Raw genomic sequence first — 55,340 nt, forward strand, 5'->3', positions numbered from 1 at the left:
CATCGGCGTCGTCGTGCTGCTGCTCCTCGTGACGCCGTGGTTCCTGCGTGCCTTCCTGCCGCGGTCGGTGGAGATGGACGAGTCCGGCGTCGAGGTCCGGTCCGAAGCGGGCATCGGTGCGGCCTGGCGCGAGCCGCGCACCCTGCTCATCGGCGTCGTCGTCCTCGCGGCCGCCTTCACCGAGGGCACGGCCAACGACTGGGTGGCCGTCGCGCTCTCGGACGGCTACGGCCTCGAGCGCTGGGTCGGCGTCGTGGGCTTCGCGGTCTTCCTCACGGCCATGACCGCCGGTCGTCTGCTCGGGACGCGCGTCCTGGACCGGCGCGGGCGCGTCCCCGTGCTCCGCGTCCTCTTCGTCTCGGCCGTCGTCGGCTGCCTGCTCGTCGTCTTCGGCGGACCGGTCCTCGCGTTCGTCGGTGCGGCGGTCTGGGGTGTCGGGGCTAGTCTCGGCTTCCCCGTCGGCATGAGCGCGGCTGCCGATGACCCGAAGCGGGCCGCGGCCCGGATGAGCGTCGTCTCGACGATCGGCTACACCGCGTTCTTGGCCGGGCCTCCGCTGCTCGGCTTCCTCGGTGACCACGTCGGCGTGCTGCACTCGCTCCTCGTCGTTGGCGCCATGGCGATCGTCGCCCTCGTGGCGCTCCCCGCTGTCCGCGAGCCCGCACGCACCACCCGCGCCACCACCGACTGACCTCCCGAACCACCTGCCCCCGACCCTCGAGTGAGCGTTCAGTCCCACACGGTGGGGCGTACGGGACGAGGCGCGAAGTCGACTGGGACGGGGGCTCACTCGACTGGGACGGGGCGCTCAGTCGAGGTGGTGGGTCAGAAGTACTCGGTGATGAAGGGCTGGCAGACGAAGGCCGCGTCGAGCGCTGCGTCGTCGTCGGGCGTGCCGCCTGAGGCGAGCCCGGCCTGGCGCAGGCGCGACACCGACCAGCCGCACCACAGCGCCGACAGGCCCCGCGCGTCGACGTGCACCGCAGCGGCATCTACAGGCTCGTCCGAGGTGGTCGCGGAGCTGCCACGGGTGCCGGCAGCACCTCGAACCGGGAGGTCGTCGGTGCGGTGGGCAGTGCCTCGCCCGCCGGACACCGAAAGGGTCCACCGCCCGGAGTTCGCGGGCACCTGGGCGTCGTCGACGACGAGGTCCACCTCGACCGAGCTGTGCGATGAGAAACCGCGCTCGCCGAATGCGGCCGCGAGGTCGACGACCCGCCCCATCCACGGGATCTGCTGCACCTCGACGGCCGGCAGCCCACAGAGCACGAGCGCCACCGGGTCACGCGGGTCCAGGTAGGTGTGCACCGTCGGGGCCGCCGACGAGCCCGATCCGACGACGCCCCACAGCGTCGCGGCGGCTTGGGGTGTCGTGGCGACGAGCTCCTCGACCGTGACGGCCTGTTCGGACAGGTCGTAGACGACGTAACCGCCGTCGACGACGTAGGCGATGAGCTCCTCCCGCTCTAGCATTCCCTCCAGGGCGGTCACCGAGCGAGGCATGGGGCCGCTCGCACAGTGCCGGGCGTGCTTGCGCCGAGCCAGCTCGTGCATGAGCTGCGCGTCGTCGGGCTTCGCCGGACGCAGACCGCTCGACCTGCCCGCGCCCGCGCGTGGGGTGCCGAGGCCGCGCAGGAGGTGGGCGGCATACGTCGTCCGCGTCTGGACGCCGCCGACCTCGTAACCGGAGCGGCGATAGAGCGTCGCCGTGGTCGGGAAGAGGCACGACACGACGTCGCCGAGCTCGCCCATCCGGGTGATGAGGGCGCGGGTCAGGGTGGTCGCGACGCCTCGGCCGCGGGCGCTCGGCTCGACGTAGACGCCGGCGACACCGCCCATCCGCAGGTGCCGTCCGCCCCACGCCTGCTCGTAGGGCCGGATGCGACCGGCGCCGAGGACCGTGTCGGACTCGTCGACGACGGCGATCATCCGGCCGCCGAGGGTCTCGGCGGAGACCCGTTGCCACCACACGTCACCCCCGACGCCGAGCGGCCCGAACGACCGGTTGCGGATCGCCAGGACGGCGGGGAGGTCGGCGTCGACGACGTCTCGGGTGCGCAGCTCGCTCATGGCCCCGAACCTAACGACCGCCCTGTGCCGGCGGCGACCGGGTTGTCGCTCAGGCCCGGTGCAGGTAGGTGAGCCGGCGGACCTTGGAGACCGACCAGGCGAGAACGGCGTAGACGAGCCAGCTCACGACGGAGAGCCACGTGTAGCTGCCGGCCTTGGTCAGCACCGCGATGAGCGAACCCAGCACGATGACGGTCAGGGCGGGCACGGCATACCAGATCGCGACCATCTGGGGCCGCAGCACGAAGGGGGGGGAGCCGCGGAACGCCGCCAGCACGTTGCCGGCGACGACGAGCACGAGGACGAGCCACAACGACAGCAGTGCGCTGGCCGGGAGCGAGCCGAGGGCGGCCGCGACGCCGACCCAGCCGCCGAGGACGACGACGGTCAGGGTCGTCGGCACGGTCACGTGCGCGACCGCCTCGGTGACCTCGGTGGTGCCGAGCAGGGACGGGGTGCCGACGTTGTCGGCCTGCAGGCGCAGCCCCTCGGCCCACGCGCCGAAGCCGAGGTAGAGCGGCAGCAGGCCGATCGTCGCGGCGATGCTCGGCGCCGCCGGCTGAGTGAAGGCCCACGTGACGATCGCGCCGCCGAGGACGGTGAGCCCGAGGCCGGAGAGGAACGCGCCGGGTGTTCGTCGCAGGCCGAGGACGTCGCGGCGCACGAGCACTCCGAACGGCCGTCCGGGACGGAGGCGGGCCGACCGGCCGTGACGCACGGGGCGGGTCAGCGCGAGCCGCGCCGTGCGCAGGTTGCCGGTGAGGGCCGAACCCGCCATCGTCGAGGTGTTCGCCGAGTGCGCCCGCAGGGACTCCGCGTGCAGCTCGCGCAGCGCGTCGGGCACGCGCCACAGCAGGGTGAGGCCGCGGTCGGGACCGGGCCAGGACCGCACCTGCGACCACAGCCAGAGGCGGCTGGCAAGCACGCCGAGCGCGGTCCCGACGACGGTCGTCACGATGATCGTCACGAGGCCCGCCAGGTGGGCGAAGGCGAGACCCCCGCCGATGGTCAGGCCGCTCAGCGCGCCGACGAAGAGACCGCCGACCGCGGCGTAGCGCCACCATCGGCGCAGCGCGAGCGCGCGGTCGAGCGGCGCCGGGAGCACGAGGTCGATCCACGGCATGGGCGGCACGACGGGTCCGCGGAAGCGGCCGGCGAAGACGACCGCGCCGAGCACCGCCGCCACCGACGCGACGAGGAGCGCGACCGCGACGGGCGAGCGCAGCTGCTCCCCGAGCGAGCCCGCGTCGGAGGTGCGGAACACCGCTTGGACGATCGGCAGGCCGTAGACGAGCGCGCCGAGGAAGAGGACGTAGCCGGCATACAACCCCTGCTGGCGAGCCTTGCGTGCGGCGTCGCCGCCGATGACCCAGTCGGCCTGGCCGAGCAGGTCGTGGTCGTCGTAGTCGACCTCGCGCGGCGTCGTCTCGGCGACCACGGGGTCGTATGCCGTGTCCTCCGGCTGCGTCTCGGGTGCGGGTTCGCCGGAGGCCGGCTTGCGCTTGCTCATCGGGTGGTCCGGACTCAGCGCGCCGGGACGACGTCGACGACGCGGGTCGCGAGACTGGCGGTCAGCTCCGGGTCGTGGCAGGCCATCACCACGGTGCCGCCGGACTCGGTGCGCTCGCGGATCATGGCCGCGACGACCTGACGCTTGGCCGTGTCGAGCCGCTGCTCCGGCTCGTCGAGGAGCACGACGCTCGACGGGCGCGAGAAGGTCAGCGCCAGACGGAAGAGCTGCTCCTGCCCGGACGACAGCTCGTGGGGGAACCGGTCGTCGAGGTGTGCGATGCCGAGGCGGTCCAGCAGGGCCAGGCTGCGGTCGTCGGAGGTGGTGGGGTCACCGCCCCACGTCGAGTCGATGAGCACGAGGTGGTCGACCAGCGTGAGGTCGCGGTAGGTCGTCGGGGCGCCGAGCAGGGCTGCGACGGCCGCGCGCACGGCTCGGTCACGCTCGTCCGCCTCACGGCCGCCGATGCTCACGGTCCCGGTGCTGGGCACGAGCAGGCCGCCGATGATGCGCAGCAGGGTCGTCTTGCCCGAGCCGTTGGGACCGCGCAGGACGATGCACTCGCCGGGGTCCGCGCTGACGTCGGTCGGCAGCAGCAGCGTCGTCTCGTCGATCGTCTTGCCGACACCCTCCGCCCGGACCTCGCCGGCCAGCACTGCGACCGCACCCATCTGAACCCATCCCTTCGCCGAACCTGACGAGGCCACCGTATGCCGCGTGGCTCCGAGCGCGCTGACCGAGGGGACGTGAGCGCTCGACCTGGGTCGGGCGACGGATCGCGGGGAGGGTCAGCCCTGGGCGCTGACGGGCGGCCCGGCGACAAGGGCCACACCCGTCAGGGCCAGCACCGCGACGATGCCGACGGCGACCGCCATCATCGGGCGAGCGAGCAGCGCAGCGACGACGCGCTCGGCCGGGTTGGTGGGCGTCTCGCCGTCACGGCCGAGGCGCCAGCCGCCATCGAGGCGACCGCGCCGCTCGAGTCGACGCTCCCACCAGACCGTGAGGAACGGCGGCACGGCGCTGACCAGGCCGAGCAGGCCCTCGCGGACCGTCCACCGCTGGTTGACCCAGAGCAGGACCGTGACGAGGCAGAAGGCGATGAAGACGACACCGTGGACGAGTCCGAAGACCTGGACGCCGAGCTCGGTGGTGCGCGTGACGTACTTGAGGACCATGCCGAGCAGCAATAGCGCCCACGTCACCACCTCCGCGAGGGCGATCCGGCGGTACAGGGTGCGAGGCGTCATGTGGAGGTCTCCTACGTCGTGTCGTACTCAAGTCGCCCCAGTCTCACCCACGGCCTCCGTCGTCTCCCATCCGGGTCGCGGTTCATCGCTCACGCCGGGCGAGCGTCAGGGCGAAGTCGCCGTCGTCGTCGGTCCACGAGCGTCGGACGGCGAAGCCGGCCGCGGCGAGCTCGTCGCGCAGGCGCTCCGGCCGGAACTTCGTCGAGATCTCGACCCGGATCTCCTCACCGTGGGCCAGCTCGAACACCAGGTCGGCGCCCGGGACGGTCACCCGTTGCGGCATGTCGGCCCTCAACCGGAGGTCCATGCGCTCCTGGCGCGGGTCCCAGAAGGGGACGTAGGAGAACGCGTCGATGTCGAAGTCGGCGCCGAGCTCGCGGTTGAGCACCTGCAGGCAGTTCGTGACGAAGGCCGCCGTGACGCCGCGACTGTCGTCGTAGGCCGCGATCAGCCGGTCGGTGCTCTTGACGAGGTCGGTGCCGAGCAGGAACCAGTCACCGGGCTCGAGGCTGTCGTGCAGCGCCCCGAGGAAGGCCGCCCGCTCCTCGACGTAGAAGTTGCCGATGGTCCCGCCGAGGAACGCGACGAGCCGCCGCCCACCCCGGGGCAGGTGGCCGAGGTGCAGGGTGAAGTCGCCGACGAGGGCCTCGACCCGCACCGACGGGTAGCGCTCCGAGAGCATGGCGGCCGCGTCGCGCAAGGTCTGTTCGGAGACGTCGACCGGCACGAAGCGCTCGAGGGTGCCCGAGGCCGCGAAGGCGTCGAGCAGGGTGCGCGTCTTGTCGCTCGTGCCGCTCCCGAGCTCGACGACGGTCGTCGCGTCGCAGGCCGCGACGATGTCGGCGGCGTGATCGCGCAGGATCGCGCGCTCGCACTCGGTCGGGTAGTACTCCGGCAGCCGGGTGATCTCGTCGAAGAGGACGGAGCCGACGTCGTCGTAGAGCCACTTCGGCGGCAGGGTGCGCGGCTGCGAGCCGAGCCCACGGCGTACGTCCTCGACGAGGGCGCCTGAGGCCCAGTCAGGGTCGAGGGCGACGGTGACGACGGGTTCACGAGCGGTCACGAGCGGACACCTCCATCGGCCAGGCGGACCCCGGACAGCGCCCATCGCGAGCCCGGCGGGAAGAAGTTGCGGTAGCTGAGCCGCGCGTGGCCCGGCGGAGTGAGCGCGCAGCCGCCGCGCAGGACCATCTGGCCCGACATGAACTTGCCGTTGTACTCGCCGATGGCGCCGGCCGGCGGGTGGTAGCCGGGGTAGGCGAGGTAGGCCGAGCTCGTCCACTCCCAGCAGTCGCCGTAGACCTGGCGCAGGTGCCCCGTCGGCGGCCCGGCCGCGCGCGGGTGGAAGGTCTCGGTGTCGGCGAGGTTGCCGCCGGCCGCAGCCGCCTCGGCCTGGCCGTCGGCGACGACCGCGTGCTCCCACTCGCCCTCGGTGGGCAGGCGCTTGCCGGCCCACGTGGCGTAGGCGTCGGCCTCGTAGTGGCTGACGTGGCTCACCGGCAGCCCGGGGTCGACCGGGCGGGTGCCGCTCAGGGTGTGTTCGAACCACGCACCGTCGACCTCGCGCCAGTAGAACGGGGCGCGCCAGCCCTCCGCGCGCACCCGGCCCCAGCCGTCGGAGAGCCACAGCTCGTGACGCTCGTAGCCGCGGTCGGCCATGAACTCGAGCCACTCGCCGTTGGTGACGAGGCGGTCGGCGAGGCGATAGGGCTCGAGGAACTGCTGGTGCAGCGGCAGCTCGTTGTCGAAGCCGAACCCGCCGCCGCGGTGGCCGACCTCGACGAGCCCGCCCTCGACGTCGACCCAGCCCAACGGGTCGGGGGCGGACGGCGTGAGGGGGCTGCCGGCATACGTCGGCTGGAGGGGGTTGACCGACAGGACGTGCTTGATGTCCATGAGCAGCAGCTCCTGGTGCTGCTGCTCGTGGTGGAAGCCGAGCTCGATCGTCGACGTGAGCTTCTCGAGCGAGCCACCGTCGAGGGTGCTCACGAGGTCACGCATGCGGGCGTCGACGTCGGCGCGGTAGAGCCCCACGTCATGGGCGCCCGGGCGGGTGATGAAGCCACGCTCGGCACGGGCGTAGCGGGGTCCGACGCCCTCGTAGTAGCTGTTGAAGAGGAACCAGTACTGGTCCTGGAAGGGCTTGAACGACGGCTCGTGGTCGGCGAGGACGAAGGTCTCGAAGAACCACGTCACGTGCGCGCGGTGCCACTTCGTCGGCGACACGTCGGGCATGGACTGGACGGTCTGGTCCTCGGGTGAGAGCGGGGCCGCGAGCGCCTCGGTATGGGCTCGCACCTCGTCGTAGCGCGCGACGAGCGTGTCGGCGTCCCACTGGGCCTGTCCTGTCGAATCGGGCATGGTGTCCTCCTCCGTCCGGCCGCTGCTCGGGTCGCTCGACGGGCCGGTGCATCGACCCTAGGCACACCCGCCGACAGCCGCCCCTCGGAACCTCGAGCCGTAAGGAGCTGTTCATCCCCTCGCCCACGGGCCCGCGCCTTCGGTCGGCGTTCGGTCGACCTTCCGGTCGACGTTCGGTCGACGTTCCCGGCGTCGGTCGTGGCGGTTAGGGTTTCGGGCATGGCCACCGCCCTGTACCGCCGCTACCGGCCCGAGAGCTTCGCCGACGTCATCGGCCAGGAGCACGTGACGGAGCCGCTCATGCAGGCGCTGCGCACGGGCCGGGTCAACCACGCCTACCTCTTCAGCGGCCCTCGCGGCTGCGGCAAGACGACGAGCGCGCGCATCCTCGCGCGCTGTCTCAACTGCGAGCAGGGGCCGACGCCGATCCCGTGCGGCACGTGTGACTCGTGCGTGGCGCTCGCCCGTGGCGGTTCGGGGTCGGTGGACGTCATCGAGATCGACGCGGCGAGCCACGGTGGCGTCGACGACGCCCGTGACCTGCGCGAGCGGGCCAGCTACGGTCCGGCGCAGAGCCGCTTCAAGATCTACATCATCGACGAGGCGCACATGGTGACGCCGCAGGGCTTCAACGCGCTGCTCAAGATCGTCGAGGAGCCGCCCGAGCACGTGAAGTTCGTCTTCGCGACGACCGAGCCCGAGAAGGTCATCGGCACCATCCGCTCGCGCACCCACCACTACCCGTTCCGCCTCGTGCCTCCCGTCAAGCTGACGAGCTACATGGAGCGGCTGCTCGAGTCCGAGCACGTCGCGACCCAGCCCGGGGTGCTCAGCTTCGTCACACGGGCGGGCGGCGGCTCGGTGCGCGACTCGCTCTCGGTGCTCGACCAGCTCATCGCCGGCTCGGGTCCCGAGGGCCTGACCTACGACGGCGCCGTGTCGCTGCTGGGCTTCACCGACGGCGAGCTGCTCGACAGCACCGTCGACGCGCTCGCGGCGGGTGACGGCGCCGCCACGTTCCGCCAGGTCGACAAGGTCATCGAGTCGGGCCACGACCCGCGCCGGTTCGTCGAGGACCTCCTCGAGCGCCTGCGCGACCTCATCATCGTGGCGGCGATCCCCGAGGGCGCTGGGCAGGTGCTGCGCGGAGTGCCCGAGGACCAGCTCGAGCGCATGCGGGTGCAGCAGGCGGCGTTCGGCCCGGGTGCGCTCTCGCGCGCGGCCGACATCGTCAACACCGGCCTCACCGAGATGACCGGCGCCACCGCCCCGCGCCTGCAGCTCGAGCTGATCTGTGCGCGCATCCTGCTGCCGGCGGCCTCCGGCGAGCAGGGGTATGCCGCCCGCCTCGACCGTCTCGAGCGCCGCCTCGAGGTCGGGGGAGTCCCGACCGCTGCGCGCGGTGACGCCCCCGCCCCGACAGCCCCTGCGTCCGCCCCACCCGCTGCGCCCGCGGCGTCGGCCCCGCCGCGCACCGTCTCGGACTACACGCCCCCGTCGAGCGGTGGCGGTTCGGGTGCCTCGCACGCGGCCGGAGGCATGGGTGGTGGCGGTCGCAGCACAGGCATCGAGAGCGCCGTCGGGTCGTCCGGACCGCCGGCCTCATCGGGTGCACCGGGTGCACCGGGTGCGCCGGGCGCATCGGGCACGACGAGCACGGGTCCCGGCGATGCCGGCCGCGTCGACGCCGCGCGCGCAGCGACCGGTTCACCGCCGGTTGCGACGCCGGCCGAGTCCGTCGGGGGCCCGTCCACCGTCGACGCGCACGGAGGTGGCCAGCACCTGGCCGGCGCCTCCGAGCAGCCCCCGTCCGACGCGTCCGGGGCGGCCCCTTCCGGCGCAGGCGCGTCCGGCGCCGCGTCCGAGACGGCTCCGTCCGCGCAGCCGTCCGGTGACTCTGCGCCCGGTGGTCCGCCCGGTGGCATGGACACCGACGCGATCCGTCGCGCGTGGCCCAACGTGCTCGGTCGCATCTTCACGATGCGCCGCATCACGTGGACCTTCGTGTCCCAGAACGCCCAGGTCACGGCCTTCGACGGTCGCAAGCTGACACTCGGCATCGCCACGGCCGGCCTGACCCAGACCTTCCGGGCCGGCAACCACGCCGACATCGTGCGTCAGGCGCTCATCGACGAGCTCGGGGTCGATGCCATCGTCGACGGCATCCACGTCGACACCGTGTCCCAGCAGGCCCCGGTCGCCCCGCCTCCGGGGGCCGCTCCGGTAGGACTGCCCGACCCGCCGAGCAAGGGCGAGCAGGCGGGTCCGGCCGACAGCAGTCAGGGTGGCCAGGGCGGCCAGGGGGGCGACCCGGGCGCCGGTCGCTCGTCGTGGGGTGATGCCGGCGCGGGGCATGAGTCCGCCGGCTCCGGGAGCAGTGCCTCGACCGGGACCGGCGGCGCGGGTGGGGGAGCGGCCGGCGGCGCCTCGTCCCCGGCCCCCGGCTCACGGGGTGCCACCGCACTCGCCGATGCCGGCCTGAGCCCGGTCCCCGGCAGGTCGATGCAGGACAACGCCGGCTGGGGCTCGGCAACGGGTCCCGCTCCCGACTGGGCGACGGGCCCGTCACCGGCTGCGCAGGCCGGGGCTCCGGCCGTGCCGGCACCCACCGCACCCTCAGCAGCCGAGGCGCCGACCGACTCCGCCGTGCGCGGGGCCAGCGCCGTGCGGCAGTCCTTCGCGCAGGCGCGGTCGCGCGCCGGCGGGTCGCGACCGACCGACGACGACCAGCCGCGCCAGCCCGTGACCGACGACTCGGCCGTGAGTGACGACGACGAGGACATCGAGCAGTCGGGTGATGTCGGCCGCTCCGTCATCGAGAAGGTCCTCGGTGGCCGCGTCGTCCAGGAGCTCGAGAACTGATCCTCTCGCCGGTCCGGGACCGTTGGCCGGTGTGACGAGCGTGACGACGGGCCCCCTCCACGAGATGGTGCGCTGACTCGGGTGGCCGCGGAAACCCCACTGCCACAAAGGGGGTCGGCAATCACCAATCCCCCGTGGGGCCGGGGCGTCCGGGGGTAGCGTCGGACCGTGACCTTCGAGGTTGCGGCAGACGCGTACAACCGCTTCATGGGGCGCTACTCGGGGCCGCTCGCCGAACGATTCGCCGACTGGTCCGGGGTCGCCGGAGCCGGCCGGGCGCTCGACGTCGGCTGCGGCACCGGCGCCTTGACCCGTGTCCTCATCAAGCGACTGGGTGTCGACGGCGTCTCTGCGGTCGACCCGTCCCAGCAGCTCCTCGCCTCGCTGCGGCAGTCCTTCCCGACCCTCGACGTCCAGACCGCCTCTGCCGAGCAGCTGCCCTACCCCGACGACCTGTTCGACCATGTGCTCGCGCAGCTCGTGATCAACTTCCTGTCGGATCCGGTGCTCGGGCTGCGCGAGATGGCCCGGGTCACGCGGCCCGGTGGCACCGTGTCGGCGTGCGTGTGGGACCTGGCCGGGGGCGGCGCCCCGCTCACGGCGTTCTGGAGCGCAGCGCGGGACCTCGACCCCGGGGCCGAGGACGAGTCCGCGATGCCCGGGGCGCGCGAGGGAGACCTGGCGCGGCTGTGCGACGAGGCCGGCCTCCACCAGGTCGAGGACACGGCCCTGACCGTGACCGTGCGGCATCCGACCTTCGAGGACTGGTGGGAGCCCTACACGTTCGGCGTCGGGCCGGCGGGCGCCTACGTGCGCAGCCTCGACGAGGTGGCGCGGGTGCGGCTGCGTGAGCACTGCCGGGAGCTGCTCCCCGAGCCGCCCTTCTTCATCATGGCCACCGCGTGGGCGGTCCGCGCCCGCGCCTGACGCCTTCGGCCTCGACCGGCACCCCGACACAACCCGACACAACCCGACGCGTTGCCGACCCGGCGCGCGCGAGCCGCGCACGCGGCATACCAAAGGGTGGTCACCGAGCGGCTGCGCCGGACGCCCACACCGGTCGCCCGGCGCCCGGCCCTAGGCTGTGCCCCATGTTCTACAGCCTCGGGCGCAACCTCCTGTACCCGCTGTCCCATGCGCTGTACCGGCCCACCATCGAGGGCAAGGAGAACATTCCGCGCGAGGGTGGCGTCATCGTCGCGAGCAACCACCGCTCGTTCATCGACTCCTTCGCCATCCCGCTCGCGTCGCCGCGGCAGGTGCGCTTCCTCGCCAAGGAGGAGTACTGGACCGGCACGGGTGTCGGCGGGTTCCTGCGCAAGGGCTTCTTCAGCGCCGTCGGGATGGTGCCGGTCAACCGGCACTCGGCCACCGCGGCGCAGGAGAGCCTCGACACCGCACTCGAGGTGCTCCGCGCGGGCGACGCGTTCGGGATCTACCCGGAGGGCACGCGCTCGCGCGACGGCCGGCTCTACCGCGGGCGCACCGGAGTGGCGTGGCTCGCGCTGACCGCCCAGGTGCCGATCGTGCCCGTCGGGCTCATCGGCACCGAGGACATCCAGCCGGTCGGGGCGCGGTTCCCGCGGCTCGCGAAGGTGACCGTGCGCTTCGGCAAGCCGATCGGGTTCGAGGAGTATGCCGGTATGCCGGCCGGCAAGGCCCGTCGCCAGCTGACCGACCGGGTCATGGAGGCGATCGCCGAGCTGAGCGGCCAGGAGCGGGTCGACTCCTACAACGAGGTGCCGGGCGGCGAGCCCTCCGTCTGAGCGGCCTCAGGCCAGGCCGTCCGATCTGCGTTGCAGATGCGACCCAGTCGCATCTAGCGTGGGTCCCGTGACCCTGACGTCCTCGCGGCCGCGCTCGAGCCCGCCGCTGCTCCGGCGCCTCTCCCGCGACGACCAGCGCAGCCTGCTCGGCATGGGCGGCTTCGTGCTGCTGCTCCATGTCGTCGGCTGGGGACTGCTCGTCGGGGTCGTCGCGCCCCAGGAGTACCGCGTCGCGGGCCAGCTCTTCGGCGTCGGCCTCGGCGTCACCGCCTACACCCTCGGCATGCGGCACGCGTTCGACGCCGACCACATCGCCGCCATCGACAACACGACCCGCAAGCTGATGGGCGAGGGGCAGCGACCGCTCAGCGTCGGCTTCTGGTTCAGCCTCGGCCACTCGTCGGTCGTCTTCGTCATGGTCATGCTGCTCGCCCTCGGCATTCGTGCGCTCGCGGGCGCGCTCCAGGACGGGAGCTCGACGCTGCAGCACGTGACGAGCCTCTGGGGGACGTCGGTGTCCGGCGTCTTCCTCGTGCTCATCGGGCTGCTCAACCTCGCCGCGCTCGTCGGCATCCTGCGCGTGGCCCGTCGGATGCGCGACGGTCACCTCGACGAGGCCGAGCTCGAGCGTCAGCTCGCGCGGCGCGGCTTCCTGACCCGGATCCTCGGCCGCGTGACGCGCACCGTGTCCAAGCCGTGGCACATGTATCCCGTCGGCGTCCTCTTCGGCTTCGGTTTCGACACCGTGACCGAGGTGGGCCTGCTCGTCGTCGCCGGTGGCGCTGCCGCCGCCAACCTGCCGTGGTACGCCGTCCTCACCCTGCCTGTGCTCTTCGCCGCAGGCATGTCGCTGCTCGACACCGCCGACGGGGCGTTCATGAACGTCGCGTACGGCTGGGCCTTCAGCAGGCCGGTGCGCAAGGTCTACTACAACGCCACGGTGACGGCGCTCTCGGTGGCGGTCGCCCTCGGCATCGGTGGCATCGAGCTCGTGTCCGTGCTCACCGACAGGCTCGGGGTCACGACAGGACCGCTCGCGTGGGTCGGTGGCATCGACCTCGGCAGCGTCGGTTTCTGGGTCGTCGGGCTGTTCGTCGTGACCTGGCTCGTCGCCGTCGCGGTGTGGCGGTTCGGGCGCATCGAGGAACGGTGGTCGGCAACGCTCGCCGACGCAGGAGCCGGTTCGGGTCAGACGGGCGGCTGACCGTCACGCCGGGCCTCGTCGATGGCGGCGCGGAAGTGCGGGATCGCCGCCTCGATCGTCTCGGCTGTCGCGGTGAGGCAGATCCGGAACCAGCCCGGCGTCTCGAACAGGGTCCCCGGCATGACGAGCACGCCGCGCCGCTCGAGCGCGGCGACGAAGGCCTCGTCGTCCGGGACCGGTGAGCGCGGCCACAGGTAGAAGGTGCCCTCGGGTGAGGCCACCTCGTAGCCCATCTCCCGGAGCGCGCCGACGAGCCGGTCTCGCTTGGCCTCGAGGCCCCCGATGTCGATGGAGAGGCGCTCGAGGTCCGGGACGGCGTACTGCATGACCGCGTTCGGGAAGAGCCAGCCGCCGGCGATCTGCAGGCTGTCGATGGCATCCATCAGCTCAGGGGCCTCGGGCAGCCCCGGCGGGACCGCGAGGTAGCCGACTCGCTGGCCCGGGGCGAGCAGCGTCTTGCCGTAGCTGTAGCAGAGCAACGTGTGCCGGTAGAACTGCGAGGGGCTGTGAAAGGGCTTGCCGTCGAAGACGATCCGGTTGTACGGCTCGTCGGAGACGATCCAGATCCGATGCCCGTGGCGAGCCGACGCCTCCTCGAGGATCGCCGCGAGGGCCGAGAGCTGGGCCGGCGGGTAGATCCGGCCCGACGGGTTGTTCGGGGTGTTGACCACGACGATGCGGGTGCGCGGCGTGATGGCGGCCGCGATGGCGTCGAGGTCGAGGTCGAAGGCCGGCTGGAGAGCGGGCACCTTGACCGGCACGAGTCCGGCCTCGATGGCGAGGATCTCGTAGAGGAACCACGGCGGCAGCGTGTAGACGACCTCGTCGCCCGGATCGGCCACGGCCTTCATCGCGACGGTGATCGCGCCGAAGCCTCCCGTCGTCATCCGCAGGTTGTCACCGGTCCAGCCGAGCGGCACGACGCGCTCGAGCGACGCTGCGGCGGCGTCCTGCGCCGTCTCCTCGCTCTGCTTGTAGGCGAACCACTGGTCGTCTCGCGGCACGGCGGCGTCCCGGATCGCCTCGACGTAGGCCGGCATCGCCAGCTCGTGCGGGTCGCCGAAGGTGAAGTCGAGGACCTCGAGCGCGTCGTCGCCGGGACGGCCGGACTCCTCGGCCGCACGGCGGCGCAGGAACCCGAAGAGCATGCGGAAGGGGGCAGCCGCCTGGATCTGCTGGCTCCGACGCGATACGGCCGAACCGGCCAGGCGCGTCCCACTCGCCCCACGGTCCTGCTGCACCACTGCCACCTCGCTCCGACGCCACGGCCTCGCTGCCTTTCGGTCACGCTAGACCGGTGCGGCTGTCCGCAGGACGGCTTTGGCAGGCTTAGGGTTGCGGTGTGTACGAAGGCGCGGTCCAGGACCTGATCGACGAGCTCGGGCGACTGCCCGGGATCGGCCCCAAGAGCGCCCAGCGCATCGCCTTCCACCTGCTGCAGACCGAGTCCGACGACGTGACACGCCTTGTCACGGCGCTGACCGAGGTGAAGGCAAGGGTCCGCTTCTGCGAGGAGTGCGGCAACGTCTCCGAGGCCGAGAAGTGCCGCATCTGCGCCGACCCGCGCCGGGACCAGACGGCCATCTGCGTCGTCGAGGAGCCCAAGGACGTCGTCGCGATCGAGCGCACGCGTGAGTTCCGCGGCAAGTACCACGTGCTCGGCGGCGCGATCAGCCCCATCGACGGCATCGGCCCCGACGACCTGCGCGTCCGCGAGCTGATGACCCGCCTCGCGTCCGGCGAGGTGCAGGAGGTCATCATCGCGACCGACCCCAACCTCGAGGGCGAGGCCACGGCGACCTACCTCAGCCGGCTGCTGCGCGACGTCGGTCTCACCGTGACGCGCCTCGCCTCGGGCCTGCCCGTCGGTGGCGACCTCGAGTACGCCGACGAGGTCACCCTCGGGCGGGCCTTCGAGGGCCGCCGCCGCGTCGACGCCTGACCCGACCGCGCCGACCCTCTCCGCCGACCTCCCGTCGAGTGGGACGGGGTGGGGGCGTATGCCGTCCGGCCGCGTCGCGTGGCCGCCTTCCCCGCGCGACCGGGCCACACGGCATACGGCATGCTGGGACCCATGACTGACAAGCCGGTGACCGAGGGCCGCACGAGTGAGGTCGACGACCTGTCGGGCCTGGCCGACCTGACCGCAGCGGAGGCGAGCGCGTTCCTCACGTCGGTCACCGAGGTCGCCTCGGGCAGCTCGCCCGACACGGCGCTGCCGCTGCTGACCCTCGCGCTCTCGCAGGTGCTCGTGGCCGGCGCACGGCTGGGCGCGGTCGAGGACGTCGTCCCGGAGGAGCGGTTCGAGCCCGACGCCGCCGACGACGACGCCGACCCGCTCCGCACGGGCCTGGCCAACGTCTTCGCCGGGATCGACGACTACGTCTACGTCATCGACCCGATCACCTCGTCCGAGCGGGCCGACGGTTCGATCACCAACGACCTCGTCGACGTGGCCGTGGCTCTCAGCCACGGGCTCAAGCACTACGCGACCGGTCGCAAGCTCGAGGCGCTGTGGTGGTGGCAGTTCAGCTACCTGTCCGACTGGGGCGACCGCGCGCTGACCTCGCTGCGGGCCCTCCAGTCGATCCTCGCCCACCTGCGCCTCGACGCCGACGAGGAGACCGTCGGCGAGGCGGAGTTCGACGCGCTGCACCCGTAGCCCACGCGAGAACGTGCGGCCTGCGGGACGGATCGGCACAGATCTCACCATCGTGACGTCTCGGTGGACGTCGGGCGTGCGAGCCTAGACTCGGTCGCACCGCAGCAGTGTCCGTCCGCCCAGGAGATCGGGAGCCAGTGTGAGCATCGTCGTCCAGAAGTACGGCGGTTCGTCCGTAGCCGACGCCGAGGCCATCAAGCGCGTGGCCCGGCGCATCGTCGAGACCCAGCGGGCCGGACACTCCGTGTGCGTCGTCGTCTCGGCCATGGGTGACACGACGGACGAGCTGATGGACCTCGCCGAGCAGGTGACGGCCGCGCCGCCGGCCCGCGAGCTCGACATGCTCCTCACCTCCGGCGAGCGGATCTCGATGGCGCTCGTCGCGATGGCCATCGCCCAGCTCGGCGCCGAGGCGCGCTCCTTCACCGGCAGCCAGGCCGGCGTCATCACCGACGACGCCCACGGCGCCGCCCGCATCATCGACGTGACGCCCGGCCGCATCCAGAGCGCCCTCGACGCCGGCCACATCGCGATCGTCGCCGGCTTCCAGGGCGTCAGCCAGACGACGAAGGACATCACCACCCTCGGCCGCGGCGGCTCCGACACGACCGCCGTCGCGCTCGCCGCCGCCCTCGAGGCCGACGTCTGCGAGATCTACACCGACGTCGACGGCGTCTTCACGGCCGACCCGCGCATCCTGCCGAGCGCCCGCAAGCTCGACGTGCTCTCGATGGAGGAGATGCTCGACCTCGCCGCCAACGGCAGCAAGATCCTGCACCTGCGGTGCGTCGAGTACGCCCGCCGCTACGGCATCCCCATCCACGTGCGCTCGTCGTGGTCGCAGAAGGCCGGCACGTGGATCAAGGACAACCCCTACGAAGGAGAAGGCGCTGTGGAAGCACCGATCATCGCCGGCATCGCCCACGACCGCAGCGAGGCCAAGATCACCATCGTCGGGGTGCCCGACCGGGTCGGTGTCGCCGCCAAGATCTTCGGGGCCATCGCCGAGTCCGGCATCAACATCGACATGATCGTGCAGAACGTGTCGGCCGCCGAGACCGCCAAGACCGACATCTCCTTCACGCTCCCGCAGGCCGACGGCGCCCGTGGCATGCAGGTCCTGCAGTCGATCAAGCAGGAGGTCGACTACGAGGACCTCCGCCTCGACGACAAGATCGGCAAGATCGCCCTCGTCGGTGCCGGCATGAAGAGCCACCCGGGCGTCTCGGCGAAGTTCTTCGGCGCCCTCGCCGAGGCCGGCATCAACATCGAGATGATCTCGACCTCCGAGATCCGCGTCTCGGCGGTGACGCGCGCCGACCAGCTCGACGACGCCGTCCGCGCCGTCCACACGGCCTTCGGGCTCGACTCGTCCGACGAGGCGATCGTCTACGGCGGCACCGGCCGCTGAGCGCGCCGTTTCGTCCCGACGCGGCTAGTTTCGGGAGGCATGAGACTCCTGACGCGATCCGTCCTGCTCGCCGCCACCACCACTGCGCTCGTCGCTGCGACCACGAGTGCGTATGCCGTGTCGCCCGCCTCGCCGGGACGTGACGCTCCCGGTCAGGCGGGGGTGACGGCCTACGGCTGGCAGGTGACGCCGACGGGGACGACGGAGCGCTTCCGAGGGCTCGCGCCCGTCTCGCGCGACATCGCGTGGGTGAGCGGAACGAACGGGACGGTGCTGCGCACGACCGACGGCGGTCGCACGTGGGGTGACGTCAGCCCCCAGGGCCTGGGCACCGACGCGCTCCAGTTCCGCGACATCGAGGCCTTCGACGCGCGGCACGCCGTCGTCCTGTCGATCGGTGAGGGCGAGGACTCGCGCATCCTCGTCACCGACGACGGCGGCGCGAGCTGGACCGAGACGTTCCGCAACGCCGAGCCGGCCGCGTTCTACGACTGCATGGCGTTCAGCTCGCCGCGACACGGTCTCGCGATGAGCGACCCGGTCGACGGCACGTTCCGACTCGTCGAGACCTCGGACGGGGGACGGTCGTGGTCGATCGTCGACCCGGCCGGCATGCAGGCGGCCCAAGCCGGTGAGTTCGGCTTCGCGGCGTCCGGCACGTGCCTGTCGGCCGGGGTCGGCGGCCGCACGTATCTCGTGAGCGGAGGCGTCGACCCGGCTCGCGTCTTCACCTCGACCGATCACGGGCGCACGTGGACCGTGGCCGACAGCCCGGTCGCGGGCGGTGCGTCCGCCGGCATCTTCTCGGTGAGCTTCCGCGACGCGCACCGCGGCGTCGTCGTCGGTGGCGACTTCGCGGTCCCGACAGGTGCCGTCGACAACGCGGCCTGGACCGACGACGGCGGCGCGACCTGGACGAAGTCGACGAGCAACCCTTCCGGCTACCGCTCGGGGTCGGCGTGGGTCCCGCGCACGGCCCGCACCGTGCTGGCGGTCGGGCCGTCGGGTTCGGACGTCTCGACCGACGGTGGCCGCTCGTGGTCGACGTTCGACTCCGGCAGCTTCGACTCGGTCGAGTGCACCGCCGACGGTGCCTGCTGGGCCTCGGGTGAGCAGGGCCGGGTCGGCGTCCTCACCCGCTGACCGTCGGGTACCGGGCACTCGACGCGACCTCTGCGTCGAGTGCCCGGGCGCCTACGCAGTCGGGACGGCAGCGGCGACGAGGTCGGCGAGCTCGTCGTGGGTCGGACCCGGGTCGGGCTGCGGTCGCCACCCGGTGCGGTAGACGGCGCGGGCCTTCTCCTCGACGGTGGCCAGCGCCGAGGGGAGGGCCTGCATCGACACGTACGGCCCGATGGCCTCGCCGATGGAGGGGTCCTGCGAGGCCGCCGACATGATGACGTCGGACGGGAGACGACCTATGAGGTCGACGTCGTCGCCGGCCCAGCGCCGGGCCTGGGCGTGGTCCATCATGATGTGGTCCTCGACCCAGGGCCGCATCTGCGCCCGGTCCCAGTCGTCGAGCGCCTCGCCCACCGACTCGACGTTGCACCCGTGCTCGTCGACGAGACGCAGCAGCTCGGCCACCTGGGCCAGCGAGGTCGTGACGCCCCGGCCGAAGATCGGCGTCGTCGTGCAGACCGAGTCGCCGACGAACACGAGCCCGGGCAGCGCGAGGCGGCCGGAGGGGCCGCGCTGGCCTCGGAAGACGTTGAGCAGCGGACCGCCCGGCAGCACGTCGGTCAGGGGCTCGGCGACGTCGGGGGCGGTCCACGTGGCGAGCCCTGGGATGGCGGCGCTCGCGGCCTCGAACGCCCGGGTGTGCTTCAGGCCCACGAGGTCACGGTTGGCGGTCGAGCGGATGATGAGGGCCGAGAAGATGCCCCTCTCGTGCAGGAAGACGAGGACCATGAAGCCGACGTAGTTGCCCTGCCAGGCGAGGGCGTTCGTCATCGGGGGGACGGGGACGCCGGGTCGCAGCCGGTACGTGCGGTCGACGTAGGCGATGCCGCACTCGCCCCCGACACCGGGGCCGCGCAGGTGCCGGTTGACCCGACCCGAGCGTCCGGAGGCGTCGACGACGAGGTCGGCCTCGACGTCCGAGCCGTCGACGCTGATGCCCTGCGCCCGGCCGCGGCTCGTCGTGACGCCGTCGACGTGGCCCACGCGCAGCTCGAGGCCGGGCTGCTCCAGCGCTGCCGAGCGGACCGCCCGCTCGAAGGTCTCGCGGCGCGAGCGCACGCCGACGGTCGCCGTCCCGCCGTCGCCCAGGGGCATCTCGATCGGCTCGCAGCCGAGGGCCAGCCAGGCGTCCCAGGCCGTGGGGGCCTCGGCGCGCAGGACCTGGCCGACCTGTGGCCGGAAGGCGTGGGCGTGGTGGAACTGCATGACTCCGCGACGCGGCCAGGGCCCGCCGTCCGGGGGTGGTCCGGGGTCCCGGTCGACCGCGACGACGGTGTGCCCGCGGCGCGCCAGACCCATCCCCGTGACGAGACCGGTGGGGCCTCCTCCGATGACGGCGACCTTCACGACGACACCCCCTCCGCTCTCCACAGTGCGAGGGGACCTGCTGGGCGTCAAGCGGTTTCGGGCTCCTGACGTCCACGACGGAACCATCTACGGCATATGCCCCACCTCTCTCACAGGTTCATCGGTGCAGGCCGCGGGTATGGTCGAAAGAGAAGAAGCAACCACCTACTCGGGGCGTTAGGTGAACGACGTGACCCCTCACGAATCACATCTGCAGAGCGACGGATCGGTCTTCCCGCCCGTCACACCGGACCCGCCGCCGTCTCCCGGTCAGGTGGAGATCCAGGTGCCCGACATCGTGCCTGTCTCGGCGCCGGACGGGCCGAAGCGCTCGAGCGACACCCGCGAGACGCAGACTGCCACGAGCGAGACGGCGGGCGTTCGGGAGCAGAACCCCGAGACCGACTGACGCCTCGGCCCGCGAGACCCGCGCCCGTGCGTGATGTTCGTGTGCGGTGACGAAGCGGGTATCTCCCCGGTGTGAGACTGCGACGGAGCGTCATCGACAAGCCCGGGATCCGTCGCGTGCGGCGGGGGAAGGGCTTCGCCTATCTCGACGTCGACGGCCGTGCCGTCGACGCCGAGACGAGGGAACGCGTCAAGGCCCTCGTCATCCCGCCGGCCTGGCAGGACGTCTGGATCAGCCCGCACCCCAACGGCCACATCCAGGCCGTCGGTACCGACGACGCCGGCCGGCGCCAGTACCTGTACCACGAGGCCTGGCACGAGGAGCGTGGCCGTGCGAAGCACGACCGCGTCATGGTGCTCGCCCGCAAGCTCCCGGCTGCGCGCAAGCAGGTCGCGGCAGACCTGCGCACCAACGGGCTGACGAGGAAGCGCGTCACGGCCGCCGGTCTGCGGATGCTCGACGCCGGGCTCTTCCGCAGCGGTGGTGAGGAGTACGAGGCCGAGAACGGCTCGCACGGCGTCGCGACGCTGCTGCGGTCGCACGTCACGGTCAGCGGCGAGGACGTCACCTTCGAGTTCCCGGCCAAGTCGGGTGTCACGCGCGAGGCTGTCATGACGGACCAGCTGCTCGCGCGGATCGTGCTGTCCCTCAAGCGAAGCGGCTACCCCGGCGAGCGACTGCTCGCCTACCGCGACACGAACGGCTGGCACGAGCTGCGCTCCAGCGACCTCAACGTGGCGTTCAAGGAGCTCGTCGGAGAGGAGCACACCGTCAAGGACCTCCGCACCTGGGCGGCGACGGTGACTGCCGCCGTCGCCCTCGCCCGCACCGGTCCCGTCGAGTCCGAGCGGGAGCTGAAGCGGGCCGAGAAGGACGCCATGACGGTCGTGTCGGAGCACCTGGGCAACACCCCAGCCGTGGCGCGCCGCTCGTACGTCGACCCGCGCGTGCTGGACGAGTACGCCGTGGGGCGCACCATCGCCCACAGCATCTCGCGCCTGACCAAGGCGGACCGCAGCCGGCTTGAGCTCGGCGACCTCGTCCAGGTCCGGGACCGTGACGCCCTCGAGCGGGCCGTCATGCGGCTCGTCAAGGGCGCCGCCTGAGCGGTTCGTCCGCAGACGTACGTATGCCGTCGGGCCCCTCCGTGCGAAGGGACCCGACGGCATACGCGCCGTGATCAGGCGGTCAGAGGTCGACGACCTCGTTGTCACCCTCGATGCGCTGGCCGGTCACCTTCGCCTTGACGAAGTTCGCGATCTGCGTGACCTTGGCGCCGGGGGAGTCCCAGTACTCGGCCGAGTCGGCGCTCACCTTGATGATGATGTTGTTCGGGTTCTCCGGGCCGCCCTCGAGCCAGGCCCCGGTGAAGGAGTTCCACAGCTCGGCGAGCTTGGCCGGGTCGTCGACGATGGTCGCGGTCCCGGACAGCGACACCCAGGAGCTGCTCGAGCTGTAGGCGACGTTGACCCGGGCGGGGGACTGCGCGGCGATGTCGCGGGCCTTGTGGCTGTCGCGCTCGGCGACGAAGAGGACGTCGCCGTCGAACTCGACCTCCTGCGTCGCCATCGGGTGGCTGACGAGTGCGCCGTTCGAGTCGGCGTGCGTCAGCATCGCGATCCGGATGTCCTTGATCAGGTCGGCGACCTTCTTGGCGCCGTCGTCGTGCTCGCTCATCGCTTTCTCCTCGTCGTCGGTCGGTGACTCTGTCCCTTGCGACCTACCCGATGCGCTCGGGCCGCGGTCGAGTAGGGCCTCGTCAGCGTCGACCGCGATGTCACGTCCACCTACGGCTTCAGGGTGCTCCGGTGCGGCTCAGGCCGTGGACGGCTCGGCCTCTGCCTCGGCCAGGTCTGTTTCGTCGCTGCCGCCGTGGACGACGTCCTCGGCCTTCGTGTGCGGCATGAGCAGACCGGCCACGATGCTGACGGTGGCGGCGACCAGCACCGCGAGGAAGACGGCGCTCGAGCCGGCCTGCACCGCCTCGCTCGAGCCGTCACCGCCCCGGGACGCGATGACGGCGTTGGCGATGGCGCCGAAGATCGCGACGCCGACCGCGCTGCCCACCGAGCGCATGAACATGTTGGTGCCGGTCACGACGGCGCGCTCGTTCCACGGCACCGAGGCCTGGGCCGCGATGAGGGTGGGGGTGGCGACGAGGCCGAGCCCGAGGCCCACGACGAGGCAGGAGCCGGCGGTGGCCCAGACGTTCGGGGTGGAGGAGGTGAGCCACAGTGACAGGGCGCCCAGCGTGGCGATGACGAGGCCGATGAGGGCGGTCGGACGGAAGCCGATGCGCATGTAGAGACGCCCGGACTGCGAGGCCGAGATGGGCCAGCCGATGGTGAGGGCGGCGACCGCGAGTCCGGCGACGATCGGGGTGGCACCGGTCGAGCGCTCGAGGAAGGTCGGCACGTAGGAGGTGAGCCCGACGAGCACGGCCCCGACCCCGATCCCGATGAGACACGTCGCGACGATGAGGCGGCGCGTCAGCACCTCGAACGGCAGCACCGGCTCGGGCGCGCGACGCTCGATGACGCCGAAGATGCCGAGCAGCACCGCGCCGACGGCGAACGAGCCGATGCTCTGCCACGAGCTCCAGGCCCACGCCTGGCCGCCCTCGAGGACGGCAAGGATGAGCAGCGTCAGCGCCACCGTGAGGACGGTGGCCCCGGCATAGTCGATGCGGTGCCGGCGACGCTCGACGGACTCGTCGTACTTGCGCCAGATCATCCCGGCGGCCAGCAGGCAGAAGGGGATGTTGACGAAGAAGATCCAGCGCCACGAGGCGAACTGGGAGAAGACGCCGCCCAGTGTCGGACCGACGACGGACGAGACCGCCCACACGCTCGCGATATAGCCCTGGGTCTTGGCACGCTCGGCCACGGTGTAGATGTCGGCCGCGATCGTCGTCGTCATCGGCAGCACCGCGCCGGCGCCCAGGCCCTGCAGGGCGCGCATGACGATGAGTGAGCCCATGTCCCACGCGAAGCCGCAGAGGATGCTGCCGAGCAGGAAGAGCCCGATCCCCACGAGGATCACCGGCTTGCGGCCGACGGTGTCGGCGAGCTTGGCATAGACCGGAACGGACACCGCCTGCGCCAGCAGGTAGACGGAGAAGAGCCACGGGAACTGGGTCAGGCCGCCCAGGTCCTCGACGATCGAGGGCACAGCCGTGGCCAGGATCGTGGAGTCGAGCGCGATGAGCGACGTCGACAGCATGAGAGCGATGAGGATCGGACCGCGGTCCGAGCGGAATCCCAGGTTGGACGAGGTGGACACGATCCTCCTGCGGGTTGGGGCGACGAAGAAGGACAACGCACACGGCCACCGTTCATTCCCCCGGGTTCGACACAGGTGGGCCTTTCGCCCCTCCCGCCGGACGGCCGCGGCGGGGACACTATTGACGACGAGCACCACCACACGTCCATCCCCAGCAGGAGCGCCACGATGAGGACCTTGGGTGTCGAGGAGGAGATGCTGCTCGTCGACGTGCGCAACGGACGTCCCCGGTCGGTGTCGGGGCAGGTGCTCACGCAGGCAGCGCCCGCGGCGCCCGCGGACCATGCGGGCCCCGAGGGGTCGGGGGGCGGTGCGCAGGGCGCGGTCGAGGGCGAGTTCCAGCAGCAGCAGATCGAGACGCACACGCCACCCGTGGCGGACCTCGACACCCTGCGCACCGAGGTTCGGCGGTGGCGGGCCGAGGCCGTCGCGGCAGCCCGCCGGACCGGGTCGAACGTCGCGGCGCTCGCGACCTCACCGCTGCCGGTGCGCCCTGTCACGTCGAGGACCCGGCGCTACCTGTGGCTCGAGGACCGCTACCAGCTCACGGCTCGCGAGCACCTCGTCTGCGGGTGCCATGTCCACGTCTCGGTCGAGAGCGACGAGGAGGGCGTCGCGGTGCTCGACCGCATCCGCGTCTGGCTGCCGGCGCTGCTCGCGCTCAGCGCCAACTCACCCTTCTGGAACGGTCAGGACTCCGGCTATGCGAGCTACCGGTCCCAGGCGCTCGCGAAGCTTCCCTCCTGGGGGCCGACCGACGTCCTGGGCTCACCGGCGGCCTACCACCGCCTCGTCGGCGACATGGTGCGGAGCACGGTCATCCTCGACGAGGGCATGGTCTACTTCGACGCGCGACTGGCGAAGCGCTACCCGACGGTGGAGGTCCGCGCCGCCGACGTGTGCTTCTCGGTCGAGGAGGCCGTCGTCGTGGCGGCGCTGTGCCGGGGCCTCGTCGAGACGGCCGCGCAGGAGTGGGCAGCCGGCGAGCGTGCGCCGGACGTGCCGACGCAGATGCTGCGGTTCGCGACCTGGCAGGCCGGGCGCGAAGGGCTCGAGGGACGGCTGCTCGACTGGCGCACCGGGCTGCCCGCGCCGTGCTGGTCGGTGCTCGACGGTCTCCTCGACCACGTGGGCCCGGCGCTCGAGGAGGCCGGCGACCTCGTGGTCGTCAAGGAGGGCCTGGCTCGCGTCCGCGAGGAGGGCAACGGGGCGATACGGCAGCGCGCGATGTTCGCCCACACGGGTCAGCTCCTCGACGTCGTCGCCGAGTCGGTCCGCGAGACGGCCCGGCACGACGAGCGGTAGCGCTCCCGCCTGCTTCAGCTCCGCTTCAGTGCGGGGTTCAGTGCGGGGTCGGGGTCGGGAAACGTTCGTCGTCGTTCGGTCCGGCGAAGACCCGACGCGCGATCTGCATGTGGCCGACGACGTAGCCGACGCCGGACAGGGCCCCCACGACGGAGACGAGTGCGGTGCCGGCGCCGGCGATGTCGGCGATGAGGGCGCCCAGGGTGCCGGCCACGATCCCGTTGACGACCATGAGGAAGAAGGCTGTGCTGCCGACGATGTGCAGCACGAGGTTGCGCCGGTAGCCCAGCGAGTACGTCTGCATGAGCCCGTGGTCGTCGTCGTGGGTCGACGCCGTCAGGTAGGGCGCGATCTCCGGGGCGAGCTCGACGTAGGCGTGGCGGAGCCGGTTCATCGCCCGGATCAGGTCGGCATCCTCACGGCTCGCCAGGTTGACCCGGATCGCCGTCAGCGAGCCCATGACGAGCGCCGCCGACGCGAAGCCGATGGCCATGACCCGGAACGGCGTGCCGAAGCCTGTCGCCTGCGCGGTGAGCGCGAGGACCACGAGGAAGGCCGACACGACCGTGAGGTAGATCGTGATCCGGCTCATGATCTCCGACCACGTCATCGACCGCGTCCCGAGCAGGCTCCAGTGCTCCGTGGAGAGGAGGACCGGCAGGCCCGCTGTCGTCGAGTCGCGAAGTTCGCGGGCTGCGCCGGGCGCGAGGGTCGTCTCTTCGGTCGGGACGTCTTCCTGTGAGTCCATGGTGGCTCCTGCTGCGAGCTGTCGATCTGGTCCCACCAGTGTCGTCCGCCCGCGGCGCCGTGGAGGTCGTCCGTCACAAACGGGGTGGCTGTCCTGTCCTGACTGGTTGGAGGGCGCCACCGGGGTGCCCGTCACAGGAGGACTCATCATGAAGATCGTGGTCATCGGCGGCACGGGGCTCATCGGATCGAAGGTCGTCCGGCGCCTGGAGGCGCACGGGCACGAGGCTGTCGCCGCCTCGCCGAACACCGGCGTCAACACCCTCACCGGCGAGGGCCTGGCCGAGGTGCTCGCGGGCGCGGCCGTCGTCGTGGACCTGTCGAACTCGCCGTCCTTCGAGGACGCCGCCGTCCTGGACTTCTTCGAGACGTCGACGGGCAACCTGCTCGAGGCCGAGAAGTCGGCGGGCGTCGGGCACCACGTGGCGCTCTCGATCGTCGGCACGGACCGCCTGCCCGACAACGGCTACTTCCGGGCCAAGATCGCCCAGGAGCGGCTCATCGGGACCTCGGGCATCCCCTTCTCGATCGTGCACGCGACGCAGTTCTTCGAGTTCGTCCCGGCCATCGCCGACACGGCAGTCGTCGGTTCCAGCGTTCGTATGCCGCCTGCAGCCTTCCAGCCCATCGCGGGCGACGACGTCGCCGACGCCGTGGCACGGGCCGCGCTCGGGGACCCGCTGGGCGGACACGTCGAGGTCGCGGGCCCGGACCGCTACGCGATGGACGAGTTCTTCCGTCAGGCGCTCGCGGCTGCCGGGGACAGCCGGCCGGTCGTCACCGACCCTCACGCCCCGTACTTCGGGTCCGAGCTGCAGGACGACAGCCTCGTGCCCGTCGGTCCGGCCGAGCTCGGTCGGATCCACTACGCCGAGTGGTCCCGCTCATGACCGCCGGGCGCGACCCGGGTTTCCTCGACGGTCTCGAGGGGGACGTGCGCGCCGAGATGGCGGTCGCCGACGCGAGCGCGGCCCTCGAGCTGTTCGCGACTCCGGAGAGCGGATGGCTCGTCGACCCGGCCGAGGTCCAGATCGAGCAGACTGGGCTGCGCAGCCTGCTCGGCGCCGTCCGAGCGCTGGAGGCGCCCGAGCCCGGGCCGAGCGCAGCGGGTCCGGACGCCTGACGGACGTGGATCGGAGACGGGAGGGCAGCGTTGTGACGAGTGGGTGGTCGGACGACTTGCAGGAGGCCACCCGGGTCTTCGCCGAGGTGCGCGCCCGGCTGTTCGGCATCGCGTACCGGATGCTCGGGAGCGCCACGGAGGCCGAGGACCTCGTGCAGGAGGTCTGGGTGCGCTGGCAGACGGCCGACCGTGCCGCGGTCCTCAACCCCGCGGCATACCTGGCGACGGCGACGACGCGTCTGGCGATCAACGCGCTCCAGTCGGCGCGCGCGCGACGGGAGACGTATGTCGGCCCCTGGCTGCCGGAGCCCGTCGACACCAGCGCCGACCCCTACCTCGGGGCCGAGCGCGGGGAGGCCCTGGAGTTCGCCGTGCTCACCCTGCTCGAGCGCCTCACCTCGAACGAGCGCGCTGCCTACGTGCTGCGTGAGGCCTTCGACTACCCGTACGCGCAGATCGCGGACATCCTCGCGCTCAAGGAGCCCGCCGTACGCCAGCTCGTCAGCCGGGCCCGACGCCGCGTCACGGGCGAGCGGCGGGCCCCGGTGAGCAGCGACGAGCAGCAGCGGCTGCTCACCGCCTTCGTCCGAGCGGCGAGGACGGGCGACCTCGCCGCGCTCGAGGACCTCTTCGCGGCCGACGTGACGAGCTGTTCCGACGGTGGCGGTGTCGTGCGGGCGTCCCGCTTCGCGGTGCACGGCGCGACCCGCGTCGCGCGCTACGTCCGGGCCTTCAAGGACCGGTTCTGGGTCGACATCGACGTCGAGATCGCCACGGCCAACGGACAGCCGGCCGCTCTGCTGCGTCGCCACGGGACGCTCGAGGCCGTCATCCTCCTCGACGCCTCCGAGGAGGGCATCGAACAGATCCACTGGGTCATGAACCCGCACAAGCTCACCGCACTGTCGTGACGGTCGACGAGCTGGTGGACCTGCTCGCACGGCGCGACGTCGAGGTCCTGGCGGCGGTGCTCGACCCCGACGTCGTCCTCGTCAGCGACGGCGGGGGCCTGGTCGTCACGCCGCTCCGGCCGGTGCGCGGGGCCGACGCGGTGGCGAGGATCGTGTCGGCGCTCGTCACGATGGACTCGGTGCTGACGGTCGAGCCTGTCAACGGCCGGCCGGGCGTCGTCGTGCGCGCCGGGGGAGTCGCCCGGGCCGTCATCCTGGTCGAGGGCGGATCAGCACAGGTCACCCGGATCTGGCTCGTGCTCAACCCGGACAAGCTCGTGCGCTGGCACCGGGCGCAGGACTGACTCCTTGATGCCTCGGGGGTGACAGGACGCCGTCGCCGAGTCCTGTCCTCCGACAACGCCGAAGGGCCTGCTGGAACGAGTTCGTCGTTTCCAGCAGGCCCTTCGGATGGTCGGGGTGACAGGATTTGAACCTGCGACCTCTTCGTCCCGAACGAAGCGCGCTACCAAGCTGCGCCACACCCCGGTGCTGCATCTACCCCTGATCCGTGGACCGGAGGCAGCAAGCAGAGATGCTAGCGCAGCCCCCTGCCCAACTCCGAATCGGGCCTCAGACGTGCCCCGAAGCCCCGATACCGATCAGGCCTGGGAGCGGGGGACGAGCGTCAGGAGGGTGGCCTCGGGACGGCAGGCCAGGCGTACGGGAGCGGTCGGAGCGGTGCCGAGCCCGGCCGACACCTCGAGCCACGCGGCATCCGCCGGCGCCTGCGACGAGGGCGTCGAGCCCGCACCCGGCCACCAGCGCGACAGGCCCTTGACCCGGGAGGTGTCGAGGTCGCAGTTGGTCACGAGCGCGCCGTAGCCGGGGACGCAGACCTGCCCACCGTGCGTGTGGCCGGCCACGATGAGGTCCGCGCCATCGGCGGCATACGCGTCGAGCACCCGCTGGTAGGGGGCGTGCGTCACGGAGAGGGTCACGTCGGCGTCCGGGGAGGCCGGCCCACGGACCAGGTCGAGGCGGTCGTAGCCGAGGTGCGGGTCGTCGACACCCCGGACGTCGACACGCAGTCCCCGCACCGTGAGCGTGTCGCGCCGGTTCGTCAGGTCCACCCAGCCGCGCGACCCCAGGCCGCGCACGAGGTCCGCGGTGGGCAGCCGCTGGGTCGTGCCGACGCCCTTCGCGAAGTTCCGGGTGAGGTAGCCCAGCGGGTTCTTCAGCTTGGGCGCGAAGTAGTCGTTGGACCCGAGGACGAAGACGCCGGGGATCCCGAGCAGGCGCTCGTAGGCATCGAGCAGGGCCGGCACCGCGTCCGGCGCCGCGATGTTGTCGCCCGTGGTGATGACGAGGTCCGGGTCGAGCGAGGCGAGGCTGTGCACCCAGGCCCGCTTGGCCCGCTGGCGCGGCAGCAGGTGCAGGTCCGACAGGTGCAGCACCCGCAGCGGGGCGGCGCCGTCGGGGAGCACCGGCACGTCGAAGCGGCGCAGCACGAAGGCGTTCCGCTCGACGAGCGAGGCCCAGCCCAGCACCCCGGCGCCGGCCAGCCCCAGCCCGAGCGCCGTCTTGAGCACGGTCTTGGTCACGGGACGCATGGGCCCCATCCTCGCACCGACCTGGGCAGCGCCCGACTAACCGGGCGGGCCACGCGTGGCCGACCTGACAGACTGCTCCCATGAGCACCCTCAAGGATCAGCTGCAGGCCGACCTCACGACCGCCATGCGCGAGCGCGACCAGGTCCGGGCCGGCTCGCTGCGGATGGCCCTCACCGCCGTCACCAACGAGGAGGTCGCGGGCAAGGAGCACCGTGAGCTCACCGACGACGACGTGCTCAAGGTCCTCACCAAGGAGGCCAAGAAGCGCCGCGAGGCCGCCGAGGCCTACACCGGCGCGGCCCGTCCGGAGCTCGCAGCCAAGGAGGAGGCGGAGCTCGCCGTCCTCGAGGCCTACCTGCCCCAGCAGCTCGGCGACGACGAGCTCGAGGCGATCGTGCGCGAGGCCGTCACGGCGTCGGGAGCGAGCGGTATGCCGCAGATGGGCCTCGCGATGAAGGCCGCGGGCGCCGCGGTGGCGGGCCGGGCCGAGGGCGGCCGGGTAGCCGCGATCGTGCGCCGCGTCCTCGCCGGCTGACAGACCTCTCCACCCGTCACGGACGGGGAGCACGACGAAGGCCCGACGCGGATCGGTCGGGCCTTCGTCATGACTGCGTCAACCGCGCCCTGGTGGCTTGGTCGGTTTGCCGCCGGGTTTGCCGGGTTTGGTGGTCCCGCCACCAGCCGGTGGCGCGACGGTGGTCTGTGTCTGCGGCAGCTGCTGCCGGTCGGCGCCGCGTGAGGTGTAGATCGTCACGAAGCTGCCCGTGGCCGCCTTGCCGTAGGGCGACGTGCCGGCGACGAGGCCACTCTGCACCGACGAGCTCATCGTGCCGCCGACGCCGGCCGAGAAACCGGCGGCCTGCAGGGTCGCGATGGCCTGCGAGACGGACATGCCGGTGACGCTGGGCACGTCGGCCTGGTCTCCGGACGCGAGCTTGGACGAGGGCTCCTGGAAGTTGACGATCGGCTGACCGTCGAGAGCCTTGTTCATGATGGCCTTCCAGATCGGGGCCGCGATGGCGGCTCCGTGCATGACCGGGTAGAAGTTGCCGCCGACCTTGATGTTCTTCATGACGCGCGAGATCGGGTCGTAGGGCGTCCCGACCCAGACGGCCGTCACGAGCTGCGGCGTGTAGCCGACGAACCACGACTCGTTGTTGTTGTTGGCCGTGCCGGTCTTGCCGGCCGACTGGCGCTTGCCGTCGGCGAGCTGGTTGCGGATGCCCGAGCCGTGGGTCATGTTGAACTCGAGGAACTTGTCGGCCCCGCGGACGGCGTCGGGCTCGACGACCTGCTGGCACTTCGTCGCCGGCAGCGCGATGTTCTTGCCGCCCTGGGTGATCTTCGTGACGGCAACCATGGGGCACTTCTTGCCGTCCGCGGCGAGGACGCCGTAGGCGTGCGCCACACCCTGGGGGGAGACGTCGGAGGCGCCGAGGATGTACTGCGGGGCGTACCGGCCGATCGGCTGGCCGTCGGCCTGGTGCAGGCCGAGTCGCAGCATCGTGTCGCGCACCTTGCACCCGCCGAGCTTCTCGGCGAGGGCGACGAAGGCCGTGTTGGTCGACTTGGCGGTCGCCTCCATGAGCGAGATCTTGCCGCCCTTGAAGGGGCTGTCGTTGAAGACCTTCCACGTGCCACCCGGGCCGCAGTTGGCGGTGCCGCCCGGCCACTCCTTCGGGGTGTAGGTGGCCTGTGAGTTGCCGCCGGCACCCTTGGCGTCGATGCTCGACTTGGTGGTCATGCCGGACTCCATGGCCGTCACGAGGGCGAAGGCCTTGGCCGTCGAGCCGAACTGGAAGCCGATCGAGCCGCCGTACTTCTTGTCGAGCGCCCAGTTGATGCCGGTCTTGCCCGACGACTCCTTGTCGACGGTGTATGCCGTGTTCTGGGCGAACGCCTTGACCTGGCCGGTGTTGGGGTCGGCGACGTAGGCGGCGGCGCCGATGCGCTCGCTGTTGCCGATCGGTACCTTCTTGGTGACCTCCTTCTGCGCGTAGTCCTGCAGCTTGGGGTCGAGCGTCGTCGTGATGGTGACGCCGCCGCGGTAGAGGGTGCGCTTGCGCTCCTCGAGCGTCTTGCCGAGCTGGGGCATCGCGAGCGCGTAGTTGACGATGAAGTCGCACCAGTAGGGATACGGAGAGGCGAGGCACGTGCTCTTGGGCTGCGAGACGCGCATGTCCTGCTTGAGGGTGCGCTTCTTGGCGGCCTGCCACTGCTTGTCGGTGATGCGGCCGAGCTCGTGCATGCGGTCGAGCACGACGTCGCGTCGGGCGATGGCCTTCTTGGGGAAGTTGACCGGGTCGGTCGTGCCCGGGTTCTGCGTCAGGCCGGCGAGCAGCGCCGCCTGCGAGAGGCTGAGCTTGCTGGCCGGGACGCTGAAGTAGTGCTGGGCGGCGGCCTCGACGCCGTAGGCGCGGTCGCCGTAGTAGACGAGGTTGAGGTAGCCCTGGAGGATCTCGTCCTTCGAGAGCTTCTTCTCCAGTGTGATGGCGTACTTCAGCTCCTTGAGCTTGCGCATGTAGTCCTTCTTGACCGCTGCAGCCGCAGCCTCCTTGTTGCCGGAGCTGAGGGCGGAGTACTGCAGCGAGATCTTCACGTACTGCTGCGTGAGCGACGAGGCTCCCGAGGTGGTCGCTCCGCTGCGCAGGTTGGAGATCGCCGCGCGCAGCACGCCCTGGATGTCCACGCCGCCGTGGTCGTAGAAGCGGTGGTCCTCGATGGCGATCTGGGCCTCGCGCATGATCGGCGCGATCTTGTTGAGCGGCACGACGGTGCGGTTCTGCTCCTGCGGCGTCGCGATGACCGTGCCGTCGGAGGCCAGGATGCGCGAGGTCTGGGCCAGCGGGTCGGTCGTGAACTCGCTCGGGAGGTCGTTGAAGACGTCCACCCCGCTGCGGGCCAGGGCGCCCGTGGCGCCCACCGCGGGCATCACCAGGCCGGCGGCGAGCAGTCCGAGCACGAGCGCGGACGCGAGGAACGCGCCGAGCAGGCTGATGACGCCGCCGATCGAGGTAGTGCGTGAAGACATGGGGCTTAGGGTAACCGCTCACTCTATGGCCACCGGGTTTGTGCGGCAGCCGGGGTCCTCCCGATGTATCGCGGGCGTGCGCCGGCCCTCTGATGATCATGGTGCCGCCGTGGGAGTGACTAGTCACCGCCTCAACTAAATGGTCCATAGAGGCTATGTCGGACCGGGCCTGCGGCTCGTAATGTCTCGTTTGGGCCTTAGGGGGGTCCACATGGTCTGGATCGGTGGGACGGTCCGGGTCTGCTCGGTGTCATGGGAGGTGCCGAGCGGGGAGGGGTAGTGCAATGAGTGCTGTAGTCATGGTGGATCCGTGGGTGGACGAGTGGGCCAGTCAGGCCAGCTGTTCCGGTTCGGACCCCGATGCGTTGTTCGTCCGAGGCAAGGCCCAGCACGACGCGAAGGCCGTCTGCAAGACGTGTCCGGTTCTCGCGCAGTGCCTCGCTGAGGCTCTCGACAACCGGACCGAGTTCGGTGTCTGGGGAGGAATGACCGAGCGCGAGCGACGGGCTCTGCTGCGCAAGCGGCCGGACATCACGTCGTGGAAGTCGGCGCTCCGGGCAGGCATGGCCTCCCAGGGCAAGCACGACTGATCCGACGTCTCGTCGACCGGCCTCCGGTCGAGTCGTCCACGTGAACGGGGCCGTGACCACCTTTCGGGTGCGTCACGACCCCGCTAGCGCGTGTCCGATCTCCCGCAGGCCGTCGAGGTCGTGGACGTCACGTCCGAGGGCCGGCACCTGCACGACGGGTATGCCGGGGTGTGACCGTGAGAAGCGGTCGGCCAGCTCGCGCTGGCGCTCCGCCGTGCGGACGAGAGCGGCGTGTAGCCGGAGCAGGCCCGCGGCGTTGGTCGCCGACTTCGGGCCTCCGCCGTCCTCGAGGGACTCGGCAGCCGCGAGGGCCCGGGCCGGGGTGACACCGGTGGCCGAGACGCGACCGATGCGGTTGACGACGAGCCCGGCCAGCGGCATACCGTCCGCCTCCAACCGGTCGACGAAGTAGGACGCCTCGCGCAGCGCGTCGCGCTCGGGCGCCGCGACGACGAGGAAGGCCGTGCCGTCCTCGGAGAGCAGGCGGTAGGTCTCGTCGGCGCGCTCGCGGAACCCGCCGAACATCGTGTCGAGCGCGTTGACGAACGTCTGGACGTCCGTGAGCATCTGACCCCCGAGGATCTTCGTCATCGCCCCGGTGACGAGTTGCACGCCGACCCCGAAAACCTTGAGGCCGGCGCGCCCGCCTGCCTTGGCCGGTGCGGTGAGCAGCCGGATGAAGCGACCGTCGAGGAAGCTGCCGAGCCGGTTGGGGGCATCGAGGAAGTCGAGCGCTGACCGCGACGGCGGCGTGTCTACGACGATGAGGTCCCACGGGGCGTCCGCCGTGCCGGCGCTCGCCTTGAGCTGGCCGAGCTTCTCCATCGCCATGTACTCCTGCGTGCCGGCGAAGGAGCTGCTGACGGCCTGGTAGAAGGGGTTCGCGAGGATCTGCTCTGCCTTGCCCGGCTCGGAGTGGGCGATCACGACCTCGTCGAAGGTCCGCTTCATGTCGAGCATCATCGCGTGCAGGCTGCCGCCGGCCGACGTGTCGATGTCGGTGACCGGGCGGGGGGTGTTGTCCAGCTCGGTCAGGCCGAGGGACTGGGCGAGCCGGCGTGCCGGGTCGATGGTGAGGACGACGACCTTGCGGCCCGACTCCGCGGCGCGCAGGCCCAGGGCAGCGGCGGTCGTCGTCTTGCCCACGCCGCCGGAGCCGCAGCAGACGACGATCTGGGTGTGGGGGTCGTCGATGAGCGCGTCGACGTCGAGCCGCGGCGCCCTGCTCGACACCGTGCCGGAGACCGTGCTCGAGACCGGGCTCATGCCTCGACCCGCTCGGCGGAGTGGCGGACGAAGAGCGGCACGAGGAGGTCGGCCAGCTCGCGCACCGATCCGGAGTCGACGCCGGTCGGCAGGGCGGGCAGCGAGACGATCGGCAGGCCGGTGGCCTCGAGGAGCGCCAGCTGCTCGCGCTCGAGGTCGATGCGCTCCGCGTGGTCGCGGGCCTCCTCCAGCAGGCCCTCGACGAGCTCGGGTGTCGCGCTGACTCCCGCTTCGGCCAGCTGGGTGCGGATGGATGCCTTGTGCAGGCGGCCCTCGCGCGCCTGGTCCAGGGCCAGGTCGTCGAGGAGCGGCTCGCGCACCATGTTGACGATGATGGCCCCCGGGTGCAGGCCCTTGTCCCTCAGCTCGTCGATCGACTCGAGGGTCTCCTGCACCGGCATCTCCTCGAGGAGGGTGACGACGTGCACGACCGTCTGGTCCGACTGCAGCAGCCGCGTGATCGAGGTGGCCTGTGACGCGATCGGGCCGACCCGGGCGAGGTCGGCCACCTCGGAGTTGACCGAGAGGAACCGCCCGATGCGACCCGTCGGCGGGGCGTCGAGGACGATCCCGTCGTAGACCGGGGGGGCGTCGCCCTTGTGCTTGCCGTCGCGGCGGCGCCGGTTGGCCTCGTAGATCTTGCCGATGAGCAGGACGTCGCGGACGCCGGGGGCGATGGTCGTCGCGAAGTCGATGGCACCGAACTTCTCGAGCAGCCGGCCGGCGCGACCGAGCTTGTAGAACATCTGGAGGTACTCGAGCAGGGCCGCCTTGGGGTCGATCGACAGACCGACGACCTCGCCGCCACCGGAGAGCCGCACGATCCGCGTCTCCTCGGTGCCGAGCGGCGGCACGTCGAAGGTCTGGCTGATGCCCTGCCTGCCCTCGACCTCGGTGAGCAGCACGTGGGCCGGCGACGAGGCGATGGCGAGCGCGATGGCCGAGGCGACGGTGGTCTTGCCGGTGCCGCCCTTGCCCGTGACGACGTGCAGTCGCGCCCGCGCCCAGTCCGTCGTCACGCCTCCCACCCTAGGACGTGCGCACTCGCCACCTGTCTTGAGGTGAACACGCCGGGGTCCCTTTAGCGCATCGCCTCGAACCACCGCGCATCCGCAGCGCCTGGGCCACGTGGGCCATGAAGGCGTCCTCGTGCAGGCGAAGGCCGACGTTGGGGATGCGGAGGACCGTGTCCCGCGAGAGCGTGACCCGGTTCTGGCGCAGCGCGTCGAGGACAGGCGCGAGTCCCCACGTGTGCTGGATGCCGTCGATCTCGACGACGACCCCGCAGCTCCATCGGACGTCGAGGTAGATCCGACCGTTCAGCCCCTGGCGCACGACCTGTCGTTCCGGCTCGGGCAGCCCGCGTGCGCGGCAGAGCCGGGCGAAGTCAAGCTCGCCCAGCGACTGGGCGCCGAGGGCGATGTCCCGGATGACCCCGCCGACGAACGCCCGGCGGCGCCGTCCTCGGATGCTGCGCGCGGTTTCGAGCAGGTCAGCCGTCCGGACGAGACCCTGCTGCGTCGGCAGGACGAGCAGCAGGGCCGCCTGCCGGTCGCTGTCGGCCCAGTGGGCGGCCCGGATCGCCGCCACCGCCGGCCGAACCCGAGGTATGCCGTGTGGCTCGAGCTCGCGATCGTGACGCCGGGTGATCTTGTGGACCCGCACACCCGGGATGCGCTTGACGGCGTGCGAGTGGACGACGGAGAGGTGGATCCGATCGTCGCGGTAGCCCGTCATCCCGGCCGCGAGCAGAGCGGTCACGCCGTCGAGGGCGGCGACGTTCGCGCCCGTCTCCCAGACGGCGTGCCACAGCCGCTCGTCGTGACCGAGGGGCCTGCTGTGGAGTGCGACGGTCTGGAGGCCCGGCGTCGTCCACCGCTCGGCCCGAACCTCGGCCCGCACGTCGGCGTCGTCGATCCCGGCCGCTCGGAGGGCCGCGCGCGAGACGACCCCGAGCGCCGCGGTCTCGAGGGTGCGGACCCTCTCGCGGCGCCGGCTCGATCTCATAGCCCGACCCTGCCGGGGGTCACTGCGACAGGGTCAGGCCCACCGGTGAGCCTGTGGAGAGCGAGGGCGGAGCCGGAGGGGATGTGGACGCCGTCCGCCCGGGGCCCCGACCCACCACCGCTTTGAGGTAGGCGCGCCAGGATTTCTGCGGCGTGTTTACCTCAAACGGGTGGGAGGAGGGTGTCAGAGGACGGAGTGGACGGCGGCGAGGACGTGGGCGAAGGCGGGAGTCGTCGGGTCGATGACCGCGAAGTGGTCGGCGCCCTCGACGAGGTCCACCGTCACGTCACCGCCTGCCGCCATCGCCCTCGCCACGTAGTCGTCCGCCGCGACCGGTGGCACGGTGTCGTCGTCGGAGCCGTTGACGAGCCGCACCGGCACCTTCGGCGGCAGCGTCGACATCGGGTCCGCGGAGGTCCAGGCCGCGGTGCCGGGGCCGGACCCGACGAAGTCGCGCGTCGCGTCGGCGCCCAGGTGCAGCCGGTCCGCGGCCCCGAGGTCGACGACCCCGGCCAGCGAGACGACGCCGACGATCCCGCGCTCGCGCGCCCACGGCTGCCCGGCCGCCCAGGCGACGAGGTGGCCGCCGGCGGAGTGGCCGACGAGGACGAGCGGCTTGGGCAGGTCCGGCTGCGAGGCGACCGACGCGAGGAGGTCGCGCACGTCGTCGAGGGTCCCGGGGACGCCACCACCCGGCATACCGGCTCGGCGGTACTCCGCCAGCACGACGTGGTAGCCCGCCCCGGCGAACGCCTGGGCCTCGGGACGCGCGTGCTCGCGGTCGTACTCCGCCCGCCAGAAGCCGCCGTGGACGACGACCACCGTGCCGGTCGCGGCGGGAGCCCCGGCTGCCGGCGGGATGACGTCGTAGACCTGCGCCGGGTCGCGGCCGTAGGACCGCGTGGGCGTCGTCGATGCGCTCGCGGAGGGTGTCGCGGAAGATGGCGCGGAGCCGCTGCTCGTCATGGGCGTCATCGTGCCACCGGCGTCACCGACGCACCCGGAGAGAGCCGTGCCGGCACTGAGTAGGGTGATGGCCATGACCCAGTGGGAATACCTCACCGCACCGCTCCTGATCCACAACACCAAGCAGATCCTCGACAACTTCGGGGCGGACGGGTGGGAGCTCGTCCAGATCGTCAACGGTCCTGACGGCACGAGCCTCGTCGCCTACTTCAAGCGCCCGAAGTCCTGAGGAGCCGCCGCACCATGTCTGCCGTCGAAGACCGACTGTCCGAGCTCGGCCTCACCGTACCCGAGGTCGTGCCGCCCGTCGCCGCCTACGTCCCCGTCGTCCGGGAGGGCGACCTCGTGTTCACCTCGGGTCAGCTGCCCATGGTCGACGGCTCCCTCGCCGCGACCGGCAAGGTCGGCGCCGAGGTCGATCCCGAGACCGCCAAGTCCCTCGCCGAGACGTGCGCCCTCAACGCGATCGCGGCCATCAAGTCCGAGATCGGCGACCTCGACACGGTGACCCGTGTCGTCAAGGTCGTCGGCTTCGTCGCCTCCGACCCGGGCTTCACCGGCCAGCCCGGGGTCATCAACGGCGCGAGCGAGCTGCTCGTCAAAGCCTTTGGTGACAAGGGGATCCACGCCCGTTCGGCCGTCGGTGTCGCTGCGCTCCCGCTGGACGCACCCGTCGAGGTCGAGGTCATCGTCTCCGTCGCCCGGTGATCCGCGTGGTGATCGGCGTGGTGATGGACGCGTGAGCGCCACGAACCGTCAGTTTCCTCTCACCACGACGCCCGGCATCTCCGACGCGGCGTCCCGCTGGCTCGCCGGCGAGCGCTGGGACGAGGCGGCGCCCCGCCGCGCGAGCACCGTGATGCTCGTGCGCGACGGGGCCGCCGGACCCGAGGTCTTCATGCTGCGGCGCGTCTCCGAGATGGAGTTCGCGCCGAGCATGATGGTCTTCCCCGGGGGCGGCGTCGACGAGCGTGACGGCGAGCTCGGCCTGCCCTGGGCCGGACCGTCGCCGGCGGAGTGGTCCGAGCGCCTCGGCTGCTCGCCCGCCGAGGCGCAGATGTACGTCGCCGCCGCGGTCCGCGAGGTCTTCGAGGAGTGCGGCGTGCTCCTCGCGAGCCAGTCCGCGAGCGGTCCGCTGGCCATGGTCGGGGGACCCGAGTGGCGCGAGATCCGGCTCCGTCTCGTCGACCGCCGCCTCTCGCTCGCAGACGTGCTGCACGACCGGGGGCTCGTGCTCCGCTCGGACCTCGTCGTGGCCAAGGCGCACTGGCTGACCCCCGTCTTCGAGCCGCGCCGCTACGACACGTGGTTCTTCGCCGCGCTCATGCCGCCCTTCCAGGTCGCCGACGGCGAGACCACCGAGGCCGACCACGCCGACTGGTTCGTCCCGTCGGAGCTGTTGGAGGCGTATGCCGCGGGCTCGGCCCTCATGCTGCCGCCGACGGTCATGTGCGTGGAGGAGATCCGCGACGCCCCTTCTGCTGCAGCGGTGGTCGTGCACAGCGACTCCCTGCCGCTCATCATGCCGGAGGTCGTCGACGGCCCCGGTGGTGCCGCCATGGAGATCGTCGAGAGGTGAGGTCGGTGACGCCTCGATGAAGGGCGGAGCGGCGGATCCCGCCTGGCACGGCGGCGTCACGAGCGAGCGCGCCGAGTGCGTGCTGTGCCCCAACCCGTCGCCGATGACGCTCGACGGCACCAACACCTGGCTGCTCGCCGAGCCGGGGTCCGACGAGGTCGTCGTCGTCGACCCGGGCCCGCTCGACGAGGGCCACCTGCAGCACGTGCTGCGCCTGGTCGCCGACTCGGGCCGACGCGTCGCCCTCACCCTGCTCACACACGGTCACGACGACCACGCCGAGAGCGCAGGCCGCTTCCACGAGCTGACCGGGGCCCCGGTGCGGACCTTCGGTCGCGGCCACGACGACCTGTGGGCCGGTGAGACGATCACCGTCGGTGGCCTCGAGATCCTCGCCGTGGAGACACCCGGTCACACGAGCGACTCCTTCTCCTTCGTGCTCCCCGCGGACAACACGCTGCTGACCGGCGACACGATCCTCGGCCGGGGCACGACCGTCGTCGCCTGGCCCGACGGGAGCCTCGAGGCCTACCTCGCCTCGCTCGAGCGCATCGAGGCCCTGACCCGGGCGGGATCCGTCACGAGCCTGCTCCCCGGGCACGGGCCGTTCGTCGCCGACGCCGCTGCCACCGTGACCTTCTACCTGAAGCACCGTGCGGAACGGCTCGACCAGGTTCGTGACGCGGTCGCCCGGGGTGCGCACACGGCATACGCCGTCGTGGAGCAGGTGTATGCCGACGTGCCACGCAGCGTCTGGCCCGCGGCCGAGCTGTCGGTGCACGCCCAGCTGGAGTACCTCCGCGAGCACGGATGAGTGTCGAGGCGCTGGCCGCTGCGGCCGTGGCGCTCGTCGGTGGCCGCCGCCGCGTTCTCCTCGGCATCGCGGGGGCGCCGGGCGCGGGCAAGTCCACGCTGGCCGACGCGCTCGTCGCGGCAGTCGCCGCTCGTGAGGGAGCCGCCTGGGTCGCGCACGTGCCGATGGACGGCTTCCACCTCGCGGACGCCCAGCTGGACCGGCTCGGGGCCCGCGACCGCAAGGGGGCACCGGACACGTTCGACGCCGACGGCTACGCCCACCTGCTGGGCCGGGTCGTCGCCGAGGCGGACTCATGGGTCTATGCGCCCGGCTTCGACCGGACGCTCGAACAGCCTCTGGCCGCAGCCCTGGTCGTCCCGCCGTCGGCGCGGCTCGTCGTCACGGAGGGCAACTACCTGCTGCTGCCCGAGGCGCCTTGGGCGCGGGCCCGCGCCGAGCTCGCCGAGGTCTGGTTCGTCACGGGTGACGACGACGTGCGCCGGTCTCGCCTCGTCGAGCGGCACGTGACCTTCGGCAAGACGCAGGAGGCGGCCGAGGCGTGGGTCGAGAGCAGCGACGACGGCAACGCAGCCCTGGTCGCCGCGGACGCCGACCGTGCCGACCGGTTCGTCGTCAACGGTCGGGACGGCTGGACGTTCCTGGTTTGAGGCATGCGCGCTGGGGACAGCGGCGGGTTCACCTCAAACGAGTGGCGGCTGGGGTGGCTCAGCGGGCGCGGCGCTTGAGCCGCTCGACGTCCTGCAGGAGCACGGCGCGCGCCTCGAGGCGCAGCCAGCCGCGGGTCGCGAAGTCGGCGAGCGCCTTGTTGACCGTCTCGCGGGAGGCGCCGACGAGCTGGGCGAGCTCCTCCTGGGTGAGGTCGTGGGAGACCATGATGCCGCCCTCGACCGGGCGGCCGAACCGCTCGGACAGGTCGAGCAGGGCCTTGGCGACGCGGCCGGGGACGTCGGTGAAGACGAGGTCGGCGAGGTGCGCGTTGGTGCGGCGCAGGCGCTGCGCGAGCGCGGCGAGCAGCGTCTTGGACACCTCGGGGCGGCCGGTCAGGATGGCGGTCAGCGAGTCGTTGCCGAGGCCGAGCAGCTGCGTCTCGGCGACGGCCGTGGCGGTCATCGTGCGCGGGCCCGGGTCGAAGAGGCTGAGCTCACCGAACATCTCGCCCGGACCCAGGATCGCGACGAGGTTCTCGCGGCCGTCGGGACTCGTGCGGCCGAGCTTGATCTTGCCCTCGGCGATGACGTAGAGCGTGTCACCCCGGTCGCCCTCGTGGAACAGCACGTCGCCGCGCTCCATGTGCGACCGGCTCATCTCCGACTGCAGCGCGGAGGCCGCCTCGTCGTCCAGAGCCTTGAACAAGGGGGCGCGCCTCACCACGTCGAGATCCACGGGGTCAGTGTGCCACGTCGCCCCGACCATCGCCCTGCCACCGCAGGCAATTCGCTCTGCGGGTCGCGCTCGGGGCGGGCTTTGGTCGGGCTCGTGTCGAGGGGTGGATGCGGGCGCGGGGTCAGCCGTCGATGCGGTAGTCGATCGGCTTGCACACGCCGTTGTTCGACTTCTCCGCCGAGCAGGCGGTCAGGCCCACGACGAGGTCGGCCTCGGCCCGCAGCACGAAGCGGTCCCCGGCCCGCGACGTCGGCGGGTCGATGTGCAGCTCGCCGTTCCGCTCGGTCCACACGTTCATGAAGATGTTGAGCGTCGTCGAGATCCGGTCCGGGTCGACGCCGAAGTCGGCCATGGTGGTCGCGAGGTTCTCGAAGCAGCTCGGGTGGTAGGCGCCCTCGAACTCGGGGTAGAGCAGGTCGAACGTCTGCTGCGAGCACGGCGTGAGGAGCAGGTCGTGGTGCCCGCACGTGTCCTCGACGACGGTCGCCATCGGCCGGCTGCGGTTGCTGTAGAGCACGCTGCCGGTCGTCACGGCGGTCGAGTTGGCGTAGTCGATGGTGCGTCCGGAGCTCAGCCACTCGTCGCGGTCGTCGTCCATGACGGCGAAGAAGTCGCTGACCTGCTCACCCGTCGGGTCGACGACCGTCAGGCGCTGGCCCGCGCGGAGGAGGAAGGCCGTGCCGGTCTGGGGGGCGATCCGGGTCAGCGTCATCCCGTCACGGTAGCCGCCGGGTGGCTGGACGACGGGGCCGCCGGGTCCGAAGTGGCGGTCAGTCGTGCTGGGCCGGGCATCCTGCGAGATCGTCATTCCTGTTCCCCTGTCGAGTGTCGATGTGCTCATTGATGTCGTCGTCGGTCGTGGCGTCGGTCTTGGCGTCGAGGCCGTCGGCGTCGGGGGCCGGCTTCACGTCGAGCGGCGGCTCCCAGCCCGCGGCGTGGCGGCGGCCGGAGTACTGCAGGGCCTCGGTGCTGTCGCCGTGGTCGGCGACCATCGGGTTGATGAACCCCTGGAGGTCCTCGTCGCGGCGGCGGATCGTCGTGCGCATGCCGTCGAAGCGACCCTCGGCGCGCAGCTCCTCGAACTGCTCGTGCGGGTTGAAGACGAGCGTCGGCAACGGCGCCCGCCGGGCCACCCGCGACGCGGCCGGGTGCAGCCCGACGATGAAGTAGGCGGAGCCGCCGGCACTGAAGGCGAAGTGCGGGTCGTTGGGGTCGGAGCCCACGCCGTCGGCCCACGACTCGTCGTCGGCGTCGTGCAGGCGCTGGAGCAGGTCGAAGAGGGAGGACTCGAACGCGGCCTCGCTGGTGGGCAGAGGTCCGCGGAAGGTCGCGATGAAGGAGTGGAAGCCGCCCTCTCCCTCGATCTCGGCGGCAAACGCCTGCAGTCGCTCGAGCAGCCGCGCGGGGACGTCCGGGTCGGCCATGTCGTCGAGGACGACGTGCGCGACGCTGCCGCGACGGAAGACGGACTTGGCGCCGAGGCAGGGGAACTCGGCGTGGGTGACCATGAGCTCCATGCCCCGGACCACGTCGGCCTCGGACGCGTGGGCGAGGTCCATGCCGGCGAGCATCTCGAGAGTCGTCTCGAGGCTGTGGTGCTCGGGCATGTCAGGCGTCGCGGGCAGCATGGCGGACTCCGCCGGTGCCTGGGTGCGTGTGTCCGTGGTCATGTCGGACTCCTCTCGTGCAGAGCAACACGTACCCAGCAGGTGGGGTCCACGTCACTCGCAACCCTCGACAAAGGGACGCGGAAGCGGGTGACAGCCCGGCGGCATACAGTGTCGTCCGTGTCCCCCCGAGCCCTCGTGGTCGCCGACGAGACCCCGGTCTCGCGCACGCGCCGCGCCCGCAAGATGTACCGCTCCCTCCACGAGCGCTACCCGTACGCGCACTGCGAGCTCGACTTCACGACCCCGTTGGAGCTGCTCGTCGCGACGATCCTGTCGGCCCAGACGACGGACGTCGGGGTCAACAAGGTGACGCCGATCGTCTTCGCGAAGTACCCGACGGCCGCCGACTACGCGAACGCGGACCGCACCGAGCTCGAGACGATCATCCAGCCGACCGGCTTCTACCGCGCCAAGACCGACTCGCTCATCAAGCTCGGCATCGCGCTCGTCGAGCGTTTCGACGGTGAGGTGCCGCCCCGTCTCAAGGACCTCGTGACGCTGCCCGGGGTCGGGCGCAAGACGGCGAACGTCGTGCTCGGCAACGCCTTCGACATCCCCGGCATCACGGTCGACACGCACTTCGGCCGCCTCGCGCGCCGCTTCGGGTGGACCGAGGAGGAGGACCCCGTCAAGGTCGAGCACGAGGTCGGGCGCCTGTTCATGCGCAAGGACTGGACGATGCTCAGCCACGTCGTGATCTTCCACGGCCGCCGCACCTGCCACGCGAAGAAGCCGGCATGCGGGGCGTGCCCGGTCGCGCAATGGTGCCCGAGCTACGGGGCGGGCGAGACCGACCCGGACAAGGCGGCGAAGCTCCTGAAGTACGAGCTGGCGCCCAAGTGACGGACGTCGTCAGCCGGATCGCGTATGCCGGCAGGTCGGGTTCCATCGAACCGTCCCCGGCCGTCGGGGCCGGGGGCGTCGCGCGTCCGGCGTGGATGGACGAGCTCGCGGTGCGGCTCGAGAGCGTTGCGCCCGAGTGGTTCTCGCGCTTCCTGCCCCCGGAGGAGGGCGGCCGCGAGTCGGCGGTCCTCATCCTCTTCGGTCCGCCCCCGGCCGGCGCCGAGGACGAGGGCGAGCACGTCGTGCTCATCGAGCGCTCCCACACGATGCGCACCCAGCCGGCCCAGATCGCCTTCCCCGGCGGCTCGCGCGACCCGGAGGACGACGACCTCGTCGCGACGGCGCTGCGCGAGGCCGAGGAGGAGACCGGTGTCGACCCTGCAGGCGTCGACGTCGTCGCCCAGCTGCCCTCGCTGTTCCTCGCGCCGGCGCAGTTCGTCGTGGCCCCGGTGCTCGGGTGGTGGGCACGGCCCTCGTCGATCGGGGTCCGTGACCCTGCGGAGGTGCACGACGTGCTCTCCGTGCCGGTGTCGCACCTCGTCGACCCGGCGACCCGCTTCTCGGTGACGCACCCGTCGGGCTACGTCGGTCCGGGTTTCGACCTCGACCACCTGCTCCTCTGGGGCTTCACGGCCGGGCTCATCAGCAGCGTGCTCGAGCTCGGCGGGCTCTCGCAGCCGTGGGACGCCGACGTCATGCGGCCGCTGCCGGAGCGCTACCTCGTGGGGAGGCGCGCATGAGCGGCAGCGTCGTGCTCGACATCGCCCTCGTCCTGCTGCTGCTGGCCTACGGCTTCTCGGGCTATCGGCAGGGACTCATCCAGAGCGTCTGCTCGCTCGTGGGCTTCTTCGCCTTCGCGATGTTCGCGGTCTGGCAGCTGCCCGAGCTGCTGGCTCGCTGGCCGGCAGTGGCCGACGACGACCGAACCCGGGTGCTCGTCCTGCTCCTCGGCGTCGTCGCCTTCGGGTGGCTGGGCCAGTACCTCGGCAGCCTGCTCGGGTCGCGGATCAGGCGCAGCGTCGGGCAGACGTCGCTGCGACGGGCCGACTCGGTGCTCGGAGCCGTCGTCGTGACCCTCGCGGCGAGCCTCATCATCTGGTTTATCGGCGGCGCGCTGCGCACGGCCGGCAACCCGGCGCTGTCCAAGGCCATGGCCGAGTCCAAGGTGCTCCAGGTCGTCAACTCGGTCGTGCCCGAGGAGACCGGTCAGGTCTTCGCGAGCTTCCGCGGCTTCCTGTCGAGCCAGGGCTTCCCGCAGGTCTTCGGCGGTGGCCTCTCACCGGAACCGATCACGCCGGTGCAGGAGCCCGATCCCTCTGTCGCGCAGTCCCAGGCGATCCGCGCGGCCGGTCGGTCGGTCGTCAAGGTGACGACGCAGTCCCAGTCGTGCCAGCGCGGCCAGGAGGGCACCGGTTGGGTGCTGTCGCCCGGACGCATCGTCACCAACGCCCACGTCGTCGCCGGCGCCGACGAGGTGCGCGTCCAGGGCGGCGACCAGACGCTCCGTGCGCGAGTCGTCATCTTCGACTCGCGCCGTGACCTGGCGGTGCTCAGCGTGCCGGGACTCCTGCTGCCCCCGCTCCCACTCGGCGGCGAGCTGAAGCGCGGCGACTCGGCGGCCGTCCCGGGCTACCCGCTCGACGGTCCCTACCACGTCGTCTCGGCCCGAGTCCGGGCGCAGCTCGATGCCCGCGGGCTCGACATCTACGGTCGGGAGCGCGTCGTGCGCGAGATCTACTCGCTCGCGGCGACCGTGCAGCCGGGCAACTCCGGCGGCCCGCTGCTCGACACCAACGGCCAGGTCGTCGGCGTCATCTTCGCCAAGTCGCTCGAGGACGCCGCCACCGGCTATGCCCTGACGCTCGCCGAGGCCAAACCGGTCCTCGACGAGGCCGCCTCGGCCGGCGCCGAGGTCGACACCGGCGCCTGCGTCGCCGGCTGACCTCCGCCTCCTTCACCGTCGAAAGGCCACGACTGGCCCACCCCTGACCGTCGAAAGGCCACGACTGGCCCACCCCTGACCGTGGAAAGGCCACGGATGGCCGGCCATGCGTGGCCTCTCGACGGTTGCCCAAGGGCCATCCGTGGCCTCTCGACAGTTGCCCAAGGGCCATCCGTGGCCTCTCGACGGTTGCCCAAGGGCCATCCGTGGCCTCTCGACGGTTGCGCGAGGGCCATGCGTGGCCTTTCGACGGTTGCGCGAGGGCCATGCGTGGCCTTTCGACGGTTGCGCGAGGGCCATGCGTGGCCTTTCGACGGTTGCGTGAGGGCCATGCGTGGCCTTTCGACGGTTGCGCGAGGGCCATGCGTGGCCTTTCGACGGTGCAGGATCGGGGGGGTGCGCATCGACAGTCCGGGCCTGACGACCGACCTCGACCTGCTCCGGCTCCAGGGGTCGGCCGTGACCGACCACGGCGACCACCTCGTCGTGCGGACCGAGGCCAACCCGACCTTCTGGTGGGGCAACTACGTGCTCGTCGGGGGCGCCGCCCGCGCCGGCGAGGTCGACCGCTGGGTCGCCCGCTTCGAGGAGGAGTTCCCCGAGGCGCACCACCGCGCGGTCGCTTTCGCGCAGGCGGGCGGGGACACCGACGCGTGGACCGCGCGCGGCTGGGAGGTCGAGGGTGACGTCGACCTCGCCACGACGCAGGTGCCGGTGGCCGGGGACGTGCCTGACGGCACACGGCTGCGGGTGCTGACGACCGACGACGACTGGGAGCAGGCGGCGCAGGTCGGCGGCCGGGACACGCCGGAGGCGCAGCGAGAGGGCCGGCTCGTCTTCGAGCGCCGCCGGGTCACTGCGCAGCGCGCGCTCGTCGACTCCGGTCGCGCCCGGTGGTTCGGGGCGTTCGACGATGACCGGATCGTGGCCCGGCTCGGCATCGTGCGGCTCGGTGGGCTCGCCCGCTACCAGGACGTCGTGACCCTCGAGAGCCACCGCCGGCGGGGGCTCGCCGGCGCGCTCGTGCGGGCTGCAGGCGAGTGGGCGTTCGAGGACCCCACGGTGGGTGAGCTGGTCATCGTCGCCGAGGACGGCGGCCCGGCGATCGGGCTCTACCAGCGGGCCGGCTTCACCGAGGTCGCCCGCCACGTCGGCGTCTCCCGAGCGCCCGCCGACGCCTGACCCGACACGTCGAGTGCCCACCTCCACGTAGGGAAGTGGGCACTGACGTGATGCGGGAGTATGCCGTGTGGCGGGGCCGCCCGGCCCGGCCCGGCTGGCCGGTCCGCTCAGTCCGCCTTGACGGCGAGGACGGGGCAGCGGGCGTCGAGGAGCAGGCGCTGCGCGGTGGAGCCGAGCAGCAGCTTGCCGACCGGGCTGCGGTGGCGGATGCCGATGACGAGCATCCGCGGGTGCTCGCTGTCGATGACCTCGAGGATCTGGTCGGCCGCGTCGGTCCCGTGCTCGATGCGCCGCACCTCGTGCGGCACCCCGGACTCGGCGAGGTCGGCGTCGAGCCGGTCGAGGTCCGAGCTCTCGGCGCGGTGCGCGTCGACGAGCTTGTCGTCGCGCGACATGTTGATGACGAGCACCGACTCGTCGTGCGCCCGAGCCTCGGCGATCGCGGCCGCGAGGGCCGCCTCGCCCTGCGGGGTGGGGATGTAGCCGACGAGGATCGTCATGCCGTCACCTCCTGGGTGGTCGAGGAGGTGGTCGAGGAGGTGGTGGGCGACGTGGCCGGCGTGCCGGACCCGCTGCCGTCGTTGCCCCCGTCGTGGCCGCGGCGGCGACCACGCAGCTTGGCGGCGAGCGGCCACAGGAGCACGACCGCGATGATCCCGAAACAGACCCAGGCGACCGGGCCGCCGACGAGACCGCTGATCTCGCCGCCCGAGAGCTGGAGCGAGCGGCGACCCTGCAGCTCGGCCAGCGGGCCGAGGATGACGCCGATGATGAGCGGCAGGACCGGCAGCCCGAACCGGCGCAGCGCGAAACCGACGAGACCCAGCCCCAGCAGGAGGAAGAGGTCGAACGGCTGGGCGTTGACGGCATACGCCCCCATGGAGGCGAAGAAGAGGATGCCGGCGTAGAGGTAGGGACGCGGGATCTGGAGCAGCTTGGCCCAGGCGGGCGCGAGCGGCAGGTTGAGCAGGAGCAGCATGGTGTTGCCGACGAAGAGGCTCGCGATGAGGGTCCAGACGAGGACGGGCTGCTTCTCCATGAGCAGTGGCCCGGGCTCGAGGCCCCAGCCCTGCAGGGCGGCCAGCATGATCGCGGCCGTGGCGTTGGTCGGCAGGCCGAGGGCGAGCATCGGCACGAGCGTGCCGGCGGCCGAGGCGTTGTTGGCCGCCTCGGGGCCGGCGACGCCCTCGATGGCGCCCTTGCCGAACTCCTCCGGGCGCTTCGAGAGCTTGCGCTCGGTCATGTAGGACAGGAACGTCGGGATCTCGGCGCCGCCGGCGGGAAGGGCGCCGAAGGGGAAGCCGAAGGCGGTGCCGCGCAGCCACGGCTTCCACGAGCGGCCCCAGTCGTCGCGGCCCATCCACGGGCGGCCGACGGGGATGACGCCGGCAGCCTTGCGGCGCAGGTGGGCCGCGACCCAGAGGGCCTCGCCGACGGCGAAGATGCCGACCGCGACGACGACGACGTCGATGCCGTCGGCGAGCTGGGCGACGCCGAAGGTCAGGCGCTGCTGGCCGGTCACCTTGTCGATGCCGATGACGCCGATCGACAGACCGATGAGCAGGGCCGCGAAGCCGCGGATGCGGGAGCTGCCGAGCACGGCGCTGGCGCCGACGAAGGCGAGCAGCATGATCGCGAAGTACTCCGGCGCCCCGAGGCTGACCGCGAACTTCACGACCTGCGGCATGAGCAGGGCGAGCAGCAGCGTGCCGATGGTGCCGGCGATGAACGAGCCGATGGCAGCGGTCGCGAGGGCCTGCGCGGCCCGCCCGGCCTTGGCCATCTTGTTGCCCTCGATGGCCGTGACGACCGAGGAGGACTCACCGGGGGTGTTGAGCAGGATCGAGGTCGTCGACCCGCCGTACATGCCGCCGTAGAAGATACCGGCGAACATGATGAGGGCCTGGGTGGGCTCGAGGCCGTACGTGACGGGGAGCAGCAGCGCGACGGTCATGGCCGGGCCGATGCCGGGCAGGACGCCGACCGCGGTGCCGATCGTGACGCCGATGAGGGCGAAGAGCAGGTTCATCGGGGTCAGGACGTGGCTGAACCCGTCCATGAGGTTGGCGAAGTTGTCCATCAGAGGATTCCTTGCAGCACGCCGGCGGGCAGGTTGACGTCGAGCCCGATGGCGAAGGCGTAGAAGGTGGCGAGCGCGAGGCCCAGCCCGAAGAGGAGGCCGCGCACGTGGTGGCGGTTGCCGAGGGCGAAGGCCGAGCCGGCGAAGAGGATGGTGCCGCTGATGACCCAGCCGAGCGGCTCGATGAGCACGGCGTTGAGGATGAAGAAGCCGGCGAGCAGGCCGAGGGTCTTCCAGTCGGAGCCGGTCGAGAGGTCGACGTCCTCGCCCTCCTCGGCGCTGCCGACGCCGCCGCGGTAGACGTCGACGGCATAGAGAACGGCGGTCACGAGCAGGAGGATGCCGAGGATGATCGGCACGGGACGGGGGCCGACGGGGTCGTTGCTGCTCGTCGCGTGCCCGATGCGGGCGGCGTCGGCGAGCAGGAGGACGCCGAGGACCGCGAGGGCCGCGCACATGCCGTACTGTGCGCGGTCCCCACCGGTCGTCGTCGTGACCCCGTCGCGGGTGGCGTCGGGTGTCGTGTCGGACATCGTCAGCTCGCGAGCCCGAGGGTGGTGAGGATCTCGGCGACCGAGGCGTCCTGCTCCTTGAGGAAGGTGCCGAACTCGGGGCCGGTGACGAAGGCGTCGGTCCAGCCGCGCTTGGTCATCTCGTCCTTCCAGCCCTGCGAGGCGTGCATCTTCGTCAGCGCGTCGATCCAGGTGGCCTTGTCGGCGTCGGAGATGCCGGGAGGGGCCACGATGCCGCGCCAGTTGGTGAAGACGAGGTCGATGCCGGACTCCTTGAGGGTCGGCACGTCGGGCAGGGCCTCGATGCGCTTCTCGCTCGTCACCGCGAGCACCTTCACCTGGCCGGCCTTGACCTGGTCGAGGAACTCGCCGAAGCCGCTGGAGCCGAAGGAGATCTTGTTGCCGATGAGGGCCGGGAGCAGCTCGCCGCCGCCGTCGAAGCCGATGTAGCTGACGGCCTTGGGGTCGATGCCGACGGCCTTGGCCAGCTGCATCGGCAGGAGGTGGTCGGGACCGCCGGGGGAGGAGCCGCCGCCGACGTTGACCTTCTTGGGGTCGGCCTTCCACGCCGCGACGAGGGCGTTGACGTCCTGGTAGGGCGAGTCCTTGGGCACGACGATCGCACCGGCCTCCTCGATGAGCTTGGCGATCGGGGTGGTGTCGTTGAGCGTGGCCTTGCTCTTCTGCGTGTAGGCGGCGCCGACGACGCCGAGCCCCATCTGCATGGCGAGCTTGCCGTTGCCCTTCTCGTTGACCGTGCGCTGCAGGCCGACGGTGCCACCCGCGCCCGGCAGGTTGAAGACCTGGATCGTGCTCGTGATCTTGGCGGCCTCCATGACCTTCGCCGCGGTGCGGGCAGTCGTGTCGTAGCCGCCACCGGGGGCGTTGGGGACCATGATCTGCAGGTTGTTGGCGGGGGAGCCGCCGGCGGCGCCGGTGCCGCCGGCAGCGGTGTCGTCCTTCTTCGCGGTCGCGCCGCAGGCCGAGAGGGCCAGGGCCGTGACGCCGACGGTGACGCCGAGCAGGACGGACCTGCGGGCGGGAGTGCGAGTGCTCATCGTTGAGGTCTCTTTCGCGTTCTGTGGCTGGAACGGCATGATCGTGGCCTGCGCCACGACGCCGTGTCGCCCTTGTGTCAGCAATGAAGGTTGAGTTCGTTTTGGTCACGCAGAGACCGGGCCGCTTCGGTCGCCTATCCCTCGCCGGGCAGCTGCTCGTCGTGCAGATGGTCATCCTCCTCGGTGTGCTCGTGACCGTCGCGCTCGTCTCGCTGGCGCAGTCGGACGCGACGTTCACGCGCACCGAGGGCCGTCGGGTGTCGGCGATCGCCGAGCAGCTCGCGAGCACCCCGATCGTGCGCACGGAGATGAGCCCCGGCGGCGTCGTCAACGTGCTGCCGGCCGTCGTGCAGTCGGTGGTGACGCAGTACAACGTCACGTCGGTGACGATCGCCGATGCGGACGAGATCGCGCGGGTGGCGTCGGACCCGACGATCGACAAGACCCGCATCCCGCTCGGTGCCCCGGCCGTCGGCGAGGGGGCGAGCTGGACGGGCGTCATGGACGTGCAGGGCGAGCGGATGCTCGTCGCGCAGAGCCCCCTGCTCTACACGCCGACGAGCTCGTCGGAGGCGGCGCCGCTGCCCGTGGGCGCCCAGCTCGGTACCGTCATGGTCGCCGTGCGTATGCCGTCTGCCTGGGACCGTCTGCAGGGCAACTCGTCGTACCTCCCGACGTACCTCGGCATCGCCCTGGTGCTCGGCGGCGTCGGGTCGCTGTTGCTCGCGCGACGGATCAAGCGGCAGACGCTGGGGCTCGAGCCGGCCGAGATCACCGGGCTCGCCGAGAGCCGCGAGGCGATGCTCTTCGGGTTGGCCGAGGGAGTGGTCGCGCTCGACACGAACGAGCGGATCACCCTGGTCAACAACGTCGCCCACCGTCTGCTCGACCTGCCGGAGCATGCCGTCGGGATGCGTCTCGACGACCTGCCGATCGGTCCTCGACTACGCGACGTGCTGCGCGGGGTCACCGACGACGGGGCGGACGGGGTGCAGCGCGACCAGGTGGTGCTGCGCCGCGGACGGGTGCTCGTCATGAACCGCATGCAGGTCAGCAAGGACGGCCGTCCGCTCGGCTCGGTGACGACGCTGCGCGACCGGACCGAGCTCGCCGACCTCGAGCGCGAGATCGGCTCGTTCCGCAGCACGACCGAGCTGCTGCGGGCCCAGGCGCACGAGTTCGCCAACCAGCTGCACACGATCTCGGGGCTCATCCAGCTCGGGGAGTACGACGAGGTCGTCGGCTACGTCGACTCGGTGAGCGAGCACCGCGCTCAGCTCGACCTCACCGTCTCGCGCCGGGTGCGCGACACGGCCGTGACGGCGCTCGTCATGGCCAAGGCCGCGCAGGCCACCGAGCGCCGGGTCGAGCTGCGGGTCTCGGACGACACGTCGCTCGGGCGCATCGGACCGCGCGACTCGGCCGACGTGGCAGCGGTCGTGGGCAACCTCGTCGACAACGCCATCGACGCGGCAGCCTCGTCCGAGGGCGACGACAAGTGGGTCGAGCTCACGATCCGTCAGGACGCGAGCTCGCTCGAGGTGAGCGTCGTCGACTCCGGGCCCGGCATCGCCCCCGAGCTCGTCACCGAGGTCTTCACCCACGGCTTCACGACGAAGGCGGCCCGGGCGGGGGAGCGCGGCATCGGTCTGGCGCTGACCCGGCTGATCTGCCAACGTCGGGGCGGCGAGGTCGAGGTCGAGAGCGCCCCGACGGGTGCCAAGTTCGTCGCCCGCCTCACCGTCGAGGCCGTGCCCGAGCCCAGCCCGGTGCTCAACCCCGCGCCTCAACCCGTGCCCAGCCCCGTGCCCAACGAGGAGGAGCGATGACCAGGGTGCTAGTCGTCGACGACGACTTCATGGTGGCCCGCATCCACCGCGGCTTCGTCGAGCGCGTCGACGGCTTCGAGGTCGTCGGCACCGCGCGCACCGGCGACGAGGCGCTCGCGCTCGTCGGCTCGCTCAAGCCCGACCTCGTGCTGCTCGACCTCTACCTGCCCGACGCGTTCGGGCTCGACGTCGTGGCCCGGCTGCGGGCAGCGGGGGAGACGTGCGACGTGCTCGTCATCACCGCCGCGAAGGAGGCCGACTCGGTGCGCGGCGCGCTGCGGCAGGGCGTCGTCGGCTACCTCCTCAAGCCGTTCGCCTTCGCCGACCTCCAGCAGCGCCTGGTCACGTATGCCGCCGAGCGGGCCCGCGACCTCGGCGACGACCTCACGCAGGCCGAGATCGATGCCGCCTTCACGTCGTCGCAGCCGGTCGGACGAGGTCCCGTCGCGGTGCTGCCGAAGGGCCTCAGCGCCGAGACGGCCGAGTCGGTGGAGCGGGCGCTGCGGGAGGCGCGGGAGTCGCGCGAGACGCTGTCGGCGACGGAATGCGCTGAGGTCGTGGGGATCTCGCGCGTCAGTGCCCGCCGCTACCTCGAGCACTTCGTCTCGTTCGGTCAGGCCGAGGTGACGCTCCGCTACGGCTCCACCGGCCGGCCGGAACGCCGCTACCGCTGGCTCTGACACCGCTGGCTCTGAACCCGGCCGCCGCGCGACCGGGCGGACGTCGGGGAGGGTGCACACGGCATACGCAAAGGGGTTGGAGATGAGAGCGGCCCGCCGACCACAGGGGAAGGTCGGCGGGCCGCGTCGCAGGCACCCTCGGGTGCGGCTCGGGGTGGGGGGTCAGCCCAGGTGGGCGGCGTCGAGCGCCGACTGGAGGCTCTGCTGGTAGGCCTCGCTCGTGTAGGTGGCGCCGCTCACGACGTCGATCTTGGCCGACTGCGCGGCGAGGGCCTCGTGGCGCAGGGTCGGGGCGGCGCCGGCGCTGATCGACACCGAGGTGCCGGAGCTGTCGGTCAGCTGGAGGGCGTGGACGTTGGTGATCTTCTTGCCCGTGAAGCTGACCCGCACCTGGACGGAGCCGTACTGCGTGCCGACGACGGCGCCGTCGACGGTGCCCGACTGGGGAGCCGCGGCGGGGGCCTTGGACGCCTTATGGGAGCTCGACTTCGTGCTGGACGACGTCGAGCCCGATGAGCTCTTCGCCGGCTTCGGCGGGGCCGCGGCGACGGGCGTGCCGGCCTTGGCGCCGGACAGGACGTGGACGCCGGTGACGGCGGCGGGCTTCGGGGTCAGTCCGGTCGCCCAGGACGCGCTGAGGGTGACGATGCCGGCCAGGCCGACGAGGGCGGTCGTTGCCTTCCTCACCAGGAGAACCTCTCGTCGTGGATGTGGGACTTGGGGATGCCGCCCTCGAGGAGGCTGCGGTGGACGAGGTTCATCCACGCGCCCGGCCCGCAGAGGTAGGCCTCGTGGCGGCGCAGGTCGGGGACGAGCTCGGCGAGGCGCTCGGCGTCGGGGACGGGTTGCGCGCCGCCGTGGCCCAGGGAGTGGTCGGGCGGGAGCCACGAGCCGCCCACGGGCGGCCCGACGAGCAGGAGCAGCTTGTGGCCGCCGACGTTGGTCAGGTGCTCCAGCTCGTCGCGCAGGGCGAGCTGCGACGCGTCGTTGGCGCGGTAGACGACGGTGACGTCGCCGGGGCCGGCATGGCCGTGGCGCACGAGCTCCTCGAGGATCGAGCGGACCGGCGTGACGCCGATGCCGGCGGCGAGGAGCAGGACGCGGCGGCGGACGCGCTGGCGGGCGGTGAAGGCGCCGTAGGGGCCCTCGAAGAGGACGCGGGTGCCGGGGCGCAGGTGGGCCAGGCGGCTCGAGTGGTCGCCGAGCTCGCGCACCGTGATGCGCAGGCTGCGGCCGTCGGGGGCGCTGGAGATCGACCAGGGGTGGGCGGTCGCGAGCAGGCGGGGGCTGACGAAGCGCCAGTTGAGGTACTGGCCGGCGCGGACCGGGAGCTTGTCGAGGTGGCGTCCCTTCATCCACACCGACCACACGCCGGGGGCCTCCTCGACGACGTCGGTGACGCGCAGCTGGTGACGCAGGCTGCGGGCGACGGGGACGAGCAGGCGCCACCAGAGGACGCTGGCCGCGACGAGGACGAAGAGGGTCCACCAGTAGGTCCGAACCCACTGCGACGCAGTGAAGTCCGAGCCGATCGAGAGCTCGTGCGGCACCGCGAGGACGACGGCGGCATACGAGGTCAGGTGCACGAGGTGCCACCACTCGTAGGACAGGCGGCGACGGGCGATGCTGACCGATGTCACGGCGATGACGACGAGCAGGGCGGTCGCGATGAACGCGAAGAGCAGGTCGCTGCCGCCGGTGAGCAGGCGGAAGCTCTCGACGACCGGCGCGAACGGGCCGTGCAGCTCGTCGCGGGCCGCGTAGCCGAGGACGATGGCGCCGACGTGGACGAGCACGAGCGGCACGGTGACGCGGCCGAGGATGCGGTGCGCCTTGAGCGCGCGGTCCATCCCGTAGACGCGGTCGATCCACGGCACGCGGGCGGCGAGGAGCAGCTGGATGAGCAGGAGGTCCATCGCGACGAGGCCGGTGAGGCGACCGATGGCGATGAGCATGGTGCTGCTTGTGCCGGCGACCAGGTCGTGGCTGCCGCCGCCGAGGAGGAACTGCGCCACGACGGCGAGCAGGCTCGCGATGGCGAGGGTCTCGAGGAGGTCGCCGGTGCGAGCCTGCCAGCGCCGGAAGTCCGCTCCGGCGCGCAGGGCTCGACGGACCCGGCTGGGGGTCCCACGGTGTGGTGCGATGGTGGTGCTCACATAGACGATGGTCGCCAGCCGATCTCAGAAAGTTATGAGACGTGGCAGAAAGGGTGCCTTCATGACCATTCCGTCGCTGCGCCCGCGGCTGCTGCTCGTCGAGGACGACCCCGACCTCTCGCAGATGCTCGCCGAGCTGCTCGACGAGGAGGGGTATGCCGTGACGGCCGTTCGCGACGGACAGGCCGGGTTGCACCGGGGTCTGGTCGACGAGTGGGACGTGCTCGTCGTGGACCGCGGGCTGCCCGGCATCGAGGGGGTCGACCTCGTGACGCGGCTGCGCTCGCGGGGGCTGACGGCTCCGGTGCTCTTCCTCACCGCGCGGGGGACCGTGGCGGACCGGGTCGAGGGGCTCGACGCGGGGGCGCAGGACTACGTCGTCAAGCCGTTCGACGTCGATGAGGTGCTCGCGCGCCTGCGCGCGCTGCTGCGTCCTGTCGGCGGAGGCGCGAGCGAGCTCGTCGTGGGCGGGCGCCGGCTCGTCGTGGGGGAGCAGCGTCTCGTCGGCGACGACGGTGAGGTGATGCTGTCGGGGCGTGAGGCCCGGCTCCTCGAGACGCTGGCGCGCCGGCCGACGCGGGTCTTCACCCGCGACGAGCTGCTCGACCTGGCCTTCGAGAACGCCGACACGCTCGGGGCGGTCGACACGTACGTCTACTACCTGCGCCGCAAGCTCGGGAAGTCCGTGATCGAGACCGTGCACGGCGTGGGCTACCGGCTGGGTGCGCCGTCGTGACGGGATGGCGGCGGGGGT

56 protein-coding genes and 1 tRNA gene (1 of these 57 only partly in view) are annotated in these 55,340 nt (G+C 71.7%); 30 read left to right on the top strand and 27 right to left on the bottom strand.

What is annotated here, in order from left to right:
* Positions 1-691, top strand: the 3' portion of a protein-coding gene (locus ABD831_RS12145; RefSeq protein WP_344946515.1) for an MFS transporter. Its footprint begins 524 nt before the window's first position; only the last 691 of its 1,215 coding nucleotides appear in the window; its start codon lies beyond the left edge, outside the window; it ends in the stop codon at positions 689-691.
* Between the two features lie 134 nt (positions 692-825).
* Here the strand turns inward: ABD831_RS12145 and ABD831_RS12150 are convergent, their stop codons facing one another.
* The 6 genes from ABD831_RS12150 to egtB form a co-directional block, all read right to left on the bottom strand.
* Positions 826-2,070, bottom strand: a complete 1,245-nt coding sequence (locus tag ABD831_RS12150; protein ID WP_344946518.1) for a GNAT family N-acetyltransferase — start codon at positions 2,068-2,070, stop codon at positions 826-828.
* Positions 2,071-2,119: 49 nt separating this feature from the next.
* Positions 2,120-3,580: a hypothetical protein gene (locus tag ABD831_RS12155; RefSeq protein WP_344946521.1), complete on the bottom strand. Its 1,461-nt coding sequence runs from the start codon at positions 3,578-3,580 to the stop codon at positions 2,120-2,122.
* A gap of 14 nt (positions 3,581-3,594) precedes the next feature.
* On the bottom strand, positions 3,595-4,251 hold the full coding sequence (locus ABD831_RS12160) for an ABC transporter ATP-binding protein (RefSeq protein ID WP_344946524.1): 657 nt from the start codon (positions 4,249-4,251) through the stop codon (positions 3,595-3,597).
* A gap of 117 nt (positions 4,252-4,368) precedes the next feature.
* Positions 4,369-4,830, bottom strand: coding sequence for a DUF3817 domain-containing protein (locus tag ABD831_RS12165; protein WP_344946527.1), 462 nt, complete (start codon positions 4,828-4,830; stop codon positions 4,369-4,371).
* Positions 4,831-4,912: 82 nt separating this feature from the next.
* Positions 4,913-5,893 carry an L-histidine N(alpha)-methyltransferase gene (gene egtD / locus ABD831_RS12170; RefSeq protein WP_344946530.1) on the bottom strand — a complete coding sequence of 327 codons (981 nt, stop codon included), beginning with the start codon at positions 5,891-5,893 and terminating at the stop codon, positions 4,913-4,915.
* Positions 5,890-7,191, bottom strand: coding sequence for an ergothioneine biosynthesis protein EgtB (gene egtB, locus ABD831_RS12175; protein WP_344946533.1), 1,302 nt, complete (start codon positions 7,189-7,191; stop codon positions 5,890-5,892). The genes egtD and egtB overlap by 4 nt, the downstream gene beginning before the upstream one ends.
* Before the next feature lie 219 nt (positions 7,192-7,410).
* On the opposite strand from egtB, the gene ABD831_RS12180 reads away from it, so the two are divergent.
* The 4 genes from ABD831_RS12180 (at position 7,411) to nicT (ending at position 13,023) form a co-directional block, all read left to right on the top strand.
* Positions 7,411-10,053 carry a DNA polymerase III subunit gamma and tau gene (locus ABD831_RS12180; protein WP_344946536.1) on the top strand — a complete coding sequence of 881 codons (2,643 nt, stop codon included), beginning with the start codon at positions 7,411-7,413 and terminating at the stop codon, positions 10,051-10,053.
* Positions 10,054-10,221: 168 nt separating this feature from the next.
* Complete coding sequence (locus ABD831_RS12185; protein WP_344946539.1) at positions 10,222-10,980, top strand: class I SAM-dependent methyltransferase; 759 nt, start codon at positions 10,222-10,224, stop codon at positions 10,978-10,980.
* A gap of 164 nt (positions 10,981-11,144) precedes the next feature.
* Complete coding sequence (locus ABD831_RS12190) at positions 11,145-11,819, top strand: lysophospholipid acyltransferase family protein (protein WP_344946542.1); 675 nt, start codon at positions 11,145-11,147, stop codon at positions 11,817-11,819.
* Between the two features lie 67 nt (positions 11,820-11,886).
* Complete coding sequence (nicT, locus tag ABD831_RS12195) at positions 11,887-13,023, top strand: Nickel transporter NicT (protein ID WP_344946545.1); 1,137 nt, start codon at positions 11,887-11,889, stop codon at positions 13,021-13,023.
* On the opposite strand, the gene ABD831_RS12200 is transcribed toward nicT, so the two are convergent.
* Positions 13,008-14,264, bottom strand: a complete 1,257-nt coding sequence (locus ABD831_RS12200; protein ID WP_344946548.1) for an aminotransferase class I/II-fold pyridoxal phosphate-dependent enzyme — start codon at positions 14,262-14,264, stop codon at positions 13,008-13,010. The genes nicT and ABD831_RS12200 overlap by 16 nt on opposite strands.
* 101 nt (positions 14,265-14,365) lie before the next feature.
* Here ABD831_RS12200 and recR point away from each other — a divergent pair, with 101 nt between their 5' ends.
* The 4 genes from recR to ABD831_RS12220 all read left to right on the top strand — a co-directional run bounded on the left by recR (position 14,366) and on the right by ABD831_RS12220 (position 18,239).
* Positions 14,366-14,965 (top strand): recombination mediator RecR, encoded by a 600-nt coding sequence (gene recR, locus ABD831_RS12205; protein WP_142179217.1) that lies wholly within the window; start codon positions 14,366-14,368, stop codon positions 14,963-14,965.
* Between the two features lie 132 nt (positions 14,966-15,097).
* The gene (locus ABD831_RS12210) at positions 15,098-15,685 is read left to right on the top strand and encodes a DUF5063 domain-containing protein (RefSeq protein ID WP_344946552.1); all 588 of its coding nucleotides are present in this window, start codon (positions 15,098-15,100) and stop codon (positions 15,683-15,685) included.
* 139 nt (positions 15,686-15,824) lie between these two features.
* Entirely contained in the window at positions 15,825-17,096 is a 1,272-nt protein-coding gene (locus tag ABD831_RS12215) for an aspartate kinase (RefSeq protein WP_344946556.1), read from the top strand.
* 39 nt (positions 17,097-17,135) lie between these two features.
* Complete coding sequence (locus ABD831_RS12220) at positions 17,136-18,239, top strand: WD40/YVTN/BNR-like repeat-containing protein (RefSeq protein ID WP_344946559.1); 1,104 nt, start codon at positions 17,136-17,138, stop codon at positions 18,237-18,239.
* A gap of 51 nt (positions 18,240-18,290) precedes the next feature.
* Here ABD831_RS12220 and ABD831_RS12225 read toward each other — a convergent pair whose 3' ends face one another.
* Positions 18,291-19,649: an NAD(P)/FAD-dependent oxidoreductase gene (locus ABD831_RS12225; protein ID WP_344946562.1), complete on the bottom strand. Its 1,359-nt coding sequence runs from the start codon at positions 19,647-19,649 to the stop codon at positions 18,291-18,293.
* 166 nt (positions 19,650-19,815) lie between these two features.
* On the opposite strand from ABD831_RS12225, the gene ABD831_RS12230 reads away from it, so the two are divergent.
* The gene (locus tag ABD831_RS12230; RefSeq protein ID WP_142179212.1) at positions 19,816-20,034 is read left to right on the top strand and encodes a hypothetical protein; all 219 of its coding nucleotides are present in this window, start codon (positions 19,816-19,818) and stop codon (positions 20,032-20,034) included.
* A gap of 71 nt (positions 20,035-20,105) precedes the next feature.
* Entirely contained in the window at positions 20,106-21,140 is a 1,035-nt protein-coding gene (locus tag ABD831_RS12235; RefSeq protein ID WP_344946567.1) for a DNA topoisomerase IB, read from the top strand.
* Between the two features lie 82 nt (positions 21,141-21,222).
* Here the strand turns inward: ABD831_RS12235 and ABD831_RS12240 are convergent, their stop codons facing one another.
* Complete coding sequence (locus ABD831_RS12240; protein WP_344946570.1) at positions 21,223-21,711, bottom strand: pyridoxamine 5'-phosphate oxidase family protein; 489 nt, start codon at positions 21,709-21,711, stop codon at positions 21,223-21,225.
* A gap of 138 nt (positions 21,712-21,849) precedes the next feature.
* Positions 21,850-23,316, bottom strand: a complete 1,467-nt coding sequence (locus ABD831_RS12245; RefSeq protein WP_344946573.1) for an MDR family MFS transporter — start codon at positions 23,314-23,316, stop codon at positions 21,850-21,852.
* Positions 23,317-23,484: 168 nt separating this feature from the next.
* Between ABD831_RS12245 and ABD831_RS12250 the strand changes: the two genes are divergently transcribed.
* A complete protein-coding gene (locus ABD831_RS12250; RefSeq protein ID WP_344946576.1) occupies positions 23,485-24,621 on the top strand; it encodes a carboxylate-amine ligase in 1,137 nt (378 codons plus the stop codon).
* Positions 24,622-24,658: 37 nt separating this feature from the next.
* Here the strand turns inward: ABD831_RS12250 and ABD831_RS12255 are convergent, their stop codons facing one another.
* Entirely contained in the window at positions 24,659-25,369 is a 711-nt protein-coding gene (locus ABD831_RS12255) for a hypothetical protein (RefSeq protein ID WP_344946579.1), read from the bottom strand.
* A gap of 148 nt (positions 25,370-25,517) precedes the next feature.
* Between ABD831_RS12255 and ABD831_RS12260 the strand changes: the two genes are divergently transcribed.
* The 4 genes from ABD831_RS12260 to ABD831_RS12275 are packed head-to-tail and all read left to right on the top strand — an operon-like array spanning position 25,518 to position 27,746.
* On the top strand, positions 25,518-26,258 hold the full coding sequence (locus ABD831_RS12260) for an SDR family oxidoreductase (RefSeq protein ID WP_344946582.1): 741 nt from the start codon (positions 25,518-25,520) through the stop codon (positions 26,256-26,258).
* A complete protein-coding gene (locus tag ABD831_RS12265) occupies positions 26,243-26,491 on the top strand; it encodes a hypothetical protein (RefSeq protein ID WP_344946586.1) in 249 nt (82 codons plus the stop codon). Before ABD831_RS12260 ends, ABD831_RS12265 begins: the two co-directional genes overlap by 16 nt.
* Before the next feature lie 32 nt (positions 26,492-26,523).
* Positions 26,524-27,402, top strand: coding sequence for an RNA polymerase sigma-70 factor (locus tag ABD831_RS12270; protein WP_344946589.1), 879 nt, complete (start codon positions 26,524-26,526; stop codon positions 27,400-27,402).
* On the top strand, positions 27,399-27,746 hold the full coding sequence (locus ABD831_RS12275; protein ID WP_344946591.1) for a sigma-70 family RNA polymerase sigma factor family protein: 348 nt from the start codon (positions 27,399-27,401) through the stop codon (positions 27,744-27,746). Before ABD831_RS12270 ends, ABD831_RS12275 begins: the two co-directional genes overlap by 4 nt.
* A gap of 107 nt (positions 27,747-27,853) precedes the next feature.
* On the opposite strand, the gene ABD831_RS12280 is transcribed toward ABD831_RS12275, so the two are convergent.
* Positions 27,854-27,930: transfer RNA gene (locus tag ABD831_RS12280), tRNA-Pro, on the bottom strand.
* Positions 27,931-28,043: 113 nt separating this feature from the next.
* Positions 28,044-28,994 carry a metallophosphoesterase gene (locus tag ABD831_RS12285; protein WP_344946594.1) on the bottom strand — a complete coding sequence of 317 codons (951 nt, stop codon included), beginning with the start codon at positions 28,992-28,994 and terminating at the stop codon, positions 28,044-28,046.
* Between the two features lie 80 nt (positions 28,995-29,074).
* Between ABD831_RS12285 and ABD831_RS12290 the strand changes: the two genes are divergently transcribed.
* Positions 29,075-29,530: a GatB/YqeY domain-containing protein gene (locus tag ABD831_RS12290; RefSeq protein WP_344946596.1), complete on the top strand. Its 456-nt coding sequence runs from the start codon at positions 29,075-29,077 to the stop codon at positions 29,528-29,530.
* 78 nt (positions 29,531-29,608) lie between these two features.
* Here ABD831_RS12290 and ABD831_RS12295 read toward each other — a convergent pair whose 3' ends face one another.
* Entirely contained in the window at positions 29,609-32,026 is a 2,418-nt protein-coding gene (locus tag ABD831_RS12295) for a transglycosylase domain-containing protein (protein ID WP_344946599.1), read from the bottom strand.
* A 284-nt stretch (positions 32,027-32,310) separates the two neighbouring features.
* Between ABD831_RS12295 and ABD831_RS12300 the strand changes: the two genes are divergently transcribed.
* Complete coding sequence (locus ABD831_RS12300; protein ID WP_030203772.1) at positions 32,311-32,616, top strand: WhiB family transcriptional regulator; 306 nt, start codon at positions 32,311-32,313, stop codon at positions 32,614-32,616.
* 72 nt (positions 32,617-32,688) lie between these two features.
* Here ABD831_RS12300 and bagB read toward each other — a convergent pair whose 3' ends face one another.
* The 4 genes from bagB to ABD831_RS12320 all read right to left on the bottom strand — a co-directional run bounded on the left by bagB (position 32,689) and on the right by ABD831_RS12320 (position 36,930).
* Positions 32,689-33,882, bottom strand: a complete 1,194-nt coding sequence (bagB, locus tag ABD831_RS12305) for an ArsA family ATPase (RefSeq protein WP_344946604.1) — start codon at positions 33,880-33,882, stop codon at positions 32,689-32,691.
* Positions 33,879-34,901, bottom strand: a complete 1,023-nt coding sequence (gene bagA, locus ABD831_RS12310; RefSeq protein ID WP_344946606.1) for an ATPase BagA — start codon at positions 34,899-34,901, stop codon at positions 33,879-33,881. Before bagA ends, bagB begins: the two co-directional genes overlap by 4 nt.
* Positions 34,902-34,911: 10 nt before the next feature.
* Positions 34,912-35,889 carry a hypothetical protein gene (locus ABD831_RS12315; protein WP_344946609.1) on the bottom strand — a complete coding sequence of 326 codons (978 nt, stop codon included), beginning with the start codon at positions 35,887-35,889 and terminating at the stop codon, positions 34,912-34,914.
* Between the two features lie 183 nt (positions 35,890-36,072).
* A complete protein-coding gene (locus ABD831_RS12320) occupies positions 36,073-36,930 on the bottom strand; it encodes an alpha/beta hydrolase family protein (protein WP_344946611.1) in 858 nt (285 codons plus the stop codon).
* Here ABD831_RS12320 and sp36 point away from each other — a divergent pair.
* Genes sp36 through ABD831_RS12345 form a run of 5 tightly spaced genes read left to right on the top strand, consistent with a single transcriptional unit; the run spans position 36,929 to position 39,898 of the window.
* On the top strand, positions 36,929-37,084 hold the full coding sequence (gene sp36 / locus ABD831_RS12325; protein ID WP_142179199.1) for a Sp36 family protein: 156 nt from the start codon (positions 36,929-36,931) through the stop codon (positions 37,082-37,084). The two genes, ABD831_RS12320 and sp36, sit on opposite strands and share 2 nt — an antisense overlap.
* A 14-nt stretch (positions 37,085-37,098) precedes the next feature.
* Complete coding sequence (locus ABD831_RS12330; RefSeq protein ID WP_344946615.1) at positions 37,099-37,563, top strand: RidA family protein; 465 nt, start codon at positions 37,099-37,101, stop codon at positions 37,561-37,563.
* Between the two features lie 31 nt (positions 37,564-37,594).
* Complete coding sequence (locus tag ABD831_RS12335) at positions 37,595-38,434, top strand: NUDIX hydrolase (protein ID WP_344946618.1); 840 nt, start codon at positions 37,595-37,597, stop codon at positions 38,432-38,434.
* A 16-nt stretch (positions 38,435-38,450) separates the two neighbouring features.
* Positions 38,451-39,248, top strand: a complete 798-nt coding sequence (locus tag ABD831_RS12340) for an MBL fold metallo-hydrolase (protein ID WP_344946620.1) — start codon at positions 38,451-38,453, stop codon at positions 39,246-39,248.
* A complete protein-coding gene (locus ABD831_RS12345; protein WP_344946623.1) occupies positions 39,245-39,898 on the top strand; it encodes a nucleoside/nucleotide kinase family protein in 654 nt (217 codons plus the stop codon). The genes ABD831_RS12340 and ABD831_RS12345 overlap by 4 nt, the downstream gene beginning before the upstream one ends.
* Positions 39,899-39,956: 58 nt before the next feature.
* Here the strand turns inward: ABD831_RS12345 and ABD831_RS12350 are convergent, their stop codons facing one another.
* The 3 genes from ABD831_RS12350 to gntA all read right to left on the bottom strand — a co-directional run bounded on the left by ABD831_RS12350 (position 39,957) and on the right by gntA (position 42,304).
* Positions 39,957-40,634, bottom strand: a complete 678-nt coding sequence (locus tag ABD831_RS12350; protein WP_142179195.1) for a Crp/Fnr family transcriptional regulator — start codon at positions 40,632-40,634, stop codon at positions 39,957-39,959.
* 121 nt (positions 40,635-40,755) lie between these two features.
* The gene (locus ABD831_RS12355) at positions 40,756-41,442 is read right to left on the bottom strand and encodes a DUF1989 domain-containing protein (RefSeq protein ID WP_344946627.1); all 687 of its coding nucleotides are present in this window, start codon (positions 41,440-41,442) and stop codon (positions 40,756-40,758) included.
* Positions 41,405-42,304: a guanitoxin biosynthesis heme-dependent pre-guanitoxin N-hydroxylase GntA gene (gene gntA, locus ABD831_RS12360; protein ID WP_344946629.1), complete on the bottom strand. Its 900-nt coding sequence runs from the start codon at positions 42,302-42,304 to the stop codon at positions 41,405-41,407. The genes ABD831_RS12355 and gntA overlap by 38 nt, the downstream gene beginning before the upstream one ends.
* Positions 42,305-42,487: 183 nt before the next feature.
* On the opposite strand from gntA, the gene nth reads away from it, so the two are divergent.
* The 4 genes from nth to ABD831_RS12380 all read left to right on the top strand — a co-directional run bounded on the left by nth (position 42,488) and on the right by ABD831_RS12380 (position 46,271).
* Complete coding sequence (nth, locus tag ABD831_RS12365; protein WP_344946923.1) at positions 42,488-43,147, top strand: endonuclease III; 660 nt, start codon at positions 42,488-42,490, stop codon at positions 43,145-43,147.
* On the top strand, positions 43,144-43,887 hold the full coding sequence (locus ABD831_RS12370; RefSeq protein ID WP_344946632.1) for an NUDIX hydrolase: 744 nt from the start codon (positions 43,144-43,146) through the stop codon (positions 43,885-43,887). The genes nth and ABD831_RS12370 overlap by 4 nt, the downstream gene beginning before the upstream one ends.
* Positions 43,884-45,089 carry a MarP family serine protease gene (locus ABD831_RS12375; protein ID WP_344946635.1) on the top strand — a complete coding sequence of 402 codons (1,206 nt, stop codon included), beginning with the start codon at positions 43,884-43,886 and terminating at the stop codon, positions 45,087-45,089. Before ABD831_RS12370 ends, ABD831_RS12375 begins: the two co-directional genes overlap by 4 nt.
* Before the next feature lie 396 nt (positions 45,090-45,485).
* Positions 45,486-46,271, top strand: coding sequence for a GNAT family N-acetyltransferase (locus tag ABD831_RS12380; RefSeq protein ID WP_344946639.1), 786 nt, complete (start codon positions 45,486-45,488; stop codon positions 46,269-46,271).
* A gap of 107 nt (positions 46,272-46,378) precedes the next feature.
* Here ABD831_RS12380 and ABD831_RS12385 read toward each other — a convergent pair whose 3' ends face one another.
* The 4 genes from ABD831_RS12385 to ABD831_RS12400 are packed head-to-tail and all read right to left on the bottom strand — an operon-like array spanning position 46,379 to position 49,921.
* Positions 46,379-46,771, bottom strand: a complete 393-nt coding sequence (locus tag ABD831_RS12385; protein WP_344946644.1) for a universal stress protein — start codon at positions 46,769-46,771, stop codon at positions 46,379-46,381.
* Entirely contained in the window at positions 46,768-48,351 is a 1,584-nt protein-coding gene (locus tag ABD831_RS12390; protein WP_344946647.1) for a tripartite tricarboxylate transporter permease, read from the bottom strand. Before ABD831_RS12390 ends, ABD831_RS12385 begins: the two co-directional genes overlap by 4 nt.
* The gene (locus ABD831_RS12395; RefSeq protein ID WP_142179187.1) at positions 48,351-48,884 is read right to left on the bottom strand and encodes a tripartite tricarboxylate transporter TctB family protein; all 534 of its coding nucleotides are present in this window, start codon (positions 48,882-48,884) and stop codon (positions 48,351-48,353) included. The genes ABD831_RS12390 and ABD831_RS12395 overlap by 1 nt, the downstream gene beginning before the upstream one ends.
* 2 nt (positions 48,885-48,886) lie before the next feature.
* On the bottom strand, positions 48,887-49,921 hold the full coding sequence (locus tag ABD831_RS12400) for a Bug family tripartite tricarboxylate transporter substrate binding protein (RefSeq protein ID WP_344946652.1): 1,035 nt from the start codon (positions 49,919-49,921) through the stop codon (positions 48,887-48,889).
* Positions 49,922-50,022: 101 nt separating this feature from the next.
* Between ABD831_RS12400 and ABD831_RS12405 the strand changes: the two genes are divergently transcribed.
* The gene (locus ABD831_RS12405; RefSeq protein ID WP_344946655.1) at positions 50,023-51,750 is read left to right on the top strand and encodes a sensor histidine kinase; all 1,728 of its coding nucleotides are present in this window, start codon (positions 50,023-50,025) and stop codon (positions 51,748-51,750) included.
* Positions 51,747-52,430, top strand: coding sequence for a response regulator (locus ABD831_RS12410; protein WP_142179184.1), 684 nt, complete (start codon positions 51,747-51,749; stop codon positions 52,428-52,430). The genes ABD831_RS12405 and ABD831_RS12410 overlap by 4 nt, the downstream gene beginning before the upstream one ends.
* A 162-nt stretch (positions 52,431-52,592) precedes the next feature.
* Here ABD831_RS12410 and ABD831_RS12415 read toward each other — a convergent pair whose 3' ends face one another.
* Together ABD831_RS12415 and ABD831_RS12420 are read right to left on the bottom strand one after the other, a co-directional pair.
* Positions 52,593-53,117 (bottom strand): FMN-binding protein, encoded by a 525-nt coding sequence (locus ABD831_RS12415; protein ID WP_344946659.1) that lies wholly within the window; start codon positions 53,115-53,117, stop codon positions 52,593-52,595.
* On the bottom strand, positions 53,114-54,586 hold the full coding sequence (locus tag ABD831_RS12420) for a ferredoxin reductase family protein (protein ID WP_344946662.1): 1,473 nt from the start codon (positions 54,584-54,586) through the stop codon (positions 53,114-53,116). Before ABD831_RS12420 ends, ABD831_RS12415 begins: the two co-directional genes overlap by 4 nt.
* A gap of 61 nt (positions 54,587-54,647) precedes the next feature.
* Here ABD831_RS12420 and ABD831_RS12425 point away from each other — a divergent pair, with 61 nt between their 5' ends.
* The gene (locus tag ABD831_RS12425; RefSeq protein WP_344946665.1) at positions 54,648-55,322 is read left to right on the top strand and encodes a response regulator transcription factor; all 675 of its coding nucleotides are present in this window, start codon (positions 54,648-54,650) and stop codon (positions 55,320-55,322) included.
* Positions 55,323-55,340 lie beyond the last annotated feature (18 nt).

Origin of the sequence: Terrabacter ginsenosidimutans (genome assembly GCF_039539425.1) — a bacterium.
GTDB classification, from domain to species: domain Bacteria; phylum Actinomycetota; class Actinomycetes; order Actinomycetales; family Dermatophilaceae; genus Terrabacter; species Terrabacter ginsenosidimutans.

Coding starts and splice junctions, on each gene's coding strand:
- ABD831_RS12150 (WP_344946518.1), bottom strand. CDS start 2,070: ATGAGCGAGCTGCGCACCCGAGACGTCGTCGACGCCGACCTCCCCGCC.
- ABD831_RS12155 (WP_344946521.1), bottom strand. CDS start 3,580: ATGAGCAAGCGCAAGCCGGCCTCCGGCGAACCCGCACCCGAGACGCAG.
- ABD831_RS12160 (WP_344946524.1), bottom strand. CDS start 4,251: ATGGGTGCGGTCGCAGTGCTGGCCGGCGAGGTCCGGGCGGAGGGTGTC.
- ABD831_RS12165 (WP_344946527.1), bottom strand. CDS start 4,830: ATGACGCCTCGCACCCTGTACCGCCGGATCGCCCTCGCGGAGGTGGTG.
- egtB (WP_344946533.1), bottom strand. CDS start 7,191: ATGCCCGATTCGACAGGACAGGCCCAGTGGGACGCCGACACGCTCGTC.
- ABD831_RS12180 (WP_344946536.1), top strand. CDS start 7,411: ATGGCCACCGCCCTGTACCGCCGCTACCGGCCCGAGAGCTTCGCCGAC.
- ABD831_RS12190 (WP_344946542.1), top strand. CDS start 11,145: ATGTTCTACAGCCTCGGGCGCAACCTCCTGTACCCGCTGTCCCATGCG.
- ABD831_RS12210 (WP_344946552.1), top strand. CDS start 15,098: ATGACTGACAAGCCGGTGACCGAGGGCCGCACGAGTGAGGTCGACGAC.
- ABD831_RS12220 (WP_344946559.1), top strand. CDS start 17,136: ATGAGACTCCTGACGCGATCCGTCCTGCTCGCCGCCACCACCACTGCG.
- ABD831_RS12240 (WP_344946570.1), bottom strand. CDS start 21,711: ATGAGCGAGCACGACGACGGCGCCAAGAAGGTCGCCGACCTGATCAAG.
- ABD831_RS12250 (WP_344946576.1), top strand. CDS start 23,485: ATGAGGACCTTGGGTGTCGAGGAGGAGATGCTGCTCGTCGACGTGCGC.
- ABD831_RS12255 (WP_344946579.1), bottom strand. CDS start 25,369: ATGGACTCACAGGAAGACGTCCCGACCGAAGAGACGACCCTCGCGCCC.
- ABD831_RS12260 (WP_344946582.1), top strand. CDS start 25,518: ATGAAGATCGTGGTCATCGGCGGCACGGGGCTCATCGGATCGAAGGTC.
- ABD831_RS12285 (WP_344946594.1), bottom strand. CDS start 28,994: ATGCGTCCCGTGACCAAGACCGTGCTCAAGACGGCGCTCGGGCTGGGG.
- ABD831_RS12290 (WP_344946596.1), top strand. CDS start 29,075: ATGAGCACCCTCAAGGATCAGCTGCAGGCCGACCTCACGACCGCCATG.
- ABD831_RS12295 (WP_344946599.1), bottom strand. CDS start 32,026: ATGTCTTCACGCACTACCTCGATCGGCGGCGTCATCAGCCTGCTCGGC.
- ABD831_RS12300 (WP_030203772.1), top strand. CDS start 32,311: ATGAGTGCTGTAGTCATGGTGGATCCGTGGGTGGACGAGTGGGCCAGT.
- bagB (WP_344946604.1), bottom strand. CDS start 33,882: ATGAGCCCGGTCTCGAGCACGGTCTCCGGCACGGTGTCGAGCAGGGCG.
- ABD831_RS12315 (WP_344946609.1), bottom strand. CDS start 35,889: ATGAGATCGAGCCGGCGCCGCGAGAGGGTCCGCACCCTCGAGACCGCG.
- sp36 (WP_142179199.1), top strand. CDS start 36,929: ATGACCCAGTGGGAATACCTCACCGCACCGCTCCTGATCCACAACACC.
- ABD831_RS12320 (WP_344946611.1), bottom strand. CDS start 36,930: ATGGCCATCACCCTACTCAGTGCCGGCACGGCTCTCTCCGGGTGCGTC.
- ABD831_RS12330 (WP_344946615.1), top strand. CDS start 37,099: ATGTCTGCCGTCGAAGACCGACTGTCCGAGCTCGGCCTCACCGTACCC.
- ABD831_RS12340 (WP_344946620.1), top strand. CDS start 38,451: ATGAAGGGCGGAGCGGCGGATCCCGCCTGGCACGGCGGCGTCACGAGC.
- ABD831_RS12345 (WP_344946623.1), top strand. CDS start 39,245: ATGAGTGTCGAGGCGCTGGCCGCTGCGGCCGTGGCGCTCGTCGGTGGC.
- ABD831_RS12355 (WP_344946627.1), bottom strand. CDS start 41,442: ATGACGATCTCGCAGGATGCCCGGCCCAGCACGACTGACCGCCACTTC.
- gntA (WP_344946629.1), bottom strand. CDS start 42,304: ATGACCACGGACACACGCACCCAGGCACCGGCGGAGTCCGCCATGCTG.
- nth (WP_344946923.1), top strand. CDS start 42,488: ATGTACCGCTCCCTCCACGAGCGCTACCCGTACGCGCACTGCGAGCTC.
- ABD831_RS12375 (WP_344946635.1), top strand. CDS start 43,884: ATGAGCGGCAGCGTCGTGCTCGACATCGCCCTCGTCCTGCTGCTGCTG.
- ABD831_RS12385 (WP_344946644.1), bottom strand. CDS start 46,771: ATGACGATCCTCGTCGGCTACATCCCCACCCCGCAGGGCGAGGCGGCC.
- ABD831_RS12390 (WP_344946647.1), bottom strand. CDS start 48,351: ATGGACAACTTCGCCAACCTCATGGACGGGTTCAGCCACGTCCTGACC.
- ABD831_RS12395 (WP_142179187.1), bottom strand. CDS start 48,884: ATGTCCGACACGACACCCGACGCCACCCGCGACGGGGTCACGACGACG.
- ABD831_RS12400 (WP_344946652.1), bottom strand. CDS start 49,921: ATGAGCACTCGCACTCCCGCCCGCAGGTCCGTCCTGCTCGGCGTCACC.
- ABD831_RS12410 (WP_142179184.1), top strand. CDS start 51,747: ATGACCAGGGTGCTAGTCGTCGACGACGACTTCATGGTGGCCCGCATC.
- ABD831_RS12425 (WP_344946665.1), top strand. CDS start 54,648: ATGACCATTCCGTCGCTGCGCCCGCGGCTGCTGCTCGTCGAGGACGAC.